Source organism: Halofilum ochraceum, assembly GCF_001614315.2.
GTDB lineage: Bacteria > Pseudomonadota > Gammaproteobacteria > XJ16 > Halofilaceae > Halofilum > Halofilum ochraceum.
The window spans coordinates 1-57,671 of sequence record NZ_LVEG02000021.1; the positions used below are offsets into that span (position 1 = coordinate 1).

Genomic DNA, 57,671 nt, shown 5'->3' on the forward strand with positions numbered 1-57,671 from the left:
GAGGGTGGTCTCGTCCCGAAAAGCGCTCGGCACACAGAGTGACACCCCGGTGTCGGGTTCGCCAACAGCGGGCCCGAGTCGCGCCAGCCTCCCGCGCAAGCGCGGCTGGCAGGGAAGGGCGCGCTGGCGGTCCGCGGCGATCAGGACATCTGTGCTTCTCGCTGCACGGCGAGATAGTGGGCCACGCCATCTACTTCGCCCAGGGGCGTCACTTTCCACTCCATCTCGAAGGCCGAGCCGTCCTTGCGATAGTTGGTGGCGCGCCCGTGAAACGTCTCGCCCTGTTTCACTGTCTCGTCCAGCCGTTTCAGGACGGCGGAATCCGTCTGCGGGCCCTGGAGCATGCCGGGGGTGTGACCGATGACCTCTTCGTAGGGGTATCCGGTGAGTTGCGTGAAGGCATCGTTCACATAGACGATCTCGGGGCCGCTCGACTCGCTGGAACGGGTGATCGTAATCGCGTTGAAGGAAAGATCAGCAAGGCCGTGGATCAGATCGGTCAATATCGACTCTGGTACATCGGCTAGGGACATGGGTATCTCCAATGGTCGGCGAGGTTGTAGAGCGCAAGTGCGTTCAGCTGCAAGGTCCGCAGTGAACTGAACCTGAAGGGGTTCGATGCCCCCGCGCCCCGAGATTCAGCGCGGGCTCTCTGTTCCCTGGGGGAGCCGATTGAATTTCGGGGACAGGAACCTGATTTCGCTTACCCCATGCCGCGATAATCGCCGGTAGCTGCTGGACTATAGGATATTTGGGGTCAGACTAAAGACTCACCGAGGACCGCGCTCGGAGTCGTTACTCTGACCCCGAACTCCCCGCACTTTTACCCCGCGCCGGCGCCGACCCCCCCGACACAATCGAGACTGTCCAAGCCACCGTGCGCCGGCGCATCGTGCACGCCTTCCAGCGCCGCGACCGGATCGGCTGCACGGCGCGAAGGCCGTGACCCTGATCGGGATCGCCGTGGGCACAGTCGTGGTGGCGCTGCTGCCGGACAGCGGGCCGATCGCCCTCGCGGCCTCCGCGGTGTTCGGCGCCGCCTTCATGACGCTCACCGGGCTGCACCTGGTGTCCGCCGTGCGCCCGTTGCCGAACCGCGCGGCGCGGCCCGCTTACGATATAAGAATACCCAATATCTCTCTTTGTAAATCATGATTGGCATCGCACGCGCACTCTGCAAGACTCCCGCTCAATCGCACGTTCGAGGTGGGCACTCCGCCGACCGGACCTCGCCGGGAGCCAGATCAATAAGCCATGCAAATATCGTTTACTGCATCAACGGTGACCCTCGCGCGGGCGGCTCCGGCCGCACCCAGCCCGTATTCAACCCGGCAACGGACGAGGCCACCGGTCACGTGGCGCTCGCTGAGGCGGCCGAGGTCGACGCGGCCGTCCGAGGCCGCGAGCGCCGCGTTCCCGGCCTTGGCGGACACGCCGCCGCTGCCGCGCCCGGCGCATGAACCGCTTCCTCCAGCTTGTGCGCGAGCACAAGGAGGAATTGGCGAAGGCGCTGACCACGGAGCACGACAAGGTGTTCCCCGGCGGGGCTGCCTTGAGCCGTTTCCCATCCGGTTCCTTCGGAAGCCGAAATGTCAACCGGGTACGCGCGGTGCACGACGCTAGTAGCCTCGCCGTTTCGCGGAACGGGACAGCCCTGGCGTTACCCACCTGCCTGCCGTCAGGGCGGTGGCCGACCGTGGTTTTTCACTGTTATCGAGGAGTCTGACGATGAGCCGGAATGAAGACAGGATCCTGACCCTGGAAGAGGCCCTGCAGGCGCCACGCAAGCATCGCGACATGGAGCTTGCGTTCGAGCCCATGGACAACCACAGCAGCACTCCGGGTGGCCCGAATAACCAGCCGCTGAGCTTCTGGGCATCCTGGCGCCTGGAACAGAGACCTCGCCGGATTGCCCTGCTCCTCGACGATTGCCAGGAAGAGTACCGGCCCTATGCGGGCGATATTCTCCCGAATCTGATCCGCCTCGTGGATACGTTCCGCTCCGCCCGTTCGGAAAGCGATGGAGTCCGGATCGTCTGGAGTGCATGGACCCGGACCTTCGACGACGGTATCAGCAACGCGATGGACCGTTGGTACGGGCCGAGGGGCTTGCGCCCGGAGGATCCCGAGAACGCCATGTACGTGTTTACCGGGGCACCGGGAATGGAGCCCTTGTCGGAAATCGCGCCGACCGAGGAGGAGGTTGCCGCCGGCTGGTTCTATCACGGCAAGCACCTGGACATGTTCTGGAACTTCGACGAGCACGGCAACTCGTACCTCGACGAAAAACTGAAGGCCGCCGGCATCGACACCATCGTGCTTTCGGGGTTGTGGACGGACGAATGCATCCTCGCCACGGCCTACGCGGGCAACTCGCGCGGCTACGACGTCGTGCTGACGGGTGACGCGATTGCAACGGCGACCGCCAATCACGAGATCGCACTCAAGGTGGCCAACAGTACGGTCGGAAAGGTGGTGTCCACCGATGACGTCGTTCAATACATGGAAAACGATTTCGTCACGGGGGAACGGGGTGCCGTCAAGGGCACGAGCCATCCCGACGGACGAAAGGAAGAGTGACCCACTGCCACTGCATGTGATGTGCAGATCGCCGTATTTGGGGTCTACCTTCTGATTTAGCAGGCCCGGCGGAGGTTTCCGGGCTGTTCTAGACTCGGTGAGGCGTTCCGGGGACGGTATACGGATCTCCGCGCAAGACGGATAAACGGTGCGCCATGAGCTGTCCCTTGTCTCGGGAATGATTCAGGTTTGTCCCCGAATGTTCTTGCAGCAGCGGCGCGGGGATCCGCTTGCAGCTCTAGAGAACCTCGCCATACGGTAGGGAGGATGGAGGTGATGCCGCGCATGTGGTCTGTGCTGCTGTTGGCGTTTCTGGCGACGGGTGCCAGCGGCGCCTCGTATGCGCAGCAGCCGGGGAAACTCTCATTCCCACCTGTAGCTATCGATAGAACACAAGCATTCGCACTGGGTGAATTCGATGGCAGCCTCACGTTGCAGGGCAACGTGACGCCAACGCTGCGGATCCTCGGCAATCGAGTACTTATCGAGCTCGTCTACGTAGAGAAGGGACTGTATGGCAAGTTGCTGCCGGCCGGCGGATGCCGCGCCGTCTACTCTGAAGGTTCAGGCGCGGAGTTCGAACTGTGTTCCGTCGACCAGTTGCGAGCGGATTTCGACAAGAACAATGGTCATATCTGGGTGCGGTTCCGGGCCGAGCTGCTCAAGACGGCTGCAGGAGTTCGGGGGGATAAGAGTCACCACGAGGCAACTCTGGAAGTCCGAACGGAAAGCCTGCCGACCAGCATATCCATGGTGCCGCAATCGCTGGATATCGAGGACGTCCCCGCCGAGGTGGAAAATGGGTTAGTGGAGAAAATTCAGGCTGCCCATCTGCCTCTTGAGGGATGTCTGGCCCATTCGGGCCTCCGCCTGGAAGATGTCCAGTATGCGCAAGGATCGGAAGAGGCCCGAGCGGTGGGCTCTGTTCCGCTGGCGCAATCGCAGAATACCTATTGGTGCCTTATGAAGCAGGGATTCGCGTACGGTTCGCGGGAATAGGCAATTAATTCCGGGGACGGTATACCGCTCTCCGCGTGGGACGGATGGATAGCACGCTGATAGACTCGTCGGCACCAGTGGGCATGGAAACAGGACCGTCAGAGCGACGGTCAGAACATGGAGGTCGCAGGAATGGCCAGGATGGCCCGACTCGTAGTGCCACAGCATCCACATCACGTCACGCAGCGCGGCAACCGGCGCCAGCTGGTTTTCTTCGATGATGATGACTACCGCGCCTATCTCGACCTCGTGCGTGACGCCTGCGACATGGCGCATACGCAGGTCCTCGCCTACTTTCTGATGCCCAACCATGTGCACTTTCTGATGGTGCCGAGTCACGAGGATGGGCTGAGTGCCGCGATCGAGGAAGCGCATCGACGCTACACGCGGCGCGCTACGCGTGGGCGACCGGGGCGTCCGCGCAATAAGGGTGGCCCGGAATCAGGCAGCATCATGTAGCCGCAAAGGGGTGGGTGGCCAATAAACGTGATCTGTTCTTTACTACCATCGAAACCACGATACGGTACGGTGCCGTTATGAGGAACGGCGTGGCTCGCTTGAAGTGTTGGGGTGGGGGCACGGGAGCGCTCGGGAAAAGATGACGTGTAAATACGCAACGACTTCGCGTTGAGCATCCCGTGAGCGGCCGCAATCGAATGCGTCATGGGGTGGCGTCGCCCCTGTTTACATGTCCGGCGCCCGGTTGATCAGCGAGGCGGAAACAATGAGATATTTCATCATGGCACTGGTGGGCGCGGTCTTCGCCGGTAGCGCGCAGGCCGGTGAGAGCGTTGTGTACGAAGCTGGTGGCGAACAGTACGAAGGCTACTTCGCCGAGGCCTCGGATCCTGAAGGCCTGGTCCTCGTCATTCACGACTGGGATGGCCTGACCGAGTACGAGCGCAAGCGCGCCGATATGCTGGCCGAACTCGGTTATGACGCCTTTGCCGTCGATCTCTACGGGAAGGGCAATCGCCCCGTCGAGACATCGGCGAAAAAGGCCGAGACCGCAAAACTCTACAACGATCGCGAAAAGATGCGTTCACGCATCCTCGCGGGTCTCTCCGAAGGGCGAAAACTCGGCGTGGATGAAGCGGTGGTGATGGGGTACTGCTTCGGGGGCGCCGCGGTTCTGGAACTGGCCCGGTCCGGGCAGGCTGAGAACGTCGCGGGTTATGCCACCTTCCATGGCGGCCTTTCGACGCCGGAAGGTCAGGACTATCCGGCCAATACTGCGCCCATCCTCGTTGCCCATGGAGGCGCCGACTCTTCAATCAGCATGCAGGATGTGGCGTCACTTTCCGGAGAACTCGAAGAGGCGGGCGTACCCTATGAAATCCAGGTCTATTCGGGGGCGCCCCATGCGTTCACGGTGTTCGGCTCGGACCGCTACCAGGAACGCGCCGACCGGAAGTCATGGGATGCGTTCAAATCGTTTCTGGAAAGCAATCTGGCGACCGGAAACTGAGCGGGCCGCGAATGCAGTCGGATCGGACGTTTGTTCAGGGACTGCTGGCGCTTCGGCCAGTCGCTGTAGATCCTGATTCTGCTTTTGGCGGTACGGATGATTGCGTGGGGTGTGCAACCTTGGTGCGGTGGCCAGGATGAGCGGCGGTCCTCGCCGGACAGAAATCCGAAGATCAGGCAGCGCGCTGATCGCGCTCGTGCTGGTCGTAGTGGTCGTGCCCTCCGCGCGGGCGCTCGAGTTCGAACCGCAGGCCGCGATCGTCACGCGGGTCGTCGACGGCGACAGCCTCGTGCTGCGCTTCCCCGATGCGCCGGAGGACGACCGGATCGAGTACCGCGCCAATCTGATCGGTGTCGATGCCCCGGGCGAAGGCGAGGCCGAGTGCGCGGCCGGCATGGTGACGGCGATTGCCCGACGGCTTCTGCAGGAGGAACGGATCTGGGTGGAATGGGACCGCCACGACCGGAAGACGGCTGACGGCCGGCTCCTGGTCTATGTGCATCACTTCGACGACCGCGACGCGGACCTCAACGCCACCTACATCGAGCAGGGCTGGGGATGGGTGCCGCGCGCCTACCCGGCCGACCGCAAGCAGGATTACCTGGAACTGGAGCGCGAGGCGCGCGCGGCGAAACGCGGCCTTTGGGGCATGCCGTGCGCACCGGTGCCGTGACGTCTTCACGCGTATTCTTCGTCGGGCCGGATAACAATGATAACGAGGAACCCTGGATTACCGATGGAACGGAGGCGGGTACTCATCGCGTCTCCAATATCGCCTCGGATCGCGACAGCAGCCCCGGGATCTCACCGTGCTCAACCACGCATTGTACTTCCGGGCGTTTACCGTCGAACCGGGCCTGGTTGGATGTCAGCTTTGGAAGACGGATGGCACTGAAGCGGGACCCGTCGAGTCAGCCGCATCAATACGATGGGCAGTGCGGATCCGAGGAACCTGGTTGTCTGCGACGATCGCCTGGTGTTCAGCGCGCAGGACGCCGTTACGGGCATCGAGCCGTGGGTGAGCGATGGTACTGATGCCGGGACGAGACGGCTTGGGGATCTCGGTTCCGGCGGCGACAACTACGGAATTGTGGTCTGTCCCGGGTTGTTCGGGAGGTGTTTTTCGGGCGTAGAGTCAAAACCAGGACGGGCGAGCGCCCGCCTGCCAACGCGTGATCCGCTCATCGTCCGGGTTCGACGCGCATTCCCAGTCGTTTCGCCAGCGTCGTGCTTCGCGCGTCCACGTCGGAGTCGTCGTATCGCCGCTCCGTCGCGAGTCGTCCCCAGACCACACCCGGCCAGCACGGGTCGTGTTGGTGTCGGGCCACGACGTGGACGTGCAGTTGCGGCACCTGGTTGCCGATGGTGGCGATGTTGAGGCGGTCGGGGTGGTGTTCCTCGCGGACGAATTCGCAGAGGCGCTGGATTTCCGTGTTGAGCCGCTCCCGCTGGGCAGGCAGCAGGTCGATCATTTCGGCGACGTCGACCATCGGCACCAGCAGGTACCACGGTACGCCGGCGTCGCGATGGAGCAGGACCACGCTGAGGTCGAGCCGGCCCAGCCGGTGCGTGTCAGCGGCCAGTCGTGGATGCAGTTCGAATCCTTTCATGGCACGCACGATACGGAAAACACCTGGCCCGTGGAACGGGTTCAATGGTTGTGGTTCGGCGTGAGGGCTCCCTGAAGAGAATCAATGCGGTCCACAAAACGGTCCCGGTCGCCGCGACTCCGCTCGGTGATGTACCGCAGAACGCCCGGATGCCCGGGGACGGTGTACCGTATCCGCAAGTCCGTTATCCTGACCCGGTCAGGGTAACCCGGCTTTCGGATTGCCGGGTTCGGCTGCACGCCGTCTGTCGGTTGCAGCGAAAGCGCTCTCAACAACGGGGGGAGAGTGGTCTGGATGCACGATCGGGGCGATCGCTTCTATCCTTCCCGTGACCCGGCGGCCGGGCTCGAGGAAGACCAGGCCGACTTCCTGGATCGTGGCCGGATCTCCCTGGACCTGCCGAGTCTCTTCTATGCCTCGCTTCGCGATCCGAGGGTTTTCGAGGTTGTGGTGGGGCGCCCCATGGAAAGGACGTGCCGGGAGCGCGTCACGGTGCCGGGCTATTCGACGTTCGAAGTGGATGCCGGTACAGGGTATCCCGGCGTTTTTCAGGCGGATGAAAACACCTTCCTTGACGGTCTTCTGATCAGCGATCTCACGCCGTTTGAACGGACCATGGTGGCCTGGTTCGAATGGGATGAGTACACGCTCCAGCAGGTACCGCTGCTGGATGGTCGCTCCGCGCAGGTATTTATTCCCGACCTTGATGCAATTCGCAGTGAATACGGTTCTTTCAAAATACGCCCCTGGTCGTTCGAGCACTGGCGCGCGGGTTCGATCGATGTAAGCGTGGCTACGGCAAGGGACTGGATGAAGCAGCGTCCGCCTGATCAAGCGTTGATCGACGCCGGCTTCTTCACGGGGAATGACGTACAGCGGCGCCGCCGCGACCGGAGATCATGGGGCTGAGAGCAAAAAACCGGCGGGGCGATCGCCAGTCCGGCGGGTTGGTGACGCTGACTCGGGGCTCGCCGTACGTAGGCGGGTCCACGGGAATCGGTCATCGGCATGGGTCTTGCAAGTGTGGCGCGCATCTTGCCGCACGATACCCGGGGCCAGCCATTGAGGGATATTCAGAGTAAGCACTCAACAGACCGGTACGACCAGCCTGAATATTCGGGGGCCGCGTAATGCCTGACTGGCCTGAATCGTTCGGCAGCGTTTTTTCCATGAATAGTCACGAGCATATGGCCGCTATTCTGGGCGCCTTGCCGGATCCGGCGTTTGTCATCACGCGGAGCGGGAAATACGTGGCGGTTTTCGGTGGCCGTGATACGCGGTATTACCACGATGGCAGTGGGCTCGTGGGCCAACGCATATCCGACGTGATCAACCCCGTAAAGGCGGGGTGGTTCCTCGAACAGATCGACAGGGCGCTTAAGGCGGGGACGCTGGTCGTCGAGGAATATGAACTGAGCAATCAGGATGTGAAGGGGTTGCCCGATCAGGGTCCGGATGCGCCTATCTGGTTCGAGGCGCGGATTCAGGCCCTCGACTTTCGGGTCGACGACGAGGCGGTGGTGCTGTGGGTCGCGAGTAATATTTCAGAACGCCACGATCTGGAGGTCAAGCTGCGGGAGCTGAGTGAAACGGATCAGCTGACGGGGCTGTTCAACCGGAGGAAGCTGGAGCGTGATCTCGCACTTCAGTACGAGACGTTCGTGCGCCATGCCGCACCGTCCGCGGTGCTGATGTTCGATCTCGACAACCTGAAGAAGATCAATGATTCCTGCGGGCACCACGTCGGGGATGAGGTGCTGCAAGCCGTTGCCGATATCTGTCGATCAGAACTCCGGAAGACGGATACGGCATGCCGCTTTGGCGGTGATGAATTCGTGATTGTCCTCCCCAACACCGAATATCCGCAGGCCGTGCAGTTTGCCGAGCGCCTGCGCGGGCTGTTCAGGGCCGAACTGAGCCGGTTTTCGGTGGAAGATGTCGTCGCGACGACCAGCATTGGCGTCACGGCCATGATCCCGGCTGATTGCTCGTACGAGGATACGCTCAGGCGGGCCGATTACGCTCTGTACGAGGCGAAGGACCGGGGCAAGGATCGTGTGGTGGGGGCCTGAGGCGCGCTCGTAGGTTTTCCGGTGCAGGACAGAACCGCGGGGCTGACAGGGCTGCCGGGAATTCCGGAGTTCCGGGTCAGACTAACGACGCCCCGGAGCGGACGTCTGTTCTGGTTGGCTGCAACCCCGAGCCCGAATGATCGACGCCGGGGGCGGAGACCGGCACCACCGTCTCGCACCGTGTCAGGCCCGGGCGCTGGGCCGGCTGCTCACCGCCTCGTGCCAGCGCGCTATGTGCTTCTGGCCGGCCTCGGGCTCGATCTTGAGCGCGCCCCTGGCGAATTCGACGGTCACGAAGGCCGTGATATCGGCTATGGAAAAGGTATCGCCGGCCACGTACTCGCTCTCGCCGAGGCGCTCGTCCAGGTCCTCGAGAAACGCGCGGTAGCGCTGCGCCCCGCGCCCCGCCAGGGCCTCCACCTGCGGCACCTTATGCCGGCCGGGCACGGCGCGGTCCCTGAATCCCGCTGCCCCATTGCGGAACCCTTCCGCCACGGCCAGATAACCGTCGAACTCCATGCGGCGATTCCACATGCTCACCAGCCCCCTGGACCTGGCATCCGCGCCCATCAACGGTGGATCGGGATACAGGGCCTCGAAGTATGTGCAGATGGCGTCGCTTTCGCTGATGCAGGTGCCATCGTCGAGCTCCAGCACGGGTACCGTCGCGTCCGGATTCCGGCGGAGAAAGGCCTCCGAGAAATGTTCTCCGGAACGCAGGTCGATTTCCTGCATCGGCACCTCGACGCCTTTCTCAGAAATGAACATCCGGGTCCGACGCGGACTGGGTGCGGTTTTGCAGGTGTACAGCAGCATGGTTCGGGCCCCGCTTGATCCGTGTTTTCACCGTCGCCGGGTAGCACCTGGGCCGGGTTCAGGCCAAGGTCCTGCACCCCGACACATCGATAGTCGAGATCAGGATACCGGGGGCAGAGCAGAAACGCCGTTTTCATTCGGGTCCGTCGTGCGCCGTTTTGACGCTGATGCCGGTCCCCGGCGTTTTGTCGAGTGATGGTTACGCCGCCGTAGGCTCGCCGCCTAGTTCCTCCCAGAAGTCGGCACGCAGGTTGCGGTGCGGAAACGGCTCATCGGGCACCGGGACGTCGAGGAAACGGCACAGTGGCCCCCAGCCCTCGGCGACGTCGAATACCAGCAGCCGTTCCGGCGGAATCGTCGCCCGGACGTCCTCATTGTGTTTGCGGTAGGCCGCGAGTGCCGTCTCGCGGTCGTCGAGCCGCCCATTGAAGATCTGCTGGCCCGGCAGCTCGTCCCAGGCGTCGAGGATCGCCCTGGCGTGCGGCGGGATCGACATTCCCCGGTAGACGCGCATCAGGCGCGCGATCGACACGGAGAAGCTGGCCCACCAGCGTTCCTCCGGCCGCACCGTGTGAATGACCCTGGCCTCGGGGAAGGCGTCCGCGAGTTCGAGCCAGAAATGCGCTCCCGGCCAGTCGACCTGGGACCGATAGCCGGCGAAAACCGCCTCCCAGTCCGGGGGTTCGTTCCGGGCAATCGCCTGCCATTGCGGCACTTGTTCGGGGTGTTCCAGGATCTCGTGCATATGATGGCAAGGCCCGAAGCCGAGCCGTTCCACCGCCTCCTTCAGGGATTTTGTGCCGGTTCGCCCGAAGCCGGAGCCGATGATCGAAAGCGCCATGTGCGTTGTCCCCGCGAGTAGGGGGCAGCCGTCGAGGGCGGTGGCCGCAGACCGCTGTCGTGCCGTTTCCGGGAAGTGTAGGCGCACCATGTGCAAGGCGCCATCAGGTGTACTCAGCGTCATGGCGCAACCGGGTGCAGTTCCCGGTCATCGCACACGTTTTATGGCCGGACAATCGGGATTCGCGATCACCTTCCACGCCAGCCGCGAAGAACGAGGCACGCGCCGGCTGGCTCCCTGCGGTCACGAAGCCGCACTACTGCCAGTAATCCGGATACTCGACGTCGCACTGCGGGCTGCGGTAAATGCGTGCTCGGATCGTGCGCTCGCGCTGGATCAGTTCGGGCAGGCTGGCGCCCGTGATCCAAAGCTGCAGCAGCATGACGCCGGCGGCGGTGAGATCGCTGTCGCGGATCTCGTCGTCCGGGTTCTTCGTATGCCGGATGAGCACCCCCTCGTCGTCCTCGAGATGCTGGACGTAGTCGTAATCCAGGATGTCGGCGACGCGGCCCGTCTCCTTGCCGGTGATGAGCACGATGAGGGTAAAGGCGTGCGGACTGCCGGCACGCCACTGGTGCCATGGCGTGTCCTCGCTCGGCGTGTCGCCCGCGGCCAGTAACAGATTGTCGGCGTAGAGCTCGTTGCCGAACGAGTACAGGTAGTTGTAGTGGTACGAGTGGGCCGCCCGGGGGTTGATCTCGGTGAGGGCGATCGAGTTGTCCGGCATAATCCAGAATTCGAGGTTGAAGAACTGGTTGCGATAACCGAGATCGACGAGATGGCCCATGTATTCCTCGACCCAGGTCTCGATCCGGTCGGCCATCTCCGTGGATATGGACATGGGAGGGGTGAGGTACCCCAGGGCCTGGTGGTCCGAGAAATAGATCTCCTCGGTCAGGGCGTAATGCACGATGCGCCCGTCGGCAGTGACGTAGCCCTCGTAGCAGTACTCGACGCACTGGTTGAGGTCGACATAGTGTTCGGCGATGAACGGCGGTGCGAGTGCGGGCACGGTTTCGCGGTCGACGCCGTCGAGCCACGCGGCCGTCTGGCTCGCGATCAGGTTCTGCAGTTCCCAGTCCTCGCGGTAGGACGCGAGGACGTGGCGCAGCTTGTCGGCATCGCTGATCTTGAAGATGCCCCGGCCGAGCGACAGCGAGGTGTTCTTGAGCATGAACGGCCATTCGTCGTCGGGGATGCGCGCGAGGATCTCGTCATCGGATTCGTGCATCGGATCGATCGGCGCGAAGAAGAAGGGCCGTTGCTCGAGCGTGCGCATCAGGTACTTGTTCATGCAGTAAAAGAACGCGATGCGCGACGGGACTGCATTGCCCAGCTGCTCGTTGATCAGCAGATGGTGGAATGCGTCCTTCTGGGCGAATCCGCCGACCGCACGGATCCCATGGGTCCTGCAGTCCTCGGCAAGGGCGTCCATCTCGGCCTTGTGCCAACCGATCGGGTGTATCGGGTGGATGGTGAAGCGCTCGTTCAGGCGCTCGATCGCAGGGGCCATGTAGGGCTGCGGATTGATGAATCCGAACGGCGGTTGATCGGGCATGGTCGGGACTCCTGCAGGGCCGGGGCGTCGGCGGCGCCCGCGCAGGGTAGCGGGGCCTCGATGCCGTGAAAACACCCGCTGGCTTCGCGGCGGGCATGGTCGGGGCGGCGGCAGCCGTGTACCGTCGCGGTTTCGCGGAATATCCCCGGTGGGCGCGCGAGTATCGGATCGCGGCTTGCCCGCGTCAACGCAGCAGAGGTGGTGCATGAAGACGGTAACGGACACGCCGCACGCGGTTCGGATCGAGGAGAATGTCTGGATCCCGGTGCGTGACGGCACGCATCTGGCCGCGCGTGTCTGGTTGCCGATGGAGCCGCCCGCCGCCGGCGTCCCGGCGATCCTCGAGTCCATCCCGTATCGCAAGCGCGACATCAAGCGCATCCGCGACGCGCGCATCCACGGGTACTTCGCCGCGCACGGCTATGCCTCCGTGCGCGTGGACGCGCGCGGCAGCGGCGACTCGGAGGGGGTGCTCACCGACGAGTACTCGGAACAGGAGCTCTGCGACGGCGAGGATGTGCTGGCGTGGCTCGCGGCCCAGCCGTGGTGTAACGGCCGCGTGGGCATGATCGGGATCAGCTGGGGTGGTTTCCATGCACTGCAACTGGCTGCCCGACGTCCGCCGGCGCTGCAAGGGGTGGTCACCGTCTGTGCCAGCGACGATCGCTACCGCGATGATGTGCACTACATGGGCGGCTGCCTGCTGTCGGACAATCTCTCGTGGGCGTCGACCATGTTCGCCTACTCGTCTCTGCCCCCGGATCCGGCGATCGTGGGCGATCGGTGGCGCGAACTCTGGCATCAGCGCCTGGAAGGCAGCGGGCTTTGGCTGACCGAGTGGATGCGTCACGCCCACCGCGACGACTACTGGCGCCACGGCTCGGTGTGCGAGGACTACAGCGCGATCCGCTGCCCCGTGATGGCCGTCAGCGGTTGGGCCGATGGCTATTCCAACGCCGTGTTCCGCCTGGTGGAAAACCTCGACGTTCCGTGCAAAGGGCTGATCGGACCCTGGAGCCACCTGTATCCCCACCTTGGCCAGCCCGGTCCGGCCATCGGTTTCCTCCAGGAGTGCGTGCGCTGGTGGGACGAATGGCTGGGCAGTGGGGGGACCGGGGTGATGGATGAGCCCAGGCTGCGGGTCTGGCTGCAGGACGGCGTGGAGCCGCAGGCGACCACCTATCGCTACCGGCCGGGTCGCTGGGTCGCCGAACCCGGATGGCCGTCGCCGAACGTGCGACTCTCCCCCTGGGCGCTGGACGCCCATCGCCGCCTCGTACCGGCGGAGGAGGTGGATGCACCGCCGGAGGCGGATCCATTGACGCTGCAATCGCCGCTGTCGGTGGGGCTGCTGGCCGGCAAGTGGTGCTCGTTCGGCTCGGCGCCCGATCATCCCTACGATCAGCGTGAGGAGGATGGCGGCTCACTGGTTTATGACTGCCGCCCCCTGGAAGAGCGGCTCGAGATTCTCGGTGCCCCCGAACTCGAGCTGGAGATCGCCGTCGACCAGCCTGTCGCCATGCTGGCGGTGCGTCTGTCGGACATCGCATCCGATGGCAAGGCGACACGGGTAACCTATGGCCTGCTCAACCTTTGCCATCGCGATGGTCACGAGTCGCCAGTGCCGCTCGAGCCGGGTGAGCGCTACCGGATTCGCGTACCGTTGAATCATGCCGCTCATGGATTCGCGCCCGGTCACCGCTTGCGTGTGTCGCTGTCGACCTCGTACTGGCCGCTTGCCTGGGCGCCCCCGCAGCCCGCGGCAGTGACCGTGTGGCCGCAGAGTCTGCGTCTGCATCTGCCGGTGCGCGCCGCCGATCCGGCGATCGATGCCCAGCTGGCGGACTTTGACGACGCCGAGAGTGCCGCCGCGCCGGCCTGGGAGACGCTGCGCCGCGGCGAGTCCAACTGGCTCATCGAGCGCGACCTCGGGCGCGAGTCCACGACCCTGCACGTGATCAATGACCAGGGCCGCTGGTACATCCCGGAGGTCGATCTGGCCGTGACCGTGAATGGGGAAGAGTGGTACGGCTACCACGGCGACGACTTCGGCTCGCTGCACAGCGAGGTTCGGGGCCGGCGGGAACTGGAGCGGGGCGATTGGCGGATCCGCACGGAGACCCGCACGCTGATCACCTGCGACGTCGACCACTTCCATGTGCATGCAACGCTCGATGCCTGGGAGGGCGACGAGCGTGTCTTCAGTCGCATCTGGAAAGAGTCGGTGCCGCGCCTGCTGCGCTGACTGCTGACGCCCCGTCCGCCACGATAAGAAACCGGCTACTGGCGCCGGTTTTGCCTGTCCGCATGCCTGCCGGTATCGGTCGGTACGCCGTTCCGCAAAAAATCCTGGAATGTACTATCAATATCCATTATATGCGGACTCCAGCCTGAACCCTCAGCGCTATGCCGGTACGCAGTCAGGAGACACGATGATCGATACCAAACGTTTGCTGGAGCAGTTCATGGGAGGCGGCCAGGATCCCCCCGGTGCGAGCAACCGTGGCGATCTGCTCAAGGGCGCGGCGGCAGGTGGGCTGCTCGGCCTGCTGGTGGGCAACAAAAAGGCCCGCAGGATGGCCGGCGGCCTGGTGGGTTATGGCGGCGCAGCGGCCGCCGGCGCACTGGCTTTCAAGGCATGGCAGAACTGGCAAGAGGGAAAACGGGTGGAGACCGCGCCGGTTGCCACACAAGAGGATGTAGCGCATGTCGATCCGCGGTTTCTGCCCGACTCGCAGCAGGGTGGTAATGGCCGGCCATTCGCTTTGACCCTGGTGACGGCAATGATCGCGGCGGCGAAGGCGGATGGGCATATCGATGCCGGTGAACAGACGGCCATCTTTAAACAGGTCGAGGAGATGGGCCTGGATACGGAAAGCAAGGCGTTCGTTTTTGATGCGCTTAACCGTCCGGTCGATATCAACCAGCTGGTGGCCGGCGTGGATGGCGTTGAACAGGCCTCTGAAGTCTACCTGGTTTCCCGTCTGGCAATCGATGTGGATCATCCCGCCGAACGTGCCCACCTGGAGGTGCTGGCGAATCGGCTTGGGCTTCCAACTGAGCTGGTGGCACATCTCGACCATCAGGTGGATGACGCGCCTGACCAGACCGGGTGAGTACAGGTTCAGCGATACGATACGAACTCAATCATGCCACGGCGCCGGGCCAGCACTTCGGCTACCCCTACTGCCACGGCGCCGACATTCGTGACCCCGAGCTGCCGGGCGAGAAGCCCTGTAATGCCTACCGCGCGCCAGCGCGTGCGCTCGGCCCGCACGTCGCGGCGCTGGGCATGCGCTTTTATACGGGCCAGCAGTTCCCCGACACGTACCGCAACCAGATCTTTATTGCCGAGCACGGCTCCTGGAATCGCAGCAAGAAGATCGGCTACCGGATCATGAGCGTGATGCTGGATGACCGGCGCAGACCGGTCGCGTACCAACCGTTCGCGACGGGCTGGCTCCTGGGACAGGAACAGTGGGGACGGCCTGTCGATGTCCTGGTGATGCCCGACGGGTCACTCCTGGTGTCCGACGATGACGCCGACCTCCTGTAGCGGATCGTCTACGATCCCTCGGAAAACGCCGGTTGATCCGCGACCTTCGGCGCTCGACCAATGCGGTCTGCGCTGAATCAGCCAGTTCTTCTCCGCCCGCCCTTCGTTATCCATGCCGGAACCGGGGTGGTCCGGTTCCCGGGGCGGGAAATCGGGGATTTCGCGCAATGGGAGTGAGCAGTCAGATACTTACCGCCCGTGTAGTTTGACTGCGAGTTGAGAACTTCTACGCTCAAAGGGGAAGGCTGCGGCATCCGGTCAGGCCGCCTGGCTCTTCCGGATGCCGTATGTGCCCGAAAACAAGGGCTTCCCGGTGATCGCCGACACGGTTTATCCCCTCCAGGGAAACGTGCCTGCGAGGCTGGGCCGTACATACAGGCAATGCCCGGATCGATCCGGGCATGGGGAGAGGTCCGATGACCAGCAAGATCGAGAAAAACCTGCTCGCGGCCGCCGTAGCGGGCGCGATCGGCTTCGCCGCAGCGCCCGCGCAGGCGGTGGACGCCGAGGTTTCAGGGTTCGTCAACCGCGCCTTTATGTCGGCTGACGACGGCGAGGACTCCCGCACGACCTTCGTCGATAACACCACCGCCAACTCGCGCTTTCGCTTCACCGGCAGTCAGGAGATCAGGCCGGATCTCCGCGCGGGCGTGTTCGTGGAGTTCGCGATCCCGTCGAGCAACTCGAGCGCGGTCAGTATTCAGAATCCGTCGACGCCCTTCTCGGTCAACGAGCGCCATGTGGACGCCTTTATCGAGGGTGGATTCGGGAAGGTCAGCCTCGGCCAGGGTGACGGTGCCGGCAATGGCGCCATGGAGGTCGACCAGTCCGGCACCTTCATCGCGGGCTACTCTGCCGCGAATCTGATTGGTGGCGGCGTCGCATTCCGCAACGAAAACACCGGGGCCCTCGGCCCGACGATCGGTGCCACCTACAGCAACTTCGACTTCTACAGCCGCCATGACCGTGTGCGGTACGATACGCCTACTATCGGCCCCGGTCTCATGGTCTCGGTGAGTTACGGGACCGCCAACGGCCAGGAAGACGCGACTGAGCTCGTCGCCCGTCAGAACGTCGACGTGGGCTTTGGGCAGTTGTCCTGGGCGCTTGGCACCGGCTCGCAGGGCGGCACCGGCACCGACATCAACGGCGGCTCTGGCTCGTTGCTGCTTGATAACGGGATCAACGTAACCCTGGCGGCAGCCGATGCCGAGAATAACGCCACGGGCAACGATGCCGGCACCCTGTTCTATACCAAGGTCGGATACACGACCGGCCCCCACTCCCTCTCCGGTGACTACGGCAATACCGAGGATCGTGCTCAGGATGGCGACGAGTCCGAGGTGTTCGGCGTGCAGTATCTGTACCGGGCAACCGACTGGATGGATCTCTACGTCGCCGGCAAACAGCACAGCCTTGATCGTGACGGCACGGACTTTGATGATATAAACATCCTGTTCGCCGGTACGCGCGTCAAGTTCTGAGAGAGCAAACCGTTGCCAGATAGAGCGTCACGGATCGCGGGTCCGTGTGCGGGCGTCCTGCTCGCACTCGGGCTCGCGTCCTGCGGCACACCCGCCGAGTACCAGCACCCCGGCGATATCCCGGAAGGCCCGGGCATGTTGACCGGCGAGGATGGCGTGGCTCGGCTCTCGACCGACGGGAACGGCGCCGAAGAGGCGACCGCGGAGGAAGGGAGTCCGGAAGAAGCGAGCCCCGAGGTCGCGGAACGGGACGGCTGCGAATGCCCGGATGAATCCCCTGACGCCGAGGAACTCGAGGCCTACCGCGAGTTCCTGCGCTGGAAGGCCGAGGCGGTCGGCACGCCCGAGTACCGCGAGTTCCAGGACTGGCGGGAGTGGCGTCGACAGCAGTCCGAGTGAGGGCCTGGCGCATGAGCGGATCATAGGATCGCCTGCACGCCAGCGCAGGCGGGCCGGCGTCCGGTGAGTCGCGGGGGTATTCGGGCTCCCTTGGGCGTGCTCGGGTAGACTGCCGTCATGCGCTGGGTACTCGTGGTGCTGTCGGTGATCGTGCTGCTGGCCGTCGGTCCGCTGGTGATGGCGGTGGATCGAGGGCTGCAGCTGGATGCGCGCTGGTATGACGCCGGGCGCGAGTCGGCGGGACTGGCGCCGGATCCGGCCGCGCACGAGGCGGCGCTGGTGCAGGTCTATGCGGCACGGGCGTTTGGCTGGCGCGGGATCCTCGGCGCGCATACCTGGATCGCCGTGAAGGCGCGCGGTGCCGGAAGTTATCGGTTACTGCAGGTCACTCGTTGGAGCGGCGGGGTGTCGTTCTCGGATACGAGCCTGCCGGACCGCGCCTGGTTCGGTAACGAGCCGGTCGTACTCGCGCAGCTGCGCGGTGAAGAGGCGGGGGTGGCCATCGCCGCGATCGAGGAAGCCGCCGGGCATTATCCCTGGCCCAACGAATACCGCATCTGGCCTGGCCCCAACAGCAACACATTCGTCGCCTGGATGCTGCGCCGCGTTCCGACCCTTGACGCCGAATTACCACCGACGGCTATTGGCAAGGATTATCTCGGCAGTGGCTGGTACGCGAAGACGCCGAGCAATACCGGGTATCAGGTGTCGCTGGGCGGGCTGCTGGGTGTCACCGTGGCGCGGGACGAAGGCCTGGAGCTGAACCTGCTCGGGGCGGTACTCGGCATCGACCCGGAGGAGCTCGCCATCAAGCTCCCGGCGGTGGGTCGGGTCGGGTTCGGAGGTACGCAGCCGGCAGGCTGACGCACCGGGGTCACGCGGCGCTCTGCCGTGGGCTTGCCCGCCGTCGCGGGGCCGGTGCGAAGGTGGCCAGCACGGCGAAGCCGACAGTGCAGCCCGCCAGCATAAACCCGATTGCAGTGGCCCCGACGCCCAGATCCAGCAGCATGCCGAGCACGATCGGTGCGGCTGCCGTCGAGATCACCATCATCGCCTGGGCGAGGGCGCGGATGGCGCCGAGATGCCGGACGCCGTAGCGTTCGGCCCAGAGCGATCCGCCTACGGTCGCCACGAGACCGGTGGTGATGCCAGTCAGCCCCAGGTAAACGAACGCCACCCAGGCCGGCCCGCCAATGGCCAGCGCGATCAGCCCAAGTGCCATCGGCAGCGTGGCGAGTGGCAGCGTGCGCTGGGCGCCGATGCGGTCCACCAGCGGCCCGGCCAGCAGCAGCGCGGCCACGTGGCCCAGCGCGTAGCCGGTGAAGGCCGTAGCGATCAGCTCGACGGACCAGCCACTGGCATCCGCCAACGCCACCTGGTGGAAGAGTACGGCGGTGACGATGAACGGCGTTACCAGGGCCGCGGGCAGCAGGACGTAGAAGCCCGGATCGCGCAGGGCCTCGCCGCGCGTGAAACTGACGGGCTCATGCATGGTGTGCCCGGTGGTATCCGCTTCCGATGGCGACGTGACCGGGCGAATCCGTCGGGCCAGCAGGGTCATGACCGGCATCGCGATCAAGACCAGCACGCCGGCGGCGCCCCACCAGGGCATGCGCCAGCCGCCAAGTCCCAGCAGCGCAATGGCCGACAGGGGGAGAACGGCCTCGGCGATGGGCATGCCGAGCGCGGTGAGGGCGATCGCCTTGCCGCGGTGCCAATGGAAATGGCGCCCGGCCGTGGTGATGCCGATATGGGCGATCAGGCCCTGCCCCCCGAAACGCACCAGCAGGAAGCCGACGGCAAGCACGGTTACATGCGGCGCGAAACCGATGAGGATGCAGCCGAGCGCCAGGATGCCGAGTGCGGTGACGGTGACCCGGGCAAGCGACCACCGGTCGACCCAATGGCCCACCCGCAGCAACAGCAGCGCCGAAACCAGGGTCGCGGCGCTGTAGACGCCGCCGTAGGACGAATGCGTGAGATCGAAGGCGGCCCGGATGTCGGCGCCCTGCACGGAGAAGAAGAACGTCTGGCCGAAGCCCGACAGCGCCATGGCCAGCAGGCCGAAAGCGACAATGTGGCGTCCGCCCCAGAGGGACTCGGGAGAATGCGTCATGGTCGGCCTCATTCAGACCTGCTGACCGGAGCACGGGCAGCGCGCCGCGGGGCGGCCGCGAGTAAAAGGTCGCGGAGGATAACACGGGGCGCCCGCGCAGCCTGCGCGCCCCGTGGCTGTAACCCGCATGGCCCACCGGGGTGAGGCTGTGTAAACCCCGCCCGCATTGTTCCATGACCCGGTGCACGGTTTTTATCAGAGTCTCCCCGGTGGTTCCGAGTTGGGCCGCCCGGGTCCGTCGAGATCGTTCGGGAGGCGCCGCTATGCCCGCGTCGCGTTTTCGGGTGGCAGCTCGAACAGGTGGTGTCCGTCGACCGGCGCCGGCTGTGCGAGCAGGTGCGGATCGCATGAACGCAACCGGTATTCGACGCCATTGCGGCACGGAGACCGGGGGTTGCGGTGGCTGGCCGTATCGGGCATACGAGCCGTTCTTCGTGTCGCCTCTAATCAAGCATTGATAAGGAAGGGCTCATGGCGTTGCTCTGGATCGTAACCCTGGTCTGGGCGTTCAGCTTCTCGTTGATCGGGGTGTACCTGTCGGGGCAGGTGGACGACTTCGTCTCCGTGTTCCTGCGGGTGGCGGTGGCGTGTGCGGTGTTCGCGCCTCTTTTGGTGCGGAGCCGCCCGGGTAGGAGGGCGGCGGTGTCGCTGATGGTCATCGGTGCGGTGCAGATAGGGGTTATGTATCTGTTCCTGTTCCACGCTTATGGTTACATGAGCGTGCCTGAGCTGTTGCTGTTCACGATCTTCACGCCGCTGTACGTGACGTTGATCGACGAGGTGTTGATCGGCCGACATCATTTGCCCGGGCACTTCTGGCTGGGGGCGGGACTCGCCGTGGGTGGGGCGGGGATCATTCGTTTCGGGGCGGTCAGCGCGGACTTCCTGACGGGGTTCTGGTTGGTGCAGGCAGCCAATCTTTGCTTCGCCGCGGGACAGGTGGCCTACAAGCGCCTGGACCTGGGTAGCACGGTGTCGCAGGTTCAGATGTTCGGCCTGTTTTTCCTGGGGGCGACGCTTGTCGCCGGCTCGGGTGTGTTGCTGTTTGCGGAGCACGCGCGCTGGCCGTCCACGATGGTTCAGTGGGGCGTTGTCCTTTGGCTGGGGGTCGGTGCGTCAGGTCTGGGGTACCTGGGCTGGAACCTGGGGGCTAAACGCGTCAATACCGGCCAGCTGGCGGCGATGAACAACATGCTCATCCCCGCCGGCATAGTGGTGAATTTCGTTTTCTGGAATCGCGACGTTGACTGGTTACGGGGACTTGTCGGCGGTCTGGTGATCGGACTGGCGGTGTGGATCTGTCGCGGCTCGTCCCGGGCGGTGGCCGATACACTCAGGGCCGATGTTGGTCGCGATTGACCCTGTTGCTTCACAGGGCTGTGGGGGAGGGACCGCGGAATCATCGCGGGCGTCTGGAGGGTCCAGGTACCGCCGGTTCCGGGGTTCGGGGTGGCACAGGATTTGCCTTTGGATCGAAGTGCCGTGTGAGTGCACGTGACCTCCGCAAGCGATCCAACGGAAAAACGCCCATGTCCTCCGAATCGGGGTCGGCGGCGCTCGCCGCCAGAAACCACAACGATCTCGTATCCCTGCTGCACCGGGCAAGTCCCGTTGCGCCGGCGCACGTAGGGGACCAGCTCGTCACGGATGGCGTCATCACCCGCGAAACGCTGGAGTCGATGCTCCGCGAGCAGAGCCGCGGGCCGCGGCAGCGTCTTGGCCAGATGCTGATCGAGCGCGGCCTCGCATCCGAAGAGCAGGTCCAGCAGGCGGTTGCCCGGCGGCTCGGCATTCCCTTCGTGCACCTCGCCGACTTCGCCATCGATCCGCATGCCATCTCGATGGTCGATCCGGATTTCGCGCGTAACCACGCGGCCATTCCGCTGATGCTCGACGGTCACAACCTGATCGTGGCGACGGCTGAAGCGGGCGACCGGGAACTGGTCGATCTGCTGCAGTTCATCACGAATCACCACGTGACGCTGGTCGCCGCGACCGGCGCCGATATCGACTACGCGATCAGCATTACGTACGGGGCGTTCGACGATGACACCCTGGTCGAGGAGGTTGAGCGGATCACTCGGCCCCTGGAACACCATGACGGCCACCGCGACGAACCGGCCAACTGGCGCCCGCTGGTGCGCCTGGTACAGAACATTGTCATCGATGCCATTCGACGCCGGGCCTCGGACATTCACATCCGCCCCTGCGAGCGCGAGGCACAGGTGATCTTCCGCATTGACGGTTCGCTGGTGCCGATCCGGCAGATCAGCAAGTCGGCACTGCCTTCCATCGTCAGCCGGATAAAGGTGCTCGGTGGTATGGATATCTCGGAGCACCGACTGCCTCAGGATGGCCAGGCACGGATCAGCAACCGCGGCCGGGTCATCGACCTGCGCCTGTCGGTGATTCCCACCGTCCACGGGGAGAGCGTCGTGATCCGCATCCTCGATGCTTCACACGGCCTCAAGAGCCTGGACGGGATCGGTTTCAACGCCGTCGACGAGCGTCGGTTCCGTAATCTCCTGTCACAAAACCAGGGCTTGATTCTGGTGACCGGGCCGACCGGATCCGGCAAGTCGACCACGCTGTATGCCGCACTGCAGGAAGTGCGGAAACGCGATGTCAATATCGTCACGGTCGAGGACCCGGTGGAGTACCACCTCGATGGCATCAACCAGATCCAGGTCATGTCGCAGATTGGCTACACGTTCCCGCGTGCGCTGCGCCACATACTGCGGCACGATCCCGACGCGATCATGGTCGGCGAGGTGCGTGACGCGGAGACGGCGCGCATGGCGGTCGAGTCGGCGCTCACCGGACACCTCGTGTTGTCGACGCTGCACACGGAAAGCGCCACCAGATCGATTACGCGGTTGCTGGAGATCGGTGTTGATCCCTATCTCGCTCGGACCACACTGTCGGGGATCCTCGCGCAGCGCCTGGTCCGTCTGAACTGCCCCTACTGCGTCGTCGCCGAGGACGTCGACGACGAAGTCCGCGCCGAGCTCGATCTCGGGCCGGATGCCGCATTCCGCCGCGGCAAGGGCTGCGAGCATTGCTACAACACCGGCTTCCGGGGGCGACACGCCGTCTATGAGCTGCTTACGGTGACGCCCGGGCTGCGCGAGCTCGTTCATGCCGGTGCGGATGCCGCCGAGCTCGAGCGCCAGGCCTGCGCGGACGGGATGGTTCCGCTCACGCGTAACGCGCTCGACCTCGCCCGTAGCGGCCAAATACCGGTCGCCGAGGTCTACCGGGTTCGTCTGACCTGAGCGCGGGTGGGGCGGTGGCGTGCAGGGCTCGTGCGAGATGAAATGACTCGGCTTGGGGCTTCCTGGGCGGAGATCGCTATGCAGTAAAAAACAGAACTGCCCGGAAAAGATATCACGGCCCGGCAGGCCACTCTGCCTGCCGGGCCTTTACCGAAAACGACAGCTCGGTCGCAGGCGGTCTCCGGCGTTGTACCCGCTCGCCCTAACCTGTAGAGCGGAAGCGGATTACCGGTCTTGAACCGCACGGTAGGCACGGTGGCGTGCAAGCGCCCATACTTCGGATGTCGCCGGAGCGGCGCCGGTCCGATTTTCTCGATGGTGCGTGGCCATGCGGCAGCACTACCTGCAGCGACTATTCGCCCCCGACGGCGTGGCGGTATTCGGCGCCAACGACGACGAGACCTCGGTCGGCGGGCGCGTGCTGCGCAACCTGCTTGAGGCCGGCTACTCGGGGGGCCTCTATCCGGTCAACCCGCATCGGGAGAAGGTCCAGGGACTCGCGTGCCATGCCCGCATTCGCGATGTGGGCGTTCCGATCGACTTGGCGATAGTGGCCACGCCCGCCGATACCGTTCCCGACGTCCTGCGTGACTGCGGTGAGCACGGTGTGGCCGTGGCCGTCGTCATGTCGGCCGGCTTCGGCGAGGCCGGCGCGTCGGGCAAGCGCCGTGAGCAGCGGCTGGTCGAGATCGCGCAGCAGTATGAGCTGCGGCTGGTGGGGCCCAACTGTCTGGGCCTGATCCGGCCGTCGACGGGCCTCAACGCAACCTTCAGCCTGAGCGCCGCACAGCAGGGCCGGCTCGCCCTGGTGTCGCAATCCGGTGCCCTGTGCACGGCGATCCTCGACTGGGCCAGTCCGCGCCATCTCGGCTTCTCGGCGGTTGTCTCACTCGGCGATGCGGCTGATGTCCACTTCGGGGACGTACTCGACTACCTGGCCCAGGATCGCGACACCAGCAGCATCCTGCTGTACGTCGAGGGCGTCCACTGGCCCCGGCGCTTCCTGAGCGCGCTGCGCAGCGTAACTCGGGTCAAGCCGGTGATCGTGATCAAGGCCGGTCGCCGTGTGACGGGCTCACGCGCGGCCATGTCGCACACCGGCGCGCTGGTGGGCGATGACGACGCCTTTAATGCGGCCCTCAGCCGCGCCGGCGCGGTGCGGGTGCAGACGATCAGTCAGCTGTTCAGCGCGGCGCAGATCCTGGCGGAGTATTCCGGTGATGTGCGTGAGCGCCTCGGGGTGATTACCAACGCCGGTGGCCCCGGCGTGCTGGCGGCTGACCGTGCGGCCGATCTCGATATCGAACTGCCCGAGCCCGAGGCGGCCATGCTCGAACGTCTGGACGCGGGCATGCCCGCCGGGTGGTCGCGCGCCAACCCGCTCGACATCCTCGGCGACGCGCCACCCGAACGCTATGGCACGGCGCTGGAGGCCTGTCTCGCGGCCAGGAACCTGGACGCGGTGCTGGTGATCCTCACGCCGCAAGCGATGTCCGATCCCGAGGGTGCGGCCGAAGTGGTGATCGCGGCGCGTGAGCGCACGCGCCGTCCCGTGCTCGCATGCTGGATGGGCGGCGAGCGCGTGGAGGCGGCCCGGCGGCGATTCTACGACTCGTGCGTGCCCCATTTCCCATCGCCGGAGGCGGCCGTCGAGGCCTTCGCCTGCCTCGTCCAGCGCCGCCGCAACCGCGAGCTCCTCATGCAGGTGGCGGAGCCGCGGGCATACCATGGCGAGCCGGACGTGGAGGGCGCCCGCCTGATCATCGAGGGGGCCTTGGCCGAGCACCGGCGTGCACTTTCGGAGATGGAGTCGAAGGCCGTGCTGAGCGCGTTCGGCATCCCGACGAACGCATCCGTCGGGGCCCAGTCCGCCCGGGAAGCCCTGGTAAGCGCGGAATCGCTAGGCTTCCCGGTGGCGATGAAGATCGACTCCCCCGACATCAGCCACAAGTCCGATGTCGGCGGGGTTCGGCTCAACATCCCGAACGCCCAGGCCGTGAGCCGCAGTTACAACGAGCTGGTCGACTCGGTGCGCGCGGACTGCCCCGAGGCGCGGATCAATGGTGTCACGATCGAGCGTATGTACCGCGAGCCGCATGCCCGCGAGCTTATGATCGGCGTAGCCCGTGACCGCGCGTTCGGACCCGTGATCAGCTTCGGCGCAGGTGGCACGGCCGTGGAGATCATGCGCGACCGCTCGGTGGCGCTCCCGCCGCTCAACAGCTTTATCGCCGGGCGTATGATCGACGACACGCGTGTCTCCCGGATGCTGGGCGAATGGCGCCACATGCCGGCCGTGGACCGCCAGGCGCTCGAGGAGGTCCTGCTGCGCATCTCGGAGCTTGTCTGCGAGATGCCGCACGTGGTCGAACTCGACATCAACCCGCTAATGGCCACATCCGCCGGTGTGCAGGTTGTCGATGCGCGCATCGTGGTCGAGGCGCCGAAAGTATGGCTCGAACCGTACGGTCACATGGCCATCCATCCCTTTCCGGCGCACATGCAGCAGAGATTCATGGCGCCGGACGGCACGGAGATCACGATCCGGCCGATCCGGCCCGAGGATGCCGACATCGAGCAGGCGTTCGTGCGTGGACTCTCGGAGGCCTCGCGCTACCTGCGGTTTATGGCGAGTCTCAAGGAGCTGTCGCGCGAGGCCCTCGTGCGCTTCACCCAGATCGACTATGACCGCGAACTGGCGCTGATAGCCACCACCGAGCGCGGCGGCACGGAGGTGCAGCTGGGGGTCGCGCGTTACACGATTACGCCCGATGGTGAGGGTTGCGAGTTCGCCATCGTGGTGACCGACGAGATCCAGGGCACTGGCCTGGGCAGTCGCCTGCTTGGCGTCTTGATGGAGGCCGCGCGCGACCGAGGGCTGCGCGAGATGATCGGCGAAACGCTGTCGACCAACGACCCCATGCGCTCGCTCGCCGAGCGCCTGGGGTTTTCGGTCCGAACCAGTGAGGACGATCCGACCATACTGCTCATGCATCGCCGCCTCTGAAGGACGTGTGGGTTGCACCGCCTGGATGGTCCTGCAATGGATATCCAGTGACCGCCGGCGCTGCCGGGAAGGAGGCGCGTAGAAGGCGTATGCTGGGGTTTATCAGAGATGCCTGCCGGCTGCAGGCACTCGCACCGTTCTCGCGCTTGGGCCCCGACTGAACTGGAATCGTCCCGATGAAGGTAGGCCTGTTCACGCACCCCAGCTGTCGTTTGCACGAGATCGACCCCGATCATCCCGAGCAACCGGCGCGCATGGCCGCCGTGACCGATGCGCTGGTCCGGGCCGGCATCGACGAGTGGCTGCTCCATCGCCAGGCGCCGGCAGCGGAGCGCGATCAACTGGTTCGCGCGCACGCGGGTGCTTATGTCGACACGCTATTCAGCCATGCGCCCGCGAGCGGGCGTATATCGATCGACGCCGATACCTCGATGAACCCGCATACGCTCGACGCCGCCCTGTGCGCGGCGGGTGCCGGAACGGCCGCGGTCGACGCGGTTATTGCCGGGGAACTGGACGCCGCGTTCTGTTGCGTGCGCCCGCCGGGTCACCATGCCGAGCGGCGTATGGCGATGGGGTTCTGCTTCTTCGACAACGTCGCCGTCGCCGCATTGCAGGCGCTGGAAGCGAACAATCTCGACCGCGTCGCCATCTGTGATTTCGACGTCCACCAGGGCAACGGCACCGAGGACATCTTCGACGGGGATCCGCGCGTGCTCTTCTGCTCGACCTTCCAGCATCCGCTGTTCCCGGGTGCGTTCCGCGAAAACGTTCCGGGGCAGCGCGTCAATTGCCCGCTCGAAGCGGGCACGGCCGGCGACGTCTTCCGGCGGACGGTAAGCGAGTATTGGCTGCCGGAACTCGAGGCATTCGCGCCCGAACTGGTACTCGTTTCCGCGGGCTTTGACGCCCATCTGCAAGACCCTATCGGCGGGCTTAAGCTGGTCGACAGCGACTTCCACTGGGTTACTGAGCGCCTGGTCGATGTCGCCAACCGCTACGCCAGCGGCCGCATCGTATCCATCCTGGAGGGCGGCTATGACCTCGACGCCCTGGGCCGCAGTGCGGTTGCGCATGTACGCGCGCTGATGGGGCACCCGGAGACGCACTGATAACGCTGGAATCGCCGGGGAGCCGCACGCTCGGGCTAACCGGCATATTACGTCGGAGTGCCTCCCGGGGCACGGCGTGAATGCGAGTGTCATCGGCGTCACCCGACCCGCGATGGCGTTCGACCCGAGACGCGCCGTATCAGGCGATCGATCAACCACGCCAGTCGTTTGATCAGTTGGACCAGGCCGATGGCGATACGTGCGAACACGACGTCGGTCAGCAGGATCGGGGTTACTCAGGCGCTCGCGGGCGAATCCGCTTCCCGAGGCCCCATGATCACGCGTGCGGGGAGCGGGTAGAGCTGCGAGCAGCCGGCCGCGAGCACGGCCAGCACCGCGAACGCGAAGAACGCCTCGGCGTAGCCGTACCCCTCGATCGCCCAGCCGGCCACGGGCGAGCCCACGGCCTGACCGATGGTGATCGACACGAAGGGCAGGACGGGACCGAGCGCCGGTCGTCTGGGCAGCAGGCGTACACCGGTCACGAGCAGTTGGCCGCTGAGGTGCATCGCCGCCCAGCCGAACACCGCCGCGGCCGCGAGCGATACCGGCAGTAGCCCGGGTGCGGCGGCGATCCCCCCGACCGAAGCGGCGGTCGCGAGCAGGGCGGTGGCGAGCGTCTTCGGGGCGCCGAAGCGGTCGCGCAGGTCGGTTGCGCCGGCCCCCAGCAGCCCCGCAAGGCCAAGGCCCAGCCAGAGGAGGCCGGTTGTGCCCGGGGCCAGACCGCCGACCTGTACGACCAGATCGGGCGCGAAGATCCAGAATACCGCCCCGACAAAGCCGACGGCGAAGCCGAACAGCGTCAGCCGCACGAGGGCACCCAGCTGCGCGCGCGAGAGCGGCGGCAGGCCGTCGGTGGCCCGCGGCGCGCGTGAAGCCGCGGGCAGCAGCCACCATGCCGCGACCAGTCCGATGCCCGCCAGCGCGGCGAAGCCGCCATAGGCCAGGCGCCATGCGCCGGCGAGAAACAGCACCGTGGGTACGCAGAATACGAGTCCGATACTGGTGCCGGCGTTCATGACCGCGTTGACCCGGCCCTGCAGCGCCGGCCGCACCGTTGCCTGCACGCCGGCGGCGAGTGCGGGCATCATCAGCCCGGTCGAGACGCCGCAGGCGAACACGCCCGCGCCGAGGGTGATCGCGCCGCTCGCCTGGCTGATCAGCGCGAGGCCACCAAAGCCGATGCCGCTCGCGACCATGGCGGCCCTGCGTGCGCCGAGGCGAGCCGCCACCGCGGGTGCGATCGCACTGGTGCATACGAAGCTGACGAAAGCGAGTGAACTGACAACGCCGATCACATCCGAGCCGAGGCCGAGTTCGGTCCGGATGGATGGCACGAACAGGCCGAACGCGTACCGGGCCAGGCCGAAGGCTACGGCCGTTAACCCGGCGCCGAGCACGGCGTAACCGGTCGCACCAATCGTTCTCACGACATCACCCCTGGCGGAGCGGCGCGTACCGGGATGGTTACTGCGCGGAGGTCGGGTGTAACGGCCAGCCGGGCGAGTGCCGGGGCCGATGCGCCGACGTCCCCCGCGGTGCGGATGGTGTGTCCGGCGCGCCCGCTTGCGACGGCCTGAGCGTCGGGGCGGGTGGACTCAGAACAGCGTTCGATTGCGGGTACTGCTCGCACTACGGCCTTCGATTACGTTTACTGCGGATACCGCGTGTACGGAAACCCTGATTACAATCAGGCACTGCGTTGGGTAACGGTGTAGGTCGGGCTTACAGCCCGACACTCGTAAGCCCCTGATCTGTCGGGCTGGAAGCCCGGTCTGCACGGGCTGGAAATCCGACCTGCGGGACGCCCGAGAATCAGACGTCCCGCAGCGTGTATTCAGGCTTCGGTCGGTATCTCGGGCAGCTCCGTGGTGCGCCCGCGCGGTATGTCGCCACCCTGATCGTAGAACGGCAGGCTGCACAGTTCGCCGATGTGCGTCTGGCCGTCCATGCAGGCGACATTCAGCTCGGTGCCTGGACCATGATCGGGATCGTCCACGCGCACGAAGGCCACACCGCACTGCAGGGTCGGGGACCACGCACTGCTGGTGACGCGCCCGACGTTGTTGCCGTCGATATACACGGCGTTGCCGTGGCACGCGGTGCCGCCGTCGACCTTCAGGCCCCAGGTCCGGTTGCGCCGGTCCGCGGCCTCCAGTGCCGAACGGCCCACGAAGTCGCCCTTGTTGAAGTCGACCAGTGACCCGAAGCCGGCGTCGAATGGCGTAGTGTTCTCGTCAAAATCCGTACCCGCGAACAGCAGCCCGCCCTCGATGCGGCGTGCGTTGGTGACCTCGGCGGGCGTGGTGTGGATGCCCCACTCTTCGCCGGCGAACATGATGCGGTCGCCGATCGCGGTGGCGTCGGCATCGGGCTCCAGGTAGAACTCCCAGCCGAGTTCGCTGGTGAAGCCGGTCCGGGTGATGATCAGGGGTTGGCCGTCGATGCGGATCTCCGCCATATCGAAGTAGCGGAACCGCTCCGGCAGCCCGTCGTCGGCGACCTCTTCAAGCACGTCCATCGAGCGTGGCCCCTGGACCTGGCTGACCCAAACGTGCGGGTTGAAGATCTCGACGTCGAGTCCGACCGCCTGCGCGCGCAGCCAGCTGTAGAACTCACCGTCGCCCTGCACGTACCAGAAGCGGTTGGTGTCGAGCCGCATGAGCACGCCATCCATGACCGTGCCCCCATCCGGGTAGCAGGCGATCTGGTAACTGCAGCGCCCGACGCGCACCTTGGCGACGCTCCGCGTGAACACGCGCTCCAGCAGCGCTTCCGCGTCGGCCCCGCGAATCTCGATCGGCAACTCGCCGGTGTGCGAAACCATCACCTGACGGCGCAGGCGCCAGTACAGATCGCGCGTGTCGGTATTGGCGTAGGCGAGCGAGCGCAGGCGCCGGTTGTAGACACCGAACTTCGGATCGTAGGGCAACTCCTGGTAGATCAGCGGATGCGGCGCCATGCTCTGCTGGAACTCGGTCGCACCGCCGCCGAACGGTACCGCCTTCACCACGAACTCAATGCCGGTCGTTGCCTCGGACACGTCTTCTCCACCCGGAATCTGAAGGGCCAATAATGGAATTGGGAGAATAGCTCGGTTCCGGGTATGACACCAATGACAAATATTCTCCAGCGTAGAGAATTCTGTCATGATCGCGCGCATGAGACTGGATACGGAATCGTTGCGTGCGCTCAAGCTGGTGGCCGAGGTCGGCGGTGTCACCGAAGCGGCTGCGCGCCTGTCCCTGACACAGTCGGCGGTCAGCTGGAAACTGCGCCGTCTGGAGGAGCGTGTCGGACGGACTCTGTTGCGCCGCGACGGGCGCCTGCTGAAACCGACCCGGCAAGGCCAGGAATTGATCGAATTCGCGGACCGCATCCTGTCCGCGCATGACGCCGCGGTGCAGCGCTTCCGGGGTTCGGCGCTCAGCGGCTCCATCCGCCTCGGGGCAACGGACGACGTCGCCGTGAATCGGGTCGCGGGCATCGCGGGCCGGTTCCGCTGGGCGCACCCGGCCATCCGCCTGCAGATCCGGGTGGAGTCGTCGCTCAAGGTCGCCGAGTGGGTCGATGCCAGTGAAGTTGACCTCGCGGTGATGCCGGTCGAGCACCACGAAGTGCGTGTTGGCGATTTCGTGCTGTGGCAGGACGAACTGCGATTCGTCCAGGCCACGGATGCCGAGTTCTCCGCCGATGACCCCCTGCCGCTCGTGACCTTCGGTTCGCAATGCTTTTACGGGCGCGTCGCGGGCGGGCTTCTCGATGCGGCCGGGGTGGCCTGGGAGGAAGTGCTGCAGAGCGCGAGCATCGCCGGCGTCCGGGCGGCGGTCAGCGCCGGCTTCGGGGTCGCGCTCATGAACCGCGGCTTCATGACCGAGGACCAGTGCACATGGCCGGGGGCGACGGCGATCGCCACACCGCCGGATATCAACTACGTCCTGCGCGCCGCGGAAGGGCCCCTGACGGACGCGCAGAAGACGCTCGTCGGGGAGCTCCGTGGGTCGGTGCCGCCGGAGTAGGATCGCGGCCGGAATCGAGATCGCCCGTCCCCGATGCCCATTCTCAGGGCGCCGGTCGTCCAGTACCGCTCGCCAGCGTTTTTCTCGTGCGCCTGGATTCTCCTCGATGACCTCGTAACGAATTCCTGAACCGTGCGTTCCCGGAACGCCTCTGCAGCGTCTCCGTTCCAGACGATCCGGGACATGGTTTCGCGCGACGTTCGGGTTCGATCAGGCGCTCCAGGAGCCTGTCCGAGAACCCCGAAACCTACCGCGCATGTGCCACGGCTCAATCTTTCTCCGATCGCTCGACTCACATGACAACGACCATGCTCCTATCACGATCGGAAAAATCTGCTCGCTGCACCACACGCTCGCTACGGTTCAGGTGTCCCGTACAGCCTCCTAGTGTTCTGGTCCGCTTCGTCGATCCCGCCTTTCGTGAATCTTTTGCACCGGCCCAGGAGAATTTTGCGGACGGTGGATGATCCGCGGTGTCCGAACGAAACGCCACCGAACGCTCGTAAGCAGGATCGGTTCGTCGGAATCCATCTCCCAACACATGCATTATTACTGGTTACTGGTCGCGCTCTCCGTCCCTGGTCTATCTCATAGCGGCCTCGTTTCCATTACCCACCTGCCGGCTTGTTCGATCCCGCTCACAAAATCGTCCTGGTTCGATGCAAATGAATCCATGCACGCAATGACGCGTGTTGCTAATTCATTCCCTGAAGGGTTGTCCTTCACGAAAGCCGGCATTGGCCGGGATGATGATGATGATGCGCGAGGAGAAAGATCTGATGAGCAAATGGATTCGGGTTGAAATGATTCGCCTGTTCCGTGGCGAAGAGGGTACGGAGGTCGTCGAATGGACGCTGGTCGCCGGCCTGATCGTGGCGATCGCCGCGGCGACGTTCCTTGCCATCGGTCAGGACGTCGATGCCGTTTTCACGGCGATCGAAGCGAACACGCAGCAAGCGGCGGACAACGTCCAGTAACCGATGGGAAAGGCGGGACACCGGCGAATGTGCCGGTGTCCCGGTTCTGAGAAAACCATGAGATGACAATCATGATTGCTACGATGCCCGCGTATCTTCTGATGTTGCTTTGGATCGCGGCGGCGGCCGACGTCCGCGGGCGCCGTGTACCGAACTGGCTGACGCTGGGCGGTGCCGTCGTCGGCGTGATACTGCAGATGGCATACGCGGGGATCGGTGGGCTCACCACTGCGGCGGCCGGATTCCTGGTCGGCGCGTTGATTCTGATGCCGGGGTTCCTGCTCCGGGCGACCGGGCCCGCCGATGTCAAACTGCTGGCGGCCGCGGGTACCGTACTGGGGCCGTACCACGTCCTCATTGCGGGATTCTCAAGCATTCTTGTCGGCGCGGTAATCGCCATCGGCATCGCGACCGCCACGCTGGCCATGCGCGCTGCCCGGTCTCCTTGGCATCGATATGCGGTCATGCTCCGCACGCTTTCCGTAACCGGACGCCCGGTCTATATCCCGCCGGCGGCCGATGAAGTCATGGCGACGCGCTTCCCCTTCGCGGTCGCGATCGCCCTGGGTGCAACACTGACGGCGGCCTGGGCGGGTCTGCTCGGCGGCATTGGAGTCCAGCCATGAGCACCGGCCACTCCGTGCCCGCTGTCGAACGCGCCACTGGCGCCTATGACGGGTTCGAGGACGATCGCGACTTTATGGCGCGTCCGCTCACGACCGATGACACCGGTCTGGGAGAAGGCTATCTCGCCGACCTGGTGGTCAAACACCTCTATGGCGCCGGCGTCCTCGACCTTGGCGAACTCGCCGCGCGGATGGCGCTCTCGGGCGCACTGCTCGAGGAGGTGCTGGGATTCCTGCGCACGGAGGGGCAGGTCGAGGTGCGCGGTGCCGTCAATCACAGCGGCCTGCTCCGTTACTGCGTGACCGACCGCGGCCGTGCGTCCGCGCTTGAAGCGCTCGCACGCGATGGCTACGTGGGCCCGGCCCCGATAACACTCGCCGACTACCAGCTCATGGTGAAGCGCCAGAGCGCAAAGGCGGACAGCGTGACGCGCGCCGCGGTCCACCGGGTGTTCGCCGATACGGTCATACGGCCTGAACTGCTGGACCGGCTTGGACCGGCGCTTCATTCCGAACGGGCGATGTTCCTTTACGGCGCACCCGGTACCGGCAAGAGCTTCATCGCCCGTCGACTGTCGCGTCTGTTGTCCGGATCGATTTTCGTCCCGCATGCCGTGATGGTCGCGGACAAGGCCGTACGTTGTTTCGATCCCGGGCTGCACCGTGTCGCGCCGGACGAGGCATCCGGATCCCCGGTGGCGCTGAAAGAGGGTTTCGATCGGCGTTACGTCCGCTGTCAGCGTCCGATCGTGACCACTGGCGGCGAACTGACGCTCGACATGCTCGACCTGCAATACGACGAGGCGACACGGGTTCATCACGCACCGCCGCAGCTCAAGGCCAACGGCGGGCTGCTGGTGATCGATGACCTCGGCCGCCAGCGCGTCGATCCGATCGATCTGTTCAACCGCTGGATCGTACCGCTTGAGGAAGGCCGCGACTTCCTTGCGTTGCGCAACGGTCAGCACTTCGAGGTGCCGTTCGATCTGACGCTCGTGTTCTCCACCAACAGGGATCCGCTGGAACTGGCCGATGAGGCGTTCCTGCGACGGATCGGCTACAAGATCCGCTTTGATGCGATGACGGCGGATGCATATACCGCGATATGGCGGCAGGAATGCGAACGCCGTGGACTCGAATTCGATCCGGCGATCGTGGAGTACGTCATCGCGGATCTGCATGGACACGACCAGGTCCCACTCCTGCCGTGCCATCCGCGCGACCTGATCGACTTGGCCGTGAACCGAAGCCGTTACACCGGCGAAGAAACGCTGACTCCCGAGGCCATGGACTGGGCCTGGGGCACCTATTTTGTACGACTGGATTGATTGGGGATGCATGTCATGAAAAAGAGCACGCGGTTGGTTTCGATGCTGGGGGTTTCGCTGGTCATGGCCCTGGGGGCCGCGCTGCTCGCCAAGCACTGGCTGCAGGACAGGCTCAACGTACAGGCCGCCCCGGCGGCGGATACCCGATCGGTCGTGGCCGCGACGCGGGACATCCCCTTCGCCCAGACGATCGAGTCGACGGATCTGCAGGTGATCGAACTGCCGCACCACGCGATACCGAAAGGCAGCTTCGTATCGATCGATGATGTGGCCGGCGCGGTTGCTACCCAGACGATCTACGGCGGTGAGGTCGTGGTCGGAAAACGGATCGGCAAGAACCTCGGTGGCAGTGCGCTCGCGGTGGTCGTCGACAAGGGCAAGCGGGCGATCAGCGTGCGCGTGAACGATGTCGTGGGGGTGGCGGGTTTCCTGCTGCCGGGCAATCGCGTGGACGTGCTGGCATCGAAGGGCGCGGCACGACGTGACGTCAGCTCCGAGACCATCCTCACCGATATCAAGGTCCTCGCCGTCGACCAGATCGTTTCGCCGGAGAAGGACGAACCGGTGATCGTCCGCGCCGTGACGCTGGAGGTGACACCGACACAGGCGGAAAAGATCGTCAAGGCGACCCGCGAGGGCGAAGTGCAGCTCACGCTGCGCAATCCGCTCGATCAGGAACCGGATGTAAAACCGGAACCCGAGCCGCAAAAGGTCGTCAAGCGGACGGTGTACAGAGGACCGAAACATGTGCATGTGCAGGTGATCCGTGGCACGGACGTAAGTTCAGAACGGGTCAAGGAATGAACAGGTCATTCTTGACGGCGCCGCCAAACCGGCCGGCAAAACAATGGAGTGTGGGGAGAGAAACAATGAGGATGAGGGGCAAACTGAACGGGTTGAGCGCCGCGATCGCCGCCGCCGTATTGGGCAGTGTGGCGACAGGCGACCTTTATGCGCAATCGTCGGTCGTAACTGCGCCGCTTGACCGTGACGAGCGGTCGTGGCGGACGCTGGCGCAGAACGATCAGGGCAACTCGATGGAGGAGCGCATCCGACGACGGATGCAGGCGACTACACCGATGACGGTCATGCCCTACGAGGGTGCGACGGTGCCGGTCAAGGTGGCGATCAACAAGTCGCACGTGCTCGAGTTCCCGGAAGGAGTTCAGCGTGTATCGATCGGCAACTCCGACATCGCGGATATCCTTGTTGTCCGCTCACGCCAGCTGTACGTGGTCGGCAAATCGATCGGGAGCACGAATGTCGTGGTCTGGGACGCCAATGACCGCGTGCAGGGGGTACTGAATGTCGAGGTCACGCAGGACCTCGCCGTGCTCAAGGCGAATCTCCATCAGTTGTTGCCGGGTGAGCCCGTGGAGGTGAGGTCGTCTTACGGCACGATCGTGCTCAGTGGACAGGTTTCGAGCGCGCCGCGCATGGAGGCGGCGTTGCGTCTCGCGAACAGTTTCCAGAGCGCGCAGCGAAGTGAGAAAGCGCCCGAAGTACTCAACATGATGCAGGTCGGCGGAGCCCAGCAGGTGATGCTGGACGTCAAGGTCGCCGAGGTCTCCAGAACCCTGATCAAGCGCTTGAACATCCAGTTCAGCGCCTTCGGTGCGGACGGCTCCTGGAAGCTCGGCGCGGTCAACGGTGGCGCCGCTTTCCCGGACGCGGTCTTCGACAGTCTGAGCGGGGACGCGCGCATTCCGATTTTCACGGATCCCACTCCGATCGGACCGGCCGTCGAGGAGTTTGCCCCGAACACGCCCTCCATCGAAAACGCGGGGATCTTTGCCAGCCGCCTGACCGGCAACTCCGTGTTCAACATGGTCATCGATGCGGCCAAGAATGAGGGGCTTGCCCGCATTCTGGCCGAACCCAACCTGACGACGTTGACGGGGCAGAACGCCGAGTTCCTCGCAGGCGGCGAATTTCCGATTCCGGTACCGAGCGGCGACGGCGATGTGGGGATCGAATTCAAGGAGTTCGGTGTCGAACTCGATTTCCGGCCGGTGGTGCTCGACTCCGGCGTTATCAATCTCGACGTCGATGTCTCGGTGTCCGATCTGGTCACGAGCAATGCCATCGCCGTGGGCTTCCAGACCGATGTATCGCAACAGTTCTTTATCCCGTCGCTGGTCAAGCGCAGCGCGAGTTCGACAGTCGAACTCGAAAGCGGCAAGACCATCGCGATCGCGGGAATGATCGACGAGAGCCTGCGCGAGAACGTGAACAAATTCCCGGGGCTGGGCGAGTTGCCGATCATCGGGATGCTGTTCCGCAGCCAGGAATACATCAAGGATCAGACCGAACTCGTCATATTCGTGACTCCGCGGCTCGCGAAACCGATCGCGGTGGAACGTATGCGGTTGCCGACCGATGACTTCGTCGAACCGACGGGCCTCGAGTACTACCTGCTGGGACGGCACTCGATGCGGCGGCAGGACTCGGGTGAGGAACGCGATGCCGACCGTCCCGCCAGCCTCGAGTCGCGCCTGACGGCGATGGGCGGCGGATCCGAAGGCCGGTTCGGCCACGATCTCGGGCGTTGAGAACAAGGGGAGAAACTGATGAAACGGACCTACTGGTGGTTGCCGCTTGTCCTTGGCGGGTTGCTCGGCGGATGCGCGACATCCTCGTCCAGCTTCGAGGATGGTTTCGGTGATTCCGTCCGCGCGGCGATGAACGAGCAGACCTGGAGCGAGGGCGAGGACGCGCCACCGCTGCGCGGCACCAAGGCGGAAGAGGCGATTTATCGGTACCACGTCGGTGACGAATCCGGGCAGACGGATGGCGCGACGATGGGACTGAGTCATGGTGAATGAACAGGCAGGCGGCAACCGCTCTGCGGAGGATTGTCAGACATGCACTACCGATTGAACGTGCTCGTCGCGGGCAGCTCCGCAAGCGATATCGAGCAGCTTGAGCAGAAACTTCGGCACAACGACAACGTGGCCGTCCGGCGCAAGCACATCGTCAATGGCCATGCCGATCCATTGCATGACTGTGACGAACTACCGGACGCACTGGTGCTTTCGGTGTCCGGCGGGGGGCATGCGCAACTGGCGGCGTTGACCGAGCGTGGCGCCGCCCAGCGCCCGCCGCTGCTGGTGGTCGGGCCGCCTGGCAACGTCGACCTCATCCGGACATCCATGCGTGCCGGGGCGCGTGACTTCCTCGAGGCGCCTGTGTCCGCAACCGATCTGGATCGGTTTATCGATCAGGTGGTGAATGATCGTCGTGCGGAACGGGCGAAACGCCGCGCGCGGTTGACCGCGGTGATCAATGCCAAGGGCGGGGCGGGTGGCAGCATGGTGGCGGCCAATCTCGCCCGCAATTCAGCCGCGCGGCCGCACGGACGTACGCTGCTCATGGACCTGGATGTGCAGTTCGGGACGCTGCCGCTCTACTTCAACCTGGTGCCGCGCAACGGCCTGGTTCGGGCATTGGAACTGGTCGAGAGTATCGATGCCGTCGCGCTCGAAGGGTACGTGATGTGCCACGAAAGTGGCCTTGACCTGATCGCTTCGGCGCCGGATGACCTCGTGCTTCCCGCTGAAATTCCCGAGGAACGTATCGATCAGTTGCTCGACGTGGTCGGCTCCGCCTACGACGATATCTTCGTGGATCTGCCGCGCTGGATCGCGGGATCCACGGCGGTGGTACTCGACCGTGCGGACCGGATACTGATCGTGCTCCAGCAGAGTGTCGCCCACCTGCGCGATACCAAGCGGATGACGCGGATTCTGCAACACGACATGGGGGTTGCCGCTTCGCGCCTGGCGCTGGTGGTGAACCGCTTCGACAAGCGCAACGCGGTGACGGAACGCGATATCCGGGAAGCGTTGCCGGCGCTTGAGCTCTTCACGTTGCCGAATGACTACCGGCTGGTGACGGAGAGTATCAATATGGGCAGCCCGCTCCGTGATCTTTCAAGACGGGCGGCCGTGACCCGAGACCTCGAAACGCTCACGGCGAGCATCGGTCGCAGCGAGGGGATAAGCCCGACGGCTCATACCCGGCGATCGCTTTTTTCATGGCTGAGGGCCTGACGTGATGGAAACCGATTTCGGGATGAACCGGAACGAAAACGCCGATCGGACTTCGAATCGGACCTCATGGCAACGCCGCTTCGAGCGTACCGGTGCGCTTCGCCTGTCCGGCGAGGAATACGAAGCCAAGCGGCGGATCTTTCAGCGCCTGGTGAAGGTGTTGGACCTCTCCCTGATCGCGAGTCTGTCCGACGAAGAGGCCCGCTCACAGATCCAGCAGAACGCCGAAACGATCATGGGCGACGAGGCGTTGCCGTTCAACGCCGAACTCAGGCGGCGGATCATCAACGAGCTGCAGGACGAGATACTGGGCCTCGGCCCGCTCGAGCCGCTGCTCGCAGACCGCTCCGTTTCCGATATCCTGGTCAACGGTGACAAGACGGTCTACGTCGAGCGCAACGGCCGGCTTGAGCGCACTGCGGTACGGTTCGACAGCGAACAGCATCTGCGCACGATCATCGACCGGATCGTATCGAGCGTCGGCCGCCGCATCGACGAGTCTTCGCCCATGGTGGACGCCCGCCTCAAGGATGGCTCGCGCGTGAACGCGATCATACCGCCATTGGCGATCGATGGGCCGCTGCTGTCGATCCGGCGGTTTTCGGTCGAGCAGTTGACCATGGAGAGCCTGATCGCACTCGGTTCACTCACGGGGCCGGTCGCGCGGCTGCTCGAGTCGATCGTCAAGGCGCGCCTGAACGTGCTTGTCTCCGGTGGCACGGGCGCCGGGAAGACGACCCTCCTCAATGTGCTGTCGGGATTCATACCGGCCAGCGAACGCATCGTGACGATCGAGGATTCGGCCGAACTGCAGCTACAGCAGCCGCACGTCGTCCGCCTTGAAACGCGGCCGGAGAACGTCGAGGGCAAGGGCGCGGTGACCCAGCGCGACCTCCTGCGCAACAGTCTTCGCATGCGCCCCGATCGGATCATTGTCGGTGAGGTGCGTGGTGCTGAAGCGCTGGACATGCTCCAGGCCATGAATACGGGTCACGACGGTTCATTGACGACGGTCCATGCCAACACGCCACGCGACGCGTTGACGCGTATCGAGAGCATGGTGGCCATGAGCGGGGTGGAATTGCCCCAGGGCCCCCTGCGCTCGCAGATCGCCTCGGCGCTGGACGTGGTTCTGCAGATCGAGCGCAATGAGGATGGGACGCGACGCCTGCACAGCGTCCAGGAAATCCAGGGACTGGAAGGCGAAGTCATCACCATGTCCGAGATCTTCCGCTTCGAGCGACGGGGCATCGGCGACGATGGACGGGTACAGGGTCGGTTCACCGCGACCGGCATCGTCCCCCGCTTCCAGGAGCACCTGCGCAGCCACGGCGTCGATCCGGGCCTCGAAATCTACCGCCCCGGCGAGGAGACCTGAGAGATGGAATGGGGAATCTCGGACCAGCTGATCGTCATCAGCATGATCTTCGTTGCCGTGTTTCTGCTCGTGCAGTCGTTCATGGTCCCCGCGTTCGGAGAAAACCGCCAGGCGCGGAATCGCCTCCGCCAGCGTCTGCGCAGCATGGCCGATGACGACAGGGCGGGTGCGTCCATTTCACTGGTCCGCAGCGAGTATCTGGGCAAGCTGTCGCCATTTGAACAGACGCTCCAGCGTCTCCCCGGGATGCGGCGGCTCGATCGCATGCTCGAGCAGGCAGGGCGGCGAACGCCGGCCTACCGGGTGGTCCTGCTGTCGCTGCTTCTGGGGAGTGGTGTCACGCTGCTTGTGGTGCAGCTGATCGGCAGTGCGTTGATCGGGATCGCGGCCGGTATTGCCGCGGCATCATGGCCGGTCTTCCGGTTGAAGATCGAAAAGGCCCGGCGGCTGGCCCGGTTCGAGGAACAGTTCCCCGACGCGCTGACCGTCATGGCACGTGCGCTCAGGGCCGGGCACCCGTTCACGGGGGCGCTGCAGCTCGTCGGCGAAGAGTTGCAGGCCCCGGTCGGGACCGAATTCGCGAACACCTTCACCGAGATCAACTACGGGGGCGAGGTGCGCGTGGCGCTGGTGGGAATGCTCGACCGCGTGCCGAGCGTCACGGTCATGGCGTTCGTGAGTTCCGTGCTGGTACAGCGCGACACGGGGGGAAATCTCGCGGAACTCCTGGAGCAGCTCGCGGCCGTCGTCCGGGGGCGGTTCCGGTTCCACCGCAAGCTTCGTACGCTCTCGGCGGAAGGCCGCATGGCGGCTTGGATACTGGTCCTGATGCCGTTCGCGCTGGCCGGTGTCCTGTCCTGGGCGAATCCCGAGTTCCTGCCGATGCTGACGACCGATTCGACCGGGCGCCAGCTCGTTATGGTGGCGTTCGCCCTGATGATCGTCGGGATTCTGTGGCTCCGGCGCATCATCCGGATCGATGTGTAGAGGAGAATAACAATGGATCAATTGCTGAGCGCATTCTTCGGTCTCCTCCACGGCTTGACCACGCAGCCCGAGATGGCCCAGCTCGGTTTCGCCGCCATGCTCGGGGTCGCGGTCTTTGTACTTATGGTCGCCGTACTGCTGCTGGCGACCAGCATCCTCCAGCCGATCCGGTCCCGGCTGCGTCGGCTGGATGCCGAGGATGAAGAGCCCGCTGCCGCGAATGCGCCATTGATCGAACGGCTGGTTGAACCCATCGGTAATCTGATGCTTCCACGCGCGGAGGAGAGCCGTATACGGGCGAATCAGCGCCTGCGCCACGCCGGGATTCTGTCTTCCGGCGCGCTCAGCACCTATTTCGGCGTGAAGTTCCTGCTCGCGGTGTTGCTGCCGGCGATCGCGGTGACGCTGTTGCTTGGTTTTACGCGGATGCCGGGGGCACCGGTGTTGCTGTTCGGCGTGGCGGCCGCGATTGCCGGTTATCTGGCGCCCAACGTCTGGCTCGAATTCGCGGTTCGCGAGCGCACGCGCAGGATACGCCACGGCCTCCCCGACGCCCTTGATCTGCTCGTGGCCTGCAGCGAGGCCGGACTCGGCCTCGTCGCGGCCATCCAGCGTGTCGCGGCCGACCTCGAGATCAGCCACCCCGAACTGGCCGCCGAACTGCGCCTGTTCGGGATGCAGACCCGTGCGGGCATGAGCAACCGCGATGCGCTGCGCGATCTTGAACACCGCACCGGCGTGGAGGACGTGCGGGGTCTTGTAACCACGCTGCTGCAGAGTATGCGCTTCGGTACGAGTATCGCTTCGACCCTGCGCATCTATTCCGAAGAAATTCGCGACAAGCGTATCCAGCGCGCCGAGGAGCATGCCGCCAAGGTGGGTACCAAGATGCTTTTCCCGCTGGTGCTGTGCATTTTCCCGAGTTTCTTCGTGGTGACGCTGGGACCGCCCATCCTTGGAGCGGTTCGCGCGTTGAGTGGTTCCGGCTGAACATGGACCCGGCAAGGGGGAGGTGGGATCAGTGAGTGCTTCATGCAGAACAAAAACAACCAGGACCGTGGCCATGGCCGCGGCTGCGCTTGTGCTCGCCGGCTGCGCGACGCGATCGCCGTCCGAACGCAGTGACGATGTCTTCTCGATTCTGTACGAGGGGAAATCGACCGCGCAGTTCGCCACGTCGTTACCGGTCGGATCGCCCGCGGAGGCCGAGGCACGGGGCGATGCCGCCGCGCGCGACGGCGAGCTGGACGAGGCGATCTTCGAGTACGTGCGCGGGTTGCGCATCGCCGAGAAAGGATCGCCCGGTATGCTCTACAAGATCGGGATGATTCATGAGCGGCAGAGCAACACCGAGCTCGCCGCGATTGCCTATCGCTGGGCACTTCGCGCGGATCCCGGACACAGGCCCTCGACGACCCGCCTGGGTCTCATGCTGCTGCGTCATCGCCAATACGAGGCCGCCGAGCATCGTCTGCGACCCATCGTGGAATCCGGGGCACCGTTCTGGCTCGCGCACAACGGCATGGGCGTGTTGTGTGATCTGCGTGGTGATCACCACCAGGCCGCGAACCATTATCGCGACGCCCTCCGGTTCAATCCCGACTCGGCGCTGGTCATGAACAATCTCGGCTACTCGCTGTACATGGCGGGAGACTGGGCTGGCGCCGAGAAGATGTTACGGGCGGCCCTGGAGCGTGAAGAGAATTACGACCTGGCCTGGCGCAACCTCGCATTGGTGTGGGCGCGCAGCGGGGAATACCAGGAGGCCATCGCCGCGCTCCAGCGAACCTCGTCGACCGAGGCTGCCTACAACGACCTGGGCTACGTCGAGATGATGGATGGCAATTATCCGGTAGCAACGCGTTTGTTCCACCAGGCCATGGATATATCGCCCCGCTACTATGAGATGGCGGTGGAAAATGAGCGTCGTGCGCAGCGGCTTATGACCAGAGAGCGTGATCTGGCAAGGCAGTGATGCTCGTCGGGTCCGGACGTACGGGCGAAATCGGGGTGGGTCCTGAAAATGAATAGGAAATGCAGGCGCTGGCAAAAGGGCACGGAACTTGTCGAGTTCGCGTTCACCTCGATATTCCTGTTTATGCTCCTGTTTGGAATTATCGAGTTCAGCATCGTGCTGTACGACAAGGCGACGATCACCAACGCCAGCCGCGAAGGGGCGCGGACCGGCATCCTGTTTCGCCAGGGGACGCGGACCATCGGTGGCCTCACGAGTGAAGATGATGCCATCGAGGCGGCGGTACGGGACTATGCGGACGCTTACCTTATATCCCTTGGGGGGCCGGCAACGCTGGACGTACAGATTCAGCGTACTGATCGTAATGGAGATGGCGCCTTCAACGCCGGTGATGAACTTACGGTGAGCGCAATTTACCCGTACGATTTCCTGCTCCTGCCGGCCTTCGCGAATTCGATGATCGGCGGCGTTCGGAACATCGCCGCTACTTCGGTGATGCGTGCGGAGTAGATGGTGCATTGTTCAACCAGAGGAGATTTCGCAATGCGACCCCATGATCCGTCCCGCATTGGTCCGGGCCGACAGCGAGGCGTATCCCTTGTGCTGCTCGCGGTTTCCATCGTGGCGTTGATTGGCTTTTCGGCGCTCGCGATCGACACGAGCAACCTGTACGTGGCGCGGAACGAGTTACAGAACGGCGCGGACGCGGGGGCTCTCGCCGGTGCGCGTGTGCTGTATCTCAACGATGGGTCGGCAGTCAATCCTGGCGCCAATCAGGTCGCATCCGATACCGCGATATCAAACGACAGCCAGGGGACGCCGGTCGAGGTTGCGAGCGTGCGTCGCGGACACTGGAGCTTCGCGACGCGAACATTCACGCCCAACCCTTCTCTCGATGTGGTGGATCTTTTCGGGAAAAGCACGGCGGAACTCGATGCGGACCCCAACTTCATCAATGCCGTCGAGGTGATCACCGAACGCGCGGCGACGCCGATTGCGGCGTTCTTCGGCTTTATTTTCGGATTTTCCGACTATTCAAGCCAGGCCCGCGCCGTTGGCTACATCGGCTTCGCCGGGAAACTCCGTCCCGAGGACGTGGATCAACCGATCGCGCTCTGTGAGAGCGCGCTGCGCAATCCCGATGGGGAGTACTCGTGTAACCTCGGGCGTTTCATCCCGGAAGGCGATCAGACCGGTGGGTGGACCAACTTCGAGCATGACCAAAGCGGTGCGACCAACGCCAATGAACTGCGCGACCTGGTGGAGGGTGATGGCAATCCGAACGAGATGAACTACGGTGAGAACATCGCTACCAACAATGGCCAGGTACAGTCGGCGTTCAAGGCATTTTATGACCGCTGGGTGGACGAGACGGATCGCGAACGGCCCTGGAACATGACGCTGCCGGTCATCGACTGCGACGACGGTATCGCACCGAATAATCCGCTGGTGGGCGCGGTCACGGTCAACGTCATGTGGGTAATCAATAATAACCAGAACCTGAGCCAGATCGACACGCATGCCCCGCAGGTCATGGGCGGTGGCGCGGATCTGGAGGATCCCGAATGGCCGGGTGACTGGGCGAACGCCAGTCCGAGCGGGAACGAGCGCTGGGACAGTTTCACGGATCATTTCGCGCTACAGGATTCGGCGGGACAGCCGGCGGACTGGCGGAATATGAGTATCTACTTCCTGCCCAGCTGCAGCGCGCATCAACCGTCGGGGTCTACGGGGGGGGAGAACTTCGGTGTACTGGCACGGATACCCGTCCTCGTTGACTGAGTCTGTCGTGGACGTGTGCCTACGGCGGGAACGGCCGCAGCGTCTGCGTCGCCGGCACCGTGAGCAGGTTTTCGGGAGGTGGCGGTGTGTCGCCGAGGGCCTCCCTGTCCTCCTGCGCCGCCTTCCGGGCCGTGAGGCGGTATGCGGACGGTGTGCTGCCGACGTATCGATGGAACGTGCGCGTGAAGTAAGACGGGTCCCTGAACCCGACGTTGTAGCACACGTCCGAGATGGAAACGCCTGGATGGTGGAGCAGACGCATGGCCTCGTTGATCCGGCGCCGCAGCACGTACTCCTGAAATGTCATCTCGAAGTGTCGCTTGAACGACCGGCTGAACTGGAATGGACTGAGTCCGCTGATCGCGGCGACTTCCCGCTGCAGGATTTTGTTGTGCAGGTTACGGTCGATATGGGCGAGGACGGCATCCAGTGCGGGCAAGGGGTCCGGAACGCCGGCATGGGGCCGCATTCGCGTTTCGCGTGGAAAGCCCTGCGGCGCATCGACGATCCGACGCTTTTCCGGGCCGCGCGAGGTGTCATGGCCGGCCTTGGACAACATGAGCTCCGCGAGTGCGTGCAGCACCGCCTGGAAACGGTCGTGATCGATCGGGTGGACGAAGTAATCCCAGACGCGGGAGCGGAATGCCCAGACCGCGATCGCCTCCGAATGTCCGGAGGTGAGCATCAGGATGGGCATCGAGGGCAATTCGCGCCGCGTGCGCTGGAGGTCCGCCAGACCGGGCAGGTCGGGGTAGTCGTAATCGAAGCAGACCACGAAGCAGTCGGACGCACGAATCCGCGGAACCGGATCGACGCCTTGCGGTACCGTCATGACGTGATATCCCAGGTGTTCAATCAGCCTGGCAGCAGGGCGATCCGAGATCGGCCCCGCACCCCGCAAGGCAAGCAATACCGTGCCTGTGTTTCCCATGGGCGGCTCCCCCCGGTGCCGGTTGGCCCCCACCACACGCCGTCGCGACCGATCCTGGCGATGCCGCAGTCACCGCCGTCACGAACGATATGAGTGTGGGAGGGCAAATTGTTGGTATGCGCGTTATATAGCACAGCCTGGGCGGGGCCGCCTGAAAACGTGCCCGTGCGGCACCGGTACCGGCCGGTTCTGGTGCGGGCATCGCCGGCGTCCGGCCCGCGGGTCAGCGCCGGAGTAATACCGTGTCCAGAATCAGGATCACTCCGGCCGCCGGCGCTTGTGTGTCGTCGCGACGATGCCCGTGGACGGTCTGCCGGAGTCGAAGACTCCGGAGCACCCTTTTCCGGATCCGGCGAAGCGCAGTCCGATGTTTCGGGGCAAGTTACCGGAGCGGCTCAGGCCGTGACTGCCATCGCGATGCCAGCGAGGATCAAACCGACCGCCCCGAAACGGGTCAGATGACGGCCAGCGGGGGCCGCTTTCTCCACGAGTACGAACGCGGTGATCGCCGCGATCCACAGCAGATCCATGATGCCTGCGACGAACAGGATGGCCATCAACAGCCAGCAGCACCCGACGCAGTAAGCCCCGTGCTCGATGCCCATGCTCATGGCGCCGGTCGTCCGCTGGCGCCAGCGCCGCGCAAGGAAGTCGATGGGGGAGCGGCAGTGCGCGAGACAGGCATGCTTCCATGACGTGAACTGGTACAGGCCGGCGGCGACCAGCACCGTGGCCCCGAATGCGGGACTGGTGGCGGTCATGGCGGGTGACAGCAGTGCCAGTTCAGCGAGAACCCACTGCAACGCCGTGGCACCCGCGCTGAAGATCGTCCAGACCACAAGGTAGCCGCACAGAAAGGCCCCGGTGTGAGCGACGCGGCCAAGACGCCGACGGCAGACCCGCGCATGAAGCAGCATCACCGGCGTCGCGCTGGGCAGCATCATGCCGACCATCATGATGGCCCACATGATGAACATCATGAAGGCATACCCGGGCGTCCACGGCCGCATTTCCATGGCCGCACCGGCATCCATGCCGGCTGCCCAGGCCACAAGATATGCCCAGGCCACCAGTGTCAGTGCGGCCAGGGTGCCCAATACCCATAGCCGGTCACGACGGAGGATATCCTCGAGTCCGGCCATGGTCGTCATGACGCAGCTCCGTAGCGGGGATAACAATATTCCTCGATCACGCCGTAAGGCCCGTAACCGGCGCAGGTCAGGAAACCATAGACCTGGGCGTGCCGGCCGCCGATCTCCTTCTCGCTGTGGAAGGTGCTGCTGACCATTTCCGCCTCGCGGAACTCGAAGCCGTGCGGCAGTTTGATTGTTGCGTGGTGCTCGGCCCCGGTTACCGGATCGCGGATCGGTTCGAGGCGGGATTCCAGTATGCCGGGCACGCGCAGGCGGCCCGTGCGCGCTCCGAGGTCCGAGTCGAATTCGATTCGGGCGAATATCGGATCGTACTCGTGCTCGAGCGTGGACCCATAGATATTGAACAGGGTGGTCGGCTCCTGTTCCTCGCCGGATAGGATCTGCAGCAGCGCGTCCCGCTGCGCCTCGTTCGCCCGCTCATCCACGATCGGGATGTAGGAACCGTCGCCTTCGTGCACCGCGCCGGGCCAATGGAATATGCCCGCGAAGCGCAGACCGTCGAGACGCGTCTCGCCAAAGTGGCCCTGCACGATCTCGAAGCCCTCGACACCCTCGCAGGGCGTACGGCTCGGCCGAGCGTTGAACTCGCACGGGCAGCCGTAATCGCAGCTGCAGCTCACGAGCCTTTTGACGATAATCTGCCAGTCGACATATGACATGATGACCTCCCGCGCCGTTTCGTCGCATAGCGATGCTTCTGGGCCCGGTGGCACCGAACGTTGGGGGCATGGCGGTGCCTGATCGGTCGTGCGCCCCGTCCGGTGTTACCCGTCACGTTCACGCTAGCCCACCTTATGGGGCTCTGCTAAAGTCAAAACGGTCAATGCATGGCCGTTTCTGCCATGGGGCAACAGACCGCGAAGCGCACGGTGGCTTTTCTCACGGTGCCCGAGTCCACGGGGTCGACCCTGTACGGCATGTACGATCTGTTCGCTTCAGTGGACCGTGACTGGGGGCTGGTCACCCGCGGGGAAACCTTCGAGTCGCCGTTTCGGCCCGTGACCGTCGCGGCCGAGCCCGGCAGCTTCCGGATGGCAAACGGCGTCCATGTCCTGCCGGATACGACGTTCTCTGGGATCGGTGTCCCGGATATCGTCTGCGTCCCTGAACTCCTCGTCCCACCCGACACGGATATCAGCGGGCGTTACCCGCGGGAAGTGGCCTGGCTCAAGGCCTGTTACGCGCGGGGCAGCTACCTCGGAACCGCCTGTTCCGGCGCCCTGATGCTGGCCGAGGCCGGACTGCTCGATGGATGTGAGGCCACGACGCACTGGGCCTATTGCGATGCGATGGCCCGCCGCTACCCCGCCGTTCGGGTCGAGCCGCAGCGGGCACTGGTCACGGCAGGCGAGGGCCAGCGCATCGTTATGGTCGGGGGCGGCTCGTCCTGGCAGGATCTGGCGCTGTTCCTGATCGCCCGTATCGTCGGGCTGGAACGGGCCCTCGAGGTCGCCAAGGTCTATCTCATCGACTGGCATCACGTCGGCCAGCAGCCCTATGCCGTATTGTCCTGCCATGCCCAGGTCGAGGACTCGGTGATCGCGCGCTGTCAGCAGTGGCTGGCTGAACACTACGACCATCATCACCCGGTCCGGGCAATGACCCGACTGAGCGGACTGCCAGAGCGTTCATTCAAGCGCCGTTTCCGTCGCGCCACGGGTATCAATCCGAGCGAGTACGTCCAGACGCTGCGGCTGGAAGAGGCCAAGCAATGGCTGGAGATGGATGATGCGCCGGTGGAGAACGTGGCCGCAGCTGTCGGTTACGAAGACGTGAGTTTTTTCAACCGGCTCTTCCGCAGGAAAGTGGGGCTGACCCCCGCGCAGTACCGCAAGCGTTTCGGCGCGTTGAAACGCACGCTGGCCGAGCAACACCGCGAAAACGCGGATCAGACTTCCATTCAAGCCGCGCGGTATTAAGGCTTTTTATTCTTCATTCCGGCCAGTGCGTCGGCGAATGGGTTGTTGGCCACTTCAGGCTGGCGCGATTTCGAGCCGCGCTTGTCGCCAGTGCCTTTCGAGGCCCTGGCGTCTTCCTTCGCCTCGTCCGTGTCGTCACTGCGCATGGTCAGGGCGATGCGTTTGCGCTTGAGATCGATGTCGAGCACCCGGACCGAGACGACATCCCCGGTTTTCACTTCGTGGTGCGGGTCCTTTACGAAACGATCGGCGATCTGCGAGATATGGACCAGACCATCCTGGTGGACGCCGATATCGACGAACGCTCCGAAGTTGGCGACGTTGGTGACCACACCCTGCAGGCGCATGCCTTCGCGTAGATCTTTCATCTCGTTGACGTCTGCCCGGAATTCGGCGGTGCGGAATTCGGGGCGCGGGTCGCGGCCGGGTTTTTCGAGTTCCGCGAGGATGTCCCGTACGGTCGGCTCGCCGAATCGTTCATCGGTGAAGTCGTTCGCGGCGAGCCCACGCAGGAACGTCGCGTCACCGACGAGCTGGCGGATGTCCCGCTCGGTGGACTCGAGGATACGTTCGACTACGGGATACGCTTCCGGGTGCACGGCCGATGAATCGAGCGGGTTGTCGCCGTTCATGATCCGCAGGAAGCCGGCGCATTGCTCGAAGGCCTTTTCACCCAGACGCATCACCTTGCGCAGGTCGCGGCGGTTTCTGAACGCGCCGTGTTCCTCGCGGTAGCGTACGACGTTGTCCGCGAGCCCTGCACCGAGGCCCGATACGCGTGACAGCAACGGGGCCGAGGCCGTGTTGACGTCGACGCCCACGCCATTCACGCAGTCTTCGACCACGGCGTCGAGCATGCGTGCGAGCTTTACCTGCGACACGTCGTGCTGGTACTGGCCGACGCCAATGGATTTCGGCTCGATCTTCACCAGTTCCGCCAACGGATCCTGGAGGCGGCGTGCGATGGACACGGCGCCACGCAGAGAGACGTCCACGTCCGGGAATTCCCGCGAGGCGATCTCGGAAGCCGAATAGACGGACGCGCCCGCCTCGGAGATCACGATTTTGTGTGCGCCGATCGCCGGGTGGCGCTTGAGCAGGTCGCCCGCGAGCTGGTCGGTCTCACGCGAGCCGGTGCCGTTGCCGATCGCGATGAGTTCCACACCGTGCTTTTCACACAGGGTCGCCAGCGTCGCGATACTGCCGTCCCAGTCCTTTTTCGGCTGCAGCGGGTGGATGGTGGCGGTATCCACCAGTTTGCCGGTGGCATCGACAACAGCGACCTTCACGCCGGTGCGGATGCCCGGATCGAGACCGATGGTCGGGCGTGGGCCGGCCGGTGCGGCGAGCACCAGGTCCTTCAGATTGGTCGCGAAGACCTGGATGGCCTCCTGCTCGGCGCCCTCGCGCAGCTGTTTCTTGATCTCCATCTCGATGTGCCACTGGAGCTTGACACGCCAGGCCCAACGCACCGTTTCCAGCAGCCAGCGGTCACCAGCGCGTCCGCGATCGGTGATGCCGAACTGTTCGGCGGTCATGACTTCGCCGGTGGAGCGCTCAGCCTTGAGGTTGCCGTTTTCGTCGAGTTCGTCGATGACGAGACCGAGAGACAGGACTTCTTCGGTCTGTCCGCGGAACATAGCCAGCGCACGATGCGAGGGGATCTTGCGCACGGCTTCGATGGCGTCGTGGTAGTCCGAGAATTTCTCGGCGAGCTCTTCCTTGTCCTTGTCCAGCCGGGTGCGCAGTTTCGACTGCAGCCGGCCGTGCGACCAGGCGTACTCGCGCAGCCGCCCGTTCAGTTCCGGCTCCTCCGCGAATGTCTCCATGAGGATCTGGCGCGCACCATCGAGTGCCGCTGCGGCGTCGGCCACGTCGTTGTCTGCGTCGACGAATCGCGTCGCCTCCGCCTGCGGGTCCAGCGACGGATCGGCGAACAGCGATTGCGCCAGCGGTTCGAGCCCGGCCTCGCGCGCGATCTGTGCCTTGGTGCGGCGTTTCTTCACGTACGGGCGATACAGATCTTCCAGCCGCGTTTTCGTGTCCGCGGCCTCGATGCTTTTGCGCAGCTCATCGGTCAGCTTGCCCTGTTCTTCGATGGCGGCGATGACCGTCGCGCGCCGGCTCTCCAGTTCGCGGTGATAGCGCAGACGCTCCTCGAGCTGACGCAGCTGCATGTCGTCCAGCCCGCCAGTGGCCTCTTTGCGGTAGCGTGCGATGAACGGGACCGTGGCGCCGCTGTCCAGCAGTTCAATCGCCGGGGCGATCTGTCGGGTCCGGGCGCCGATTTCATCGGCAAGGCGCGGGAGGATGCGTTCGAGCGTCATACGATCTGCACCGGTTGCGTAACCAATATGATGGCGCCGCTGACAGGGCGCCGGAATCTATCAGGGGGCGCAGTATACGGATTTGTCGTGAGGGAAAAATCGCTCAGCCAACGCGACCGGCGGACATCGGTCAGCAAAAGTGACCGGCGGGCATCAGTCAGCAAGCCCGTCACCGACCCCACGCACCGCCAAGTCCGTCGGCGATGTCAGCGACCACGCTCGTCCACGCATCTTTCAGGCTTTCCACCAGAGCGGGATAACCATCCTGCGTCAACGCCTGCTCGCGCTGGAAACGCTCGCCGGCCTGGATTTCGCCCTCGCTGTCCAGAAGCCGCCATTTGCCGCCGACAACGGCGTAGCCGTCGAATCGACCCTGGAAACGGTCGACCGTCACGGTCAGTTGCATGATCTCCCGTTCGGGGGCGCGCAGCTGCTGATCCGGATCCAGTACCCGGACACCTTCGAGCTGGTTCGACAGACGCTGAGCCAGATCGCGGTGGAGCTGGGCGGCGAGGTCTTCCGCCCAGAGGTGGTTTCGGGCAGAGCGGACCGCGACGTCGCTGGTCTGCATCACGATCCCCTCGACATCCAGATAACGCGCCAGCTCGATGCGTTGCACGCGCAATAACCCCTCGCCGCCCGTGGCCGTGGCCTCTGATCCCGTTGGTTGGTCGGTCAGCAGATAATGCGTTGCGCCTTCAGCCGACGACCGCGCGCTGCACCCGGCGATCAATGCGGCTGACACCAGGGCGCTCACCAGTAGCCATCTCTGCAGCGGAACCCCGGGAACGTGCCGCCTCATTGCGGCGGGGCCCTGGGCTCGGGATCGTCGACCTCCTCCCGGTCGAAGATCAGCGCATTGGGTTGTTCGCGGAGGGTGCGCACCAGGGGCCGGAGATCCTGCATGACCGCTTCCATCTGGCCGAGGACGCCGTTGAGTTGCTGGTACAGCTCGGAATCCTGGTCGAAGCCCTCGAGCGTACTGCGGAGTTCGCCCAATACCTCGTCCATCTGGCGAGGCAGCTCGCGCGTCGCCGAGTCGTCGAGCAGGGCCTGTATGGACGCCGCCGTACGCTGGACACTGCGGAAGGTCGCCTGGGAACTCTCGGCAGTGCCCTCCAGGCGGGTCAGTACCGACTGAATTTCAAGCGTGTTGAGTTTCTCGAGCAGCTGGCCCATCTGGTCCTGGAGTCGACCCATTCCACCGGTGGTCGCCGGGATCACCGGGTGCTCGCGCCAGGACATGCGGGCGACGGAACCGGGGTCCGCGCTCATATCGAGCGCAACGTAGCTGGTGCCGGTGATCAGGCTTTCGCTCTTCACCGACGCCCGGAGGCCCTCATCAATGAGGTCGCTGATACGCTTGCGCCATGCCTCGAGGTCGGTTTCTCGCTCCTGGCCCGTCAATCGCTGGGGCTCGAGACGCACGAGCACCGGCACCGCGAGACTGTCATCGGCGCCGGGCCGGGGGCCGTCGAAGTGCCAGGCGACGGTGTCCACGGTGCCGATGCGCACACCCCTATACCGGACAGCCGAACCCTCGCTGACCCCTTCGACGCTGTCCTCCAGCAGGACCACATATTCCAGGTACTGATCCATCGCCGCATCGCGCACGGCCGCCTGGTTGCGATATACCCGGAACCGGTGACCCGGCTTGACGGTCGCCCCCGCTCCGGTGTCGGGGACGCCGAGACTGATCCCACCACCGAGCAACGTCTCCAGCGACTGGACATCGACGCTGAAACCGTCGGCCGAATAATTCACGCTCAATCCCGCCGAGCTCCAGAAACGGGTCTGCGCCGTGACGAGTTCCGTGTACGGCGACTCGATAAAGACCTGGTGCTCGATTTCCCGGGTGCTTGCGTCGAGCTGTACTGAGGTCACGCGGCCCACCGTCATGCCGTGGTAGGTAACGGGGGCGCCTTCCGTGAGCCCCATTTCCGGCCCACTCAGCAGCGTGATCTGCAGACCGCCTTCCCCGAGTCCGGTGACGGGCGGGTTCTCCAGGACCTCGAAATGACGCCTGGGCGCGCCCGCGTCGCCCGGCTGCAGCGCGATGTAGGCGCCGGACAGGGCGGTGTCCAGACCACTGATACCCTGGCTGCCGATACGCGGTTTGACGACCCAGAACTGCGTGTTCTCGTTGAGCATCCGCTCGGCGTCCGCACGCAGTTGGGCTTCCACCACCGTGTGCCCGAGGTCCTCGGAGAGCCGAACATCCTGGACCCGACCGACCTCGACATTGCGCGTCTTGACCAGGGTTTTCCCGGCCTCGATACCCTCCGCGTCGGGCATTCTGAGGGTCACTGTCGGCCCGCGGGCCGCGAACCGCTCGTAGGCCATCCAGCCGCCGATCACCAGAGCCACCAGGGGCAGGAGCCAAAGCGGCGAGATGCGGAGCTGGCGGCGCCGGATTGCTCGTTCCCCGGTGTCAGTCATGACCACTCCGCTGGGCGGGGGAGGGCGTCTCCCACAGGAGCCTGGGATCGAAACGCATGGCTGCGATCATACTGGTGATGACCATTGCCGCGAAGGCCAGCGCCGCCGGTCCCGGGACGATCGACATCAGTGACTCGGCGCGGACCAGCGCCACCAGGATGGCGACCACGAAGACATCGACCATGGACCAGCGCCCGATGAAGTCGACGAGGCGATACATGCGGGCGCCCGCCAGCGGATCGCGCAGATCCGGCCGCCGCGCCCACAAGCACAGCCATGCCAACGCCAGCATCTTGCCGATCGGTACCAGAACGCTGGCCGCGAAGATCACGATCGCGATCGGTATGTCGCCCGCCTGAACGAAGCCGACGACACCGCCGATGATGGTGGATCCCTGCTCGCCACCGAAACGCGTGGTGTGCGTGATGGGCAGGGTGTTCGCCGGGATGTAGAGCAGTATCGCCAGCAGGAGCAGCGCCAGCGTGTTCTGGAGACTGCGGGGCGCACGGGTGTGGACGCGATCCCCACAGCGGGCGCAATGTCCCCGTCCCGAAGCGTCGACAGGATTGATCAGGCCACACACGTGGCAGCCGGTCATGTCCTGCTCGCGGGCATTCGTACCGGGGCGTATGCCCGGTGGTGCCGGCGGTTCGCCGGCAAGGCGGAACCAGAGCCAGTCGGTATCCAGGGCCAGCTGCGCCTTCACCATGACCAGCACGAACGCGCAGTAGGCCCAGAAGGCCGGCCCGATATCCAGCGTGGCCATACCGGAGATCTTGGTCAGGCTCACAAGCAGCGCGACCAGGAAGACATCGGCCATGATCCAGGGACCGATATGACTGAGCGCGCGGGCAAGAAACTCGTCCGGGGGCCCGACGGCGGCGCGCAGGATCCGCGTATGGAGAATGATGAACCCGGCAATCCAGGCGAGTGGCAGTATCACGATACCGAGCAGAACCGCCGCCGCGACCAGGGGCTCGCCGTAGCGGGCCAGGGCCGAACCGGTCTCGGTCAGAGTGATCGTATTGCCGATTCCCCGTACATCAAAGCCGATAAACGGAAACAAAACCGCCATTGCCAGGAAGATGAGGGCAGTCACTGCATAGGCCAGCCCGCGTTGGACCGGCAGTCTGTGACGACGTACCAGGACATGACCGCAGCGCGGGCAGTCCGCTCGCTCGTGTGGTCGCAGGGGCGGCAGGGCGACCACGAGATCGCAATCGGGGCAGGCCCGCAGGCGCCGGCGCCGGGACCATCCGGCCGCTCTGCCGGTAGCGTTACGGGGCAACGGACTGTTGCCAGCGGCGGCGTCGTGACTTTGATTGGTCATCGCCTCAAGCATACTAGCTGCAATCGCGCTGCGTCGCCGGTGCGCTTCCGGTCCATCCGCCCGATATTGTCCTGGCGGCTATATCCGTGGGCATGCCGCTGCAACGGCCGCGCCTCCCGATCCATTCCGGGACGGACTGCGGTGGCGCGCAATGGAACACCCGGATGATCCCTTCTTCGCGGTGCCGCGAGTCGGGCTTTTTATCGTTGCGGGATGTACTGCCTGGTCAGCGCATCGAAGCGCCCGGCCTCTGCGAGTTTCCGGAACGCATGGTCGAAACGTTGCAGCAGCCGACGGGAATTCGGGTATGAATTGGAAACCATCAGCCACGACGCCACCACCTCATAGGGGCGTTCAAGGGTGGCGAAATTCCGGTGTTCTTCGGGAAAAGTGCTGTGGATGGCGTGCCAGCCGACCAGTTCGGAAAGAAGGAGTACATCCGTTCTGCCGAGCCGCAGCATTCTGAGGGCCGTTTCCACGTCGGTCGCGTATGCGACCGTCAGGCCCGCCCGCTCAAGGTCGCGCTCATACCAGTAGCCGCGGATACCACCGATTGTATGGGGTCGCAGATCGCTGAGTTGGTGCCACTCGAGCCCATCCGGGAAGCGGTCGACGCGGTAGAAGAACACGATGCGGTTCTCGAACAGGGGGTAGCGGGAGAACTGGTATCTGCGCTCGCGGTCGGGGGTTTTTACATACGGAAATGTGGCCCATACGCGCCCCGCGAGAACCTCCGCCTGGCCGCGTCTCCACGGCTGGAAAGCGAGTTCCGACTCCAGCCCCATGTCTCGCAGTGTCCGGGTGACGATTTCGCTGAGCAGGCCGTGTCCCTTGATATGCCGGGACACCAGCGGTGCGTACTCATCGCTGGTTAATCGAACCGGTTCCGCGATGGCCGTCCCCGGCAGCAGCAGCCCGAGCAATAACAGCAGCGCTGCTCGGAAGTTTGAAGCGCAATGGCGGTGGTGGTCAGGCATGGTGATTGGGTCCGGCATCCCGCCGCAGAAAGTCACGCAGGGCCGCGATCGGCATCGGGCGCGCGAAGTAGTAGCCCTGGCATGAACCCGTGCCGCGGGCACGAAATGCCGCCAGGTGCTCTTCGGTTTCGATGCCTTCGGCGATGACCTTCAGGCCGAAGTGGTCGGCCACCGCGAGGATGGTGTCCACGATGGCAGAGGCATCCGCGTTCACCCCGAGGTCCTGCACGAAGGAGCGATCGATCTTGAGCGTACTCAGGGGCAGGGACTTGAGGTAGCGCAGGGATGAGTAACCGGTGCCGAAGTCGTCCACGGCGAAACTCGGACCGAGCGCTCGCACGGCGTGCATGTTGGCAATCGCGACATCGGTCTCTTGGATGATACTGCCCTCGGTGATCTCGAACTGCAGAAGTTCGGCGGGGATACCCGAATCGTCGATGATCCGCTGCACGCGCTCCGGGAGTTCCGGGTCGACGAGTTCCGGCGGACTCAGGTTCACAGACAGCCCGTGATCGAGCCCCGCGGCGGGGTCGCTCAGGAGTGGGGCGAGGTCGGCACAGGCGCGGGCAAGGCATTGCTGCCCGATGGTACGGATGATGCCGGTGTCCTCGGCGATCGGGATGAACACATCGGGCGGGATGGGACCGTATTCGGGGTGCGTCCAGCGCGCCAACGCCTCGACGCCGATGACGCGGCCATCGTCCGAAGCGACGATCGGCTGGTATACCAGTTCGATCGCATCATTCGCGGCGGCATCCCGCAGACCCTTCTCAAGGCTCAGCCGGCGCAGCGCCGCCTCGCCCATCTCCTCGCGGTAGAACGTCAGTCCACCACGCCCCTCCGACTTGGTCCGGTAGAGCGCGGTGTCGGCGTTCTGCAGGACCACCTCGGCCGACTCCCGTCCGTAGAAGACGGTGACGCCGATACTGGCGCTCAGGCGCAGATCATGCCCTTCTATGGTCACCGGGATGGCGACGGCGTCCATCAGTTTCTGCCCGACCCTCGAGCAGATCGCGGCTGCAGAATCACGTTCGGGGTGCAGTTCGGAGAGCAGGATAACGAACTCATCACCGCCGAAGCGGCTGACGAAATCGCAGTCGCGGACGGTCTCGTGCAGGCGCTCCGCAACCGTGGTCAGGACCGCGTCGCCGGTGCGGTGTCCCTTCGAGTCGTTGATGGTCTTGAAATTGTCGAGATCGAGGAACAGGAGTGCGCCGAAATGATCACTGCGCCGTGAGCGTGCGAGCGCCTCGTCGAGGCGGTCCTGCAGAAAGGCCCGATTCGGCAGTCGCGTAAGGGTGTCAAAATAGGCCAGTTCGTTTGCGCGGGCCTCGGCGCGTTTGCGCTGATCGATGTCGGTGACCATCGCGAGGGTGCCGAGGCGGTCGCCCCCGTCGGAGACGATGGGCGACGCAGCCACCAATACCCAGCGATGACTCTCGCCGACACAGCGCAGGGCGATTTCCAGTTGTTCGACCGTCCCGGATCGTGTCCGTTCGAGATAAGCCAGTGCCGTCTCGTGCTGGTCTGCATCGATAAAATCGAGAAACGGGCGACCGGCCAGCTCCGCCCGAGTGTGGCCCAGCATGCGCGCTAGCCTCGGGTTCGCGATCCGGGTGTTGTTGTGTTCATCGAGCAGCCAGACACCTTCCTCGGCCGTCTCGATCAACTGGCGATAGCGTTGCTCGCTCGCGCGCAGTTCCGAGTAGCTGCGCTCGATGCCTTCGAGCATCTCGCGCACGGCACTGTTCATGTCGTCGATCTCGTCGGGCCGGGACGGAGCCGCGAGGGGCAGGGGCGTGCGGCTGTCGTCATCGACCTGCCAGGATCTGCAAAAGGCGCTCAGTGCACCGAGGCGGCGTATCACCAGCAGGTGGATCAATGCCAGTACGACGCCGGCGACGATGAAGGTTTTCGCGGCATTGCCCATCAGTGTGGTGCCGAGCCGCTCGAACAGGCGCTCTCGGGCCGGTGCGAGGGATGCCACCACCCGCAGCGTGCCGATCGAAACCGTCTGATGGCCGGTGTCGTAGTGAAGCGGGAACCGGCGCTCAAGGGTGTGGGCCGTCACGGCCTGGCCCGCCGCCTCGACAAACCCGTCGGCACTCGAAACCTCCAGAAACTCGATCTCGGGCAGCTTCGCGAGCCCGTTGAGCGTCTCGCGAAGGATCTCGTCATTCAGTTCCCAGAGCTGGTCGGTGATGGCCGCGGTCTGCGTCAGATCGATCTCCTGCAGGCGCTTTTCGACGGCGCCGACATCCTTCCGGTATTCGCGATAGAGCTGGTCTGCCGTGAGCAGGAGCGTGATAAGCGAGCTGGTGGCGACGATGCAGGCCAGCAGCCGGCGCCCGAGCCGCGAATGGAGGCCCGCCCGGAGCCGTGAGTGTGGTTTGCGAGCCCCGACAAGCGGACTGGCGAGGGCGACCGGCTCTTCGGGATAACCCGGCGGCGGCTTCACCCCGTCACACCTCGGGGTGGCCACTGAAGGGGGCGCACGACGACTGCGCGGGATCTGCTGCCGACGAGCATACGCATGCGGGCTTGGCTCGGGTATTCACAAGTACATCATACAGCTCG

General features: G+C 64.6%; 50 protein-coding genes. 33 read left to right on the forward strand and 17 right to left on the reverse strand.

Features of this window, described 5'->3' with window-relative positions; translation table 11 throughout:
• Positions 1-140: 140 nt before the first annotated feature.
• Positions 141-503 carry a PAS domain-containing protein gene (locus A0W70_RS15405; protein ID WP_245675904.1) on the reverse strand — a complete coding sequence of 121 codons (363 nt, stop codon included), beginning with the start codon at positions 501-503 and terminating at the stop codon, positions 141-143.
• Between the two features lie 439 nt (positions 504-942).
• On the opposite strand from A0W70_RS15405, the gene A0W70_RS15410 reads away from it, so the two are divergent.
• From A0W70_RS15410 to A0W70_RS15435, 6 genes are all read left to right on the forward strand, one after another.
• Positions 943-1,155 carry a hypothetical protein gene (locus A0W70_RS15410; RefSeq protein WP_070989958.1) on the forward strand — a complete coding sequence of 71 codons (213 nt, stop codon included), beginning with the start codon at positions 943-945 and terminating at the stop codon, positions 1,153-1,155.
• Between the two features lie 531 nt (positions 1,156-1,686).
• On the forward strand, positions 1,687-2,580 hold the full coding sequence (locus tag A0W70_RS15415) for a cysteine hydrolase family protein (RefSeq protein ID WP_139150902.1): 894 nt from the start codon (positions 1,687-1,689) through the stop codon (positions 2,578-2,580).
• A gap of 267 nt (positions 2,581-2,847) precedes the next feature.
• On the forward strand, positions 2,848-3,579 hold the full coding sequence (locus A0W70_RS15420; protein ID WP_070989962.1) for a hypothetical protein: 732 nt from the start codon (positions 2,848-2,850) through the stop codon (positions 3,577-3,579).
• A 141-nt stretch (positions 3,580-3,720) separates the two neighbouring features.
• A complete protein-coding gene (locus tag A0W70_RS15425; protein WP_070989964.1) occupies positions 3,721-4,038 on the forward strand; it encodes a transposase in 318 nt (105 codons plus the stop codon).
• Positions 4,039-4,318: 280 nt separating this feature from the next.
• On the forward strand, positions 4,319-5,047 hold the full coding sequence (locus A0W70_RS15430) for a dienelactone hydrolase family protein (RefSeq protein ID WP_217495455.1): 729 nt from the start codon (positions 4,319-4,321) through the stop codon (positions 5,045-5,047).
• A gap of 136 nt (positions 5,048-5,183) precedes the next feature.
• Positions 5,184-5,720, forward strand: a complete 537-nt coding sequence (locus A0W70_RS15435; RefSeq protein WP_083331063.1) for a thermonuclease family protein — start codon at positions 5,184-5,186, stop codon at positions 5,718-5,720.
• Between the two features lie 508 nt (positions 5,721-6,228).
• Here the strand turns inward: A0W70_RS15435 and A0W70_RS17215 are convergent.
• Complete coding sequence (locus A0W70_RS17215) at positions 6,229-6,657, reverse strand: HIT domain-containing protein (RefSeq protein ID WP_070989968.1); 429 nt, start codon at positions 6,655-6,657, stop codon at positions 6,229-6,231.
• Between the two features lie 294 nt (positions 6,658-6,951).
• Between A0W70_RS17215 and A0W70_RS15445 the strand changes: the two genes are divergently transcribed.
• Entirely contained in the window at positions 6,952-7,566 is a 615-nt protein-coding gene (locus A0W70_RS15445; protein WP_070989970.1) for a hypothetical protein, read from the forward strand.
• A gap of 416 nt (positions 7,567-7,982) precedes the next feature.
• A complete protein-coding gene (locus A0W70_RS15450; protein ID WP_217495456.1) occupies positions 7,983-8,729 on the forward strand; it encodes a GGDEF domain-containing protein in 747 nt (248 codons plus the stop codon).
• 183 nt (positions 8,730-8,912) lie between these two features.
• On the opposite strand, the gene A0W70_RS15455 is transcribed toward A0W70_RS15450, so the two are convergent.
• From A0W70_RS15455 to A0W70_RS15465, 3 genes are all read right to left on the reverse strand, one after another.
• The gene (locus tag A0W70_RS15455) at positions 8,913-9,545 is read right to left on the reverse strand and encodes a glutathione S-transferase family protein (protein WP_070989974.1); all 633 of its coding nucleotides are present in this window, start codon (positions 9,543-9,545) and stop codon (positions 8,913-8,915) included.
• A 199-nt stretch (positions 9,546-9,744) separates the two neighbouring features.
• Positions 9,745-10,386 carry a sulfotransferase family protein gene (locus tag A0W70_RS15460; protein WP_070989977.1) on the reverse strand — a complete coding sequence of 214 codons (642 nt, stop codon included), beginning with the start codon at positions 10,384-10,386 and terminating at the stop codon, positions 9,745-9,747.
• Between the two features lie 256 nt (positions 10,387-10,642).
• On the reverse strand, positions 10,643-11,944 hold the full coding sequence (locus A0W70_RS15465) for an ATP-grasp domain-containing protein (RefSeq protein ID WP_070989979.1): 1,302 nt from the start codon (positions 11,942-11,944) through the stop codon (positions 10,643-10,645).
• A 205-nt stretch (positions 11,945-12,149) separates the two neighbouring features.
• Between A0W70_RS15465 and A0W70_RS15470 the strand changes: the two genes are divergently transcribed.
• The 6 genes from A0W70_RS15470 (at position 12,150) to A0W70_RS15495 (ending at position 18,247) form a co-directional block, all read left to right on the forward strand.
• Positions 12,150-14,189: a CocE/NonD family hydrolase gene (locus tag A0W70_RS15470; protein WP_070989981.1), complete on the forward strand. Its 2,040-nt coding sequence runs from the start codon at positions 12,150-12,152 to the stop codon at positions 14,187-14,189.
• A gap of 187 nt (positions 14,190-14,376) precedes the next feature.
• Positions 14,377-15,060, forward strand: coding sequence for a tellurite resistance TerB family protein (locus tag A0W70_RS15475; RefSeq protein WP_070989983.1), 684 nt, complete (start codon positions 14,377-14,379; stop codon positions 15,058-15,060).
• Complete coding sequence (locus A0W70_RS15480) at positions 15,057-15,500, forward strand: PQQ-dependent sugar dehydrogenase (RefSeq protein ID WP_070989985.1); 444 nt, start codon at positions 15,057-15,059, stop codon at positions 15,498-15,500. The genes A0W70_RS15475 and A0W70_RS15480 overlap by 4 nt, the downstream gene beginning before the upstream one ends.
• A gap of 416 nt (positions 15,501-15,916) precedes the next feature.
• Complete coding sequence (locus A0W70_RS15485) at positions 15,917-16,984, forward strand: porin (RefSeq protein WP_070989988.1); 1,068 nt, start codon at positions 15,917-15,919, stop codon at positions 16,982-16,984.
• 12 nt (positions 16,985-16,996) lie between these two features.
• Positions 16,997-17,383, forward strand: coding sequence for a hypothetical protein (locus A0W70_RS15490; RefSeq protein WP_139150903.1), 387 nt, complete (start codon positions 16,997-16,999; stop codon positions 17,381-17,383).
• Positions 17,384-17,500: 117 nt separating this feature from the next.
• On the forward strand, positions 17,501-18,247 hold the full coding sequence (locus A0W70_RS15495) for a DUF3750 domain-containing protein (protein ID WP_070989992.1): 747 nt from the start codon (positions 17,501-17,503) through the stop codon (positions 18,245-18,247).
• 10 nt (positions 18,248-18,257) lie between these two features.
• Here A0W70_RS15495 and A0W70_RS15500 read toward each other — a convergent pair whose 3' ends face one another.
• A complete protein-coding gene (locus A0W70_RS15500; protein WP_070989994.1) occupies positions 18,258-19,499 on the reverse strand; it encodes an MFS transporter in 1,242 nt (413 codons plus the stop codon).
• 471 nt (positions 19,500-19,970) lie between these two features.
• On the opposite strand from A0W70_RS15500, the gene A0W70_RS15505 reads away from it, so the two are divergent.
• The 4 genes from A0W70_RS15505 to A0W70_RS15520 all read left to right on the forward strand — a co-directional run bounded on the left by A0W70_RS15505 (position 19,971) and on the right by A0W70_RS15520 (position 26,893).
• Positions 19,971-20,858, forward strand: coding sequence for an EamA family transporter (locus A0W70_RS15505; protein WP_070989996.1), 888 nt, complete (start codon positions 19,971-19,973; stop codon positions 20,856-20,858).
• Positions 20,859-21,028: 170 nt separating this feature from the next.
• Positions 21,029-22,774, forward strand: coding sequence for a GspE/PulE family protein (locus A0W70_RS15510; RefSeq protein WP_083331066.1), 1,746 nt, complete (start codon positions 21,029-21,031; stop codon positions 22,772-22,774).
• 328 nt (positions 22,775-23,102) lie between these two features.
• The gene (locus A0W70_RS15515) at positions 23,103-25,781 is read left to right on the forward strand and encodes a bifunctional acetate--CoA ligase family protein/GNAT family N-acetyltransferase (RefSeq protein WP_070989998.1); all 2,679 of its coding nucleotides are present in this window, start codon (positions 23,103-23,105) and stop codon (positions 25,779-25,781) included.
• Positions 25,782-25,957: 176 nt separating this feature from the next.
• Positions 25,958-26,893 (forward strand): histone deacetylase family protein, encoded by a 936-nt coding sequence (locus tag A0W70_RS15520; protein WP_070990000.1) that lies wholly within the window; start codon positions 25,958-25,960, stop codon positions 26,891-26,893.
• Between the two features lie 236 nt (positions 26,894-27,129).
• Here A0W70_RS15520 and A0W70_RS15525 read toward each other — a convergent pair whose 3' ends face one another.
• The gene (locus A0W70_RS15525) at positions 27,130-28,323 is read right to left on the reverse strand and encodes an MFS transporter (protein WP_070990001.1); all 1,194 of its coding nucleotides are present in this window, start codon (positions 28,321-28,323) and stop codon (positions 27,130-27,132) included.
• A 407-nt stretch (positions 28,324-28,730) separates the two neighbouring features.
• Positions 28,731-29,936 (reverse strand): aminomethyl transferase family protein, encoded by a 1,206-nt coding sequence (locus A0W70_RS15530; RefSeq protein ID WP_070990004.1) that lies wholly within the window; start codon positions 29,934-29,936, stop codon positions 28,731-28,733.
• Positions 29,937-30,042: 106 nt separating this feature from the next.
• Between A0W70_RS15530 and A0W70_RS16860 the strand changes: the two genes are divergently transcribed.
• From A0W70_RS16860 to A0W70_RS15600, 14 genes are all read left to right on the forward strand, one after another.
• Positions 30,043-30,912, forward strand: a complete 870-nt coding sequence (locus A0W70_RS16860; RefSeq protein WP_070990006.1) for a LysR family transcriptional regulator — start codon at positions 30,043-30,045, stop codon at positions 30,910-30,912.
• A gap of 779 nt (positions 30,913-31,691) precedes the next feature.
• Positions 31,692-31,889: a Flp family type IVb pilin gene (locus A0W70_RS15540; RefSeq protein WP_139150905.1), complete on the forward strand. Its 198-nt coding sequence runs from the start codon at positions 31,692-31,694 to the stop codon at positions 31,887-31,889.
• Positions 31,890-31,960: 71 nt separating this feature from the next.
• A complete protein-coding gene (locus A0W70_RS15545) occupies positions 31,961-32,515 on the forward strand; it encodes a prepilin peptidase (RefSeq protein WP_245675905.1) in 555 nt (184 codons plus the stop codon).
• Positions 32,512-33,843: a P-loop NTPase and SpoVK domain-containing protein gene (locus A0W70_RS15550; protein ID WP_070990013.1), complete on the forward strand. Its 1,332-nt coding sequence runs from the start codon at positions 32,512-32,514 to the stop codon at positions 33,841-33,843. The genes A0W70_RS15545 and A0W70_RS15550 overlap by 4 nt, the downstream gene beginning before the upstream one ends.
• Before the next feature lie 15 nt (positions 33,844-33,858).
• Positions 33,859-34,647 (forward strand): Flp pilus assembly protein CpaB, encoded by a 789-nt coding sequence (cpaB, locus tag A0W70_RS15555; protein WP_070990056.1) that lies wholly within the window; start codon positions 33,859-33,861, stop codon positions 34,645-34,647.
• 71 nt (positions 34,648-34,718) lie between these two features.
• Entirely contained in the window at positions 34,719-36,395 is a 1,677-nt protein-coding gene (locus A0W70_RS15560; protein ID WP_070990015.1) for a type II and III secretion system protein family protein, read from the forward strand.
• 18 nt (positions 36,396-36,413) lie between these two features.
• Positions 36,414-36,668 (forward strand): hypothetical protein, encoded by a 255-nt coding sequence (locus A0W70_RS15565; protein ID WP_070990017.1) that lies wholly within the window; start codon positions 36,414-36,416, stop codon positions 36,666-36,668.
• A gap of 39 nt (positions 36,669-36,707) precedes the next feature.
• Positions 36,708-37,895, forward strand: a complete 1,188-nt coding sequence (locus A0W70_RS15570; protein WP_070990020.1) for a CpaE/TadZ family protein — start codon at positions 36,708-36,710, stop codon at positions 37,893-37,895.
• Positions 37,896-37,917: 22 nt separating this feature from the next.
• Positions 37,918-39,273 (forward strand): TadA family conjugal transfer-associated ATPase, encoded by a 1,356-nt coding sequence (locus tag A0W70_RS17265; protein WP_175443136.1) that lies wholly within the window; start codon positions 37,918-37,920, stop codon positions 39,271-39,273.
• A 3-nt stretch (positions 39,274-39,276) separates the two neighbouring features.
• Positions 39,277-40,260 (forward strand): type II secretion system F family protein, encoded by a 984-nt coding sequence (locus tag A0W70_RS15580; protein WP_070990023.1) that lies wholly within the window; start codon positions 39,277-39,279, stop codon positions 40,258-40,260.
• A 12-nt stretch (positions 40,261-40,272) separates the two neighbouring features.
• On the forward strand, positions 40,273-41,250 hold the full coding sequence (locus tag A0W70_RS15585; RefSeq protein ID WP_070990026.1) for a type II secretion system F family protein: 978 nt from the start codon (positions 40,273-40,275) through the stop codon (positions 41,248-41,250).
• Between the two features lie 73 nt (positions 41,251-41,323).
• Entirely contained in the window at positions 41,324-42,235 is a 912-nt protein-coding gene (locus tag A0W70_RS15590) for a tetratricopeptide repeat protein (protein ID WP_083331070.1), read from the forward strand.
• 48 nt (positions 42,236-42,283) lie between these two features.
• Positions 42,284-42,745, forward strand: a complete 462-nt coding sequence (locus A0W70_RS15595) for a TadE/TadG family type IV pilus assembly protein (RefSeq protein WP_070990028.1) — start codon at positions 42,284-42,286, stop codon at positions 42,743-42,745.
• A 33-nt stretch (positions 42,746-42,778) separates the two neighbouring features.
• Positions 42,779-44,017 carry a pilus assembly protein TadG-related protein gene (locus A0W70_RS15600; protein ID WP_070990030.1) on the forward strand — a complete coding sequence of 413 codons (1,239 nt, stop codon included), beginning with the start codon at positions 42,779-42,781 and terminating at the stop codon, positions 44,015-44,017.
• Between the two features lie 19 nt (positions 44,018-44,036).
• On the opposite strand, the gene A0W70_RS15605 is transcribed toward A0W70_RS15600, so the two are convergent.
• The 3 genes from A0W70_RS15605 to A0W70_RS15615 all read right to left on the reverse strand — a co-directional run bounded on the left by A0W70_RS15605 (position 44,037) and on the right by A0W70_RS15615 (position 46,761).
• Positions 44,037-44,948 carry a helix-turn-helix domain-containing protein gene (locus A0W70_RS15605; protein ID WP_083331071.1) on the reverse strand — a complete coding sequence of 304 codons (912 nt, stop codon included), beginning with the start codon at positions 44,946-44,948 and terminating at the stop codon, positions 44,037-44,039.
• A 395-nt stretch (positions 44,949-45,343) separates the two neighbouring features.
• Positions 45,344-46,099, reverse strand: coding sequence for a DUF2182 domain-containing protein (locus A0W70_RS15610; RefSeq protein WP_070990034.1), 756 nt, complete (start codon positions 46,097-46,099; stop codon positions 45,344-45,346).
• Positions 46,096-46,761: a DUF1326 domain-containing protein gene (locus tag A0W70_RS15615; RefSeq protein ID WP_070990036.1), complete on the reverse strand. Its 666-nt coding sequence runs from the start codon at positions 46,759-46,761 to the stop codon at positions 46,096-46,098. The genes A0W70_RS15610 and A0W70_RS15615 overlap by 4 nt, the downstream gene beginning before the upstream one ends.
• Positions 46,762-46,929: 168 nt before the next feature.
• On the opposite strand from A0W70_RS15615, the gene A0W70_RS15620 reads away from it, so the two are divergent.
• Positions 46,930-48,021: a GlxA family transcriptional regulator gene (locus tag A0W70_RS15620; protein WP_245675906.1), complete on the forward strand. Its 1,092-nt coding sequence runs from the start codon at positions 46,930-46,932 to the stop codon at positions 48,019-48,021.
• On the opposite strand, the gene A0W70_RS15625 is transcribed toward A0W70_RS15620, so the two are convergent.
• The 6 genes from A0W70_RS15625 to A0W70_RS15650 all read right to left on the reverse strand — a co-directional run bounded on the left by A0W70_RS15625 (position 48,018) and on the right by A0W70_RS15650 (position 57,552).
• The gene (locus tag A0W70_RS15625; protein ID WP_070990039.1) at positions 48,018-50,348 is read right to left on the reverse strand and encodes a Tex family protein; all 2,331 of its coding nucleotides are present in this window, start codon (positions 50,346-50,348) and stop codon (positions 48,018-48,020) included. The genes A0W70_RS15620 and A0W70_RS15625 overlap by 4 nt on opposite strands.
• Before the next feature lie 169 nt (positions 50,349-50,517).
• The gene (locus tag A0W70_RS15630) at positions 50,518-51,150 is read right to left on the reverse strand and encodes a PqiC family protein (protein WP_083331072.1); all 633 of its coding nucleotides are present in this window, start codon (positions 51,148-51,150) and stop codon (positions 50,518-50,520) included.
• A complete protein-coding gene (gene pqiB, locus A0W70_RS15635; RefSeq protein ID WP_070990041.1) occupies positions 51,147-52,787 on the reverse strand; it encodes an intermembrane transport protein PqiB in 1,641 nt (546 codons plus the stop codon). The genes A0W70_RS15630 and pqiB overlap by 4 nt, the downstream gene beginning before the upstream one ends.
• Positions 52,780-54,129: a paraquat-inducible protein A gene (locus A0W70_RS15640; RefSeq protein WP_217495457.1), complete on the reverse strand. Its 1,350-nt coding sequence runs from the start codon at positions 54,127-54,129 to the stop codon at positions 52,780-52,782. The genes pqiB and A0W70_RS15640 overlap by 8 nt, the downstream gene beginning before the upstream one ends.
• Positions 54,130-54,317: 188 nt before the next feature.
• Complete coding sequence (locus A0W70_RS15645; RefSeq protein ID WP_139150906.1) at positions 54,318-55,130, reverse strand: substrate-binding periplasmic protein; 813 nt, start codon at positions 55,128-55,130, stop codon at positions 54,318-54,320.
• The gene (locus tag A0W70_RS15650) at positions 55,087-57,552 is read right to left on the reverse strand and encodes a bifunctional diguanylate cyclase/phosphodiesterase (RefSeq protein WP_070990044.1); all 2,466 of its coding nucleotides are present in this window, start codon (positions 57,550-57,552) and stop codon (positions 55,087-55,089) included. The genes A0W70_RS15645 and A0W70_RS15650 overlap by 44 nt, the downstream gene beginning before the upstream one ends.
• Between the last annotated feature and the right edge of the window lie 119 nt (positions 57,553-57,671).

Excerpts from the sequence above, each read along its gene's own strand:
- A0W70_RS15420 (WP_070989962.1), top strand. The coding sequence starts at position 2,848 with ATGGAGGTGATGCCGCGCATGTGGTCTGTGCTGCTGTTGGCGTTTCTG.
- A0W70_RS15425 (WP_070989964.1), top strand. The coding sequence starts at position 3,721 with ATGGCCCGACTCGTAGTGCCACAGCATCCACATCACGTCACGCAGCGC.
- A0W70_RS15430 (WP_217495455.1), top strand. The coding sequence starts at position 4,319 with ATGGCACTGGTGGGCGCGGTCTTCGCCGGTAGCGCGCAGGCCGGTGAG.
- A0W70_RS15435 (WP_083331063.1), top strand. The coding sequence starts at position 5,184 with ATGAGCGGCGGTCCTCGCCGGACAGAAATCCGAAGATCAGGCAGCGCG.
- A0W70_RS17215 (WP_070989968.1), bottom strand. The coding sequence starts at position 6,657 with ATGAAAGGATTCGAACTGCATCCACGACTGGCCGCTGACACGCACCGG.
- A0W70_RS15445 (WP_070989970.1), top strand. The coding sequence starts at position 6,952 with ATGCACGATCGGGGCGATCGCTTCTATCCTTCCCGTGACCCGGCGGCC.
- A0W70_RS15455 (WP_070989974.1), bottom strand. The coding sequence starts at position 9,545 with ATGCTGCTGTACACCTGCAAAACCGCACCCAGTCCGCGTCGGACCCGG.
- A0W70_RS15460 (WP_070989977.1), bottom strand. The coding sequence starts at position 10,386 with ATGGCGCTTTCGATCATCGGCTCCGGCTTCGGGCGAACCGGCACAAAA.
- A0W70_RS15465 (WP_070989979.1), bottom strand. The coding sequence starts at position 11,944 with ATGCCCGATCAACCGCCGTTCGGATTCATCAATCCGCAGCCCTACATG.
- A0W70_RS15470 (WP_070989981.1), top strand. The coding sequence starts at position 12,150 with ATGAAGACGGTAACGGACACGCCGCACGCGGTTCGGATCGAGGAGAAT.
- A0W70_RS15475 (WP_070989983.1), top strand. The coding sequence starts at position 14,377 with ATGATCGATACCAAACGTTTGCTGGAGCAGTTCATGGGAGGCGGCCAG.
- A0W70_RS15485 (WP_070989988.1), top strand. The coding sequence starts at position 15,917 with ATGACCAGCAAGATCGAGAAAAACCTGCTCGCGGCCGCCGTAGCGGGC.
- A0W70_RS15495 (WP_070989992.1), top strand. The coding sequence starts at position 17,501 with ATGCGCTGGGTACTCGTGGTGCTGTCGGTGATCGTGCTGCTGGCCGTC.
- A0W70_RS15500 (WP_070989994.1), bottom strand. The coding sequence starts at position 19,499 with ATGACGCATTCTCCCGAGTCCCTCTGGGGCGGACGCCACATTGTCGCT.
- A0W70_RS15505 (WP_070989996.1), top strand. The coding sequence starts at position 19,971 with ATGGCGTTGCTCTGGATCGTAACCCTGGTCTGGGCGTTCAGCTTCTCG.
- A0W70_RS15510 (WP_083331066.1), top strand. The coding sequence starts at position 21,029 with ATGTCCTCCGAATCGGGGTCGGCGGCGCTCGCCGCCAGAAACCACAAC.
- A0W70_RS15515 (WP_070989998.1), top strand. The coding sequence starts at position 23,103 with ATGCGGCAGCACTACCTGCAGCGACTATTCGCCCCCGACGGCGTGGCG.
- A0W70_RS15520 (WP_070990000.1), top strand. The coding sequence starts at position 25,958 with ATGAAGGTAGGCCTGTTCACGCACCCCAGCTGTCGTTTGCACGAGATC.
- A0W70_RS16860 (WP_070990006.1), top strand. The coding sequence starts at position 30,043 with ATGATCGCGCGCATGAGACTGGATACGGAATCGTTGCGTGCGCTCAAG.
- A0W70_RS15540 (WP_139150905.1), top strand. The coding sequence starts at position 31,692 with ATGAGCAAATGGATTCGGGTTGAAATGATTCGCCTGTTCCGTGGCGAA.
- A0W70_RS15545 (WP_245675905.1), top strand. The coding sequence starts at position 31,961 with ATGATTGCTACGATGCCCGCGTATCTTCTGATGTTGCTTTGGATCGCG.
- A0W70_RS15550 (WP_070990013.1), top strand. The coding sequence starts at position 32,512 with ATGAGCACCGGCCACTCCGTGCCCGCTGTCGAACGCGCCACTGGCGCC.
- cpaB (WP_070990056.1), top strand. The coding sequence starts at position 33,859 with ATGAAAAAGAGCACGCGGTTGGTTTCGATGCTGGGGGTTTCGCTGGTC.
- A0W70_RS15560 (WP_070990015.1), top strand. The coding sequence starts at position 34,719 with ATGAGGGGCAAACTGAACGGGTTGAGCGCCGCGATCGCCGCCGCCGTA.
- A0W70_RS15565 (WP_070990017.1), top strand. The coding sequence starts at position 36,414 with ATGAAACGGACCTACTGGTGGTTGCCGCTTGTCCTTGGCGGGTTGCTC.
- A0W70_RS15570 (WP_070990020.1), top strand. The coding sequence starts at position 36,708 with ATGCACTACCGATTGAACGTGCTCGTCGCGGGCAGCTCCGCAAGCGAT.
- A0W70_RS17265 (WP_175443136.1), top strand. The coding sequence starts at position 37,918 with ATGAACCGGAACGAAAACGCCGATCGGACTTCGAATCGGACCTCATGG.
- A0W70_RS15580 (WP_070990023.1), top strand. The coding sequence starts at position 39,277 with ATGGAATGGGGAATCTCGGACCAGCTGATCGTCATCAGCATGATCTTC.
- A0W70_RS15585 (WP_070990026.1), top strand. The coding sequence starts at position 40,273 with ATGGATCAATTGCTGAGCGCATTCTTCGGTCTCCTCCACGGCTTGACC.
- A0W70_RS15590 (WP_083331070.1), top strand. The coding sequence starts at position 41,324 with ATGGCCGCGGCTGCGCTTGTGCTCGCCGGCTGCGCGACGCGATCGCCG.
- A0W70_RS15595 (WP_070990028.1), top strand. The coding sequence starts at position 42,284 with ATGAATAGGAAATGCAGGCGCTGGCAAAAGGGCACGGAACTTGTCGAG.
- A0W70_RS15600 (WP_070990030.1), top strand. The coding sequence starts at position 42,779 with ATGCGACCCCATGATCCGTCCCGCATTGGTCCGGGCCGACAGCGAGGC.
- A0W70_RS15605 (WP_083331071.1), bottom strand. The coding sequence starts at position 44,948 with ATGGGAAACACAGGCACGGTATTGCTTGCCTTGCGGGGTGCGGGGCCG.
- A0W70_RS15610 (WP_070990034.1), bottom strand. The coding sequence starts at position 46,099 with ATGACGACCATGGCCGGACTCGAGGATATCCTCCGTCGTGACCGGCTA.
- A0W70_RS15615 (WP_070990036.1), bottom strand. The coding sequence starts at position 46,761 with ATGTCATATGTCGACTGGCAGATTATCGTCAAAAGGCTCGTGAGCTGC.
- A0W70_RS15620 (WP_245675906.1), top strand. The coding sequence starts at position 46,930 with ATGGCCGTTTCTGCCATGGGGCAACAGACCGCGAAGCGCACGGTGGCT.
- A0W70_RS15625 (WP_070990039.1), bottom strand. The coding sequence starts at position 50,348 with ATGACGCTCGAACGCATCCTCCCGCGCCTTGCCGATGAAATCGGCGCC.
- A0W70_RS15630 (WP_083331072.1), bottom strand. The coding sequence starts at position 51,150 with ATGAGGCGGCACGTTCCCGGGGTTCCGCTGCAGAGATGGCTACTGGTG.
- pqiB (WP_070990041.1), bottom strand. The coding sequence starts at position 52,787 with ATGACTGACACCGGGGAACGAGCAATCCGGCGCCGCCAGCTCCGCATC.
- A0W70_RS15640 (WP_217495457.1), bottom strand. The coding sequence starts at position 54,129 with ATGCTTGAGGCGATGACCAATCAAAGTCACGACGCCGCCGCTGGCAAC.